The organism is Hephaestia sp. MAHUQ-44, assembly GCF_023806085.1.
Classification (GTDB): domain Bacteria; phylum Pseudomonadota; class Alphaproteobacteria; order Sphingomonadales; family Sphingomonadaceae; genus Sphingomonas.
In genome coordinates, this window is sequence record NZ_JAMSLX010000016.1 from 1 (window position 1) to 57671 (window position 57671).

Sequence of the window (57671 nt, forward strand, 5' to 3'; positions counted from 1 at the left end):
ACGCAGGTCCATCGAATAAGGTCGCGCCATGCTCGCTGGCCTCCATGCCCAGCCAGCATCTTGAATCACATCTATACGCCCTCGTGAATCCCCTATCGATTCAATCCCACGTCATCCCGCTCTAATACCTCAACGGCAGATTATTTAAAATTCTTCTTTTTTCTTATGATAGATAAAACTTGTGGACTATCTGGGTTTGGAAGGCCCGTTGGAAGAAGCACACCCTTGTCCAATAAGCTCTTCAATATTGCTCCGCGGTGTTTTCCAGTTAGCGCCTTACGCGACACGCCCATCTTCTTTAACAACTCTGCCTTTGTTATTGGAAGATGCTTAGATCTCTCGTGAGCCTTAAGAAGATTACGAGAGACTGGAACGGCACCACCGTTTCTGACAAGCAATATTTCTTTTTCCTGCCCTCCTTTATTGTTTCGTTTTACAGCTCGAAGTTTGCGACGCCTAGCAGGCTGCTCCTTGGTTGGAAAGTCTCCCCAATCAGACCAGAGCCTGCCAAAACCAATGACTGTGCCGCCGCCGTGATAGCTACCTCTCCCCATAGTCCTTCCTTCCAAATTCAAAATCTCGGAGGCACTCAAACCCTATCCGAACACCCGCGCCATCGAGCGTTCGAGCATCATCAATTGCCACAACGTCCGCCCGTGCTCGGCCTTGCCGGCTCGGTGCTCCTCGGCGAGGCGCTGGATCGTGCGCATATCGAACCAGCCGGTGGCGGAGAGCGTCTTTGAGACCGCCAGCCCCTGCGCCTCATCGGCCAGCGCCCCACGGAACCACGCGCTGATCGGGGTCACGAACCCCATCTTGGGGCGATAGAGCACGTTTTGCGGCAGATAGCGTTCCATCGCCTTCTTCATCAGCCATTTGCCCTGCCCGCGCCGCAGCCGCATCGAGACCGGCAGCGTGGCCGCAAATTCGAGCAGGCGGTAATCGAGCAGCGGCTCGCGCGCCTCAAGGCTGACGGCCATGCTGGTGCGATCACTCTTGGTCAGGATGTCGCCGGACAGCCAATGCTTGATATCGGCATATTGCGCGCGATCGAGCGCGTCGCGCGCGGGCGCATCGCGCATCGTCGCGATATAGCGTTCCTCGGCGCGGTGCCCGCCCAGCGCGCGTTTCGCGCCATCGGTGAAGAGCAATGCCCTGAGTGCCGGCGTGGTGACCCCGACGGCGCGGGCATAGGCTTCATCGCCATCGTCGGCGAGCGCGAGCAGCGTCGATTTGAACCGCAACGGGCGCGGCGCCCAATCGAGCTTGGGATAAGCGTTGCCGAGCCGCCCAAACACACCCGCGCGCAGCCCGGCGGGGAGCAGCCCACGCACACGTTCCTCGGCGTGCTGGAATTTATAGCGGCGATAGCCCGCGAGCGCCTCGTCCGCGCCGTCGCCCGAGAGCGCCACCGTCACATTCTCGCGCGCGAGTTCGCACACCCGATAGGTGGCAAGCGCCGAGGCATCGGCGAAGGGCTCGTCGAACGCGGTGACGAGGCGATCGATGATCGAGAAATCGTCGGGCGCAACGATCCGCTCGCGGTGATCGGTCGCGAAGCGGCGCGCGACCTCGGTGGCGAAGCGGCGCTCGTCATGCCCGGCCTCGTCGAAGCCGATCGTACAGGTCTTGACCGCGCGGCTCGACGCCTCGGCCATCAGCGCGACCACCGCCGAGCTGTCGACCCCGCCCGAGAGGAACGCGCCCAGCGGCACATCCGCCACCATCCGCGCGCGCACCGCGGTGCGCATCCGATCCACCAGTTCCTCTTCGAGCGCATTTGCCGAGCCGCGCGCGCGGTTGGAGAAATCCAGATCCCAATATTGCACCGGCTGCGGCACGGGTTTGCCGCGTTCGACCAGCAGGCAATGCCCGGCGGCGAGCTTCTTCACCCCCGCCACGATACAGGCATCGTCGGGGACATAGCCGAACGCCATGAAATCCTCGACCGCGCGGATATCGGGCGTGCGCCGCAGCAGCGGGTGCGCGAGCAGCCCCTTCAATTCGGACGCGAAGGCCAGCGCACCATCGGCCAGCTCGACATAATATAGCGGCTTCACCCCGAGCCGATCACGCGCGAGAAACAGGCTCTGCGTCGCCGCATCGTGGAGCGCGAAGGCGAACATGCCGTTCAGGCGCGCGAGCATCCCCGGCCCCCACAGCCGCCAGCCGTGGAGCAGCACCTCGGTATCGCTGTCGGTGCGGAAGCGTGCGCCCTTGGCCTCAAGCTCGGCGCGGACCTCGTGAAAATTATAGATTTCGCCATTATAGGTGACGGTGATGCGTTCGTCGGCGGTCGCCATCGGCTGCGCGCCGCCGCCAAGATCGATGATCGACAGTCGCCGATGACCGAAACCGACCCCGGCTGCGGTCCATACGCCGCTGCCGTCGGGGCCGCGATGCGCCTGCACCTCGATCATCTTCGCGATGCGCTGCGGATCGACCGGCTTGGGAGTCGCGGGATAGAACAGCCCCGCAATGCCGCACATCAGCGCCCCCTGAATCCGTTCGTGCTGAGCCTGTCGAAGCACCGTTCTTCTTTCCGCCCCGGCAGAGAAAAACGGCCCTTCGACAAGCTCAGGGCGAACGGAGGGAGTGCCGTACTCATGGCGCGATCGTCTTGTCGATCAGCCGATCGAGCGGGCCGAGCGCGTGGGCGAAGCGGGCGATCGCCGCGCGCGGATCGGCGCCGGGCGTCACCTCCGCCGACAGATGGATCGCGGCCGCGCGGTGATCGCCGCCCAGCAAACGGACCTTGAGCGTTTCGAGCTTCACGCGATTCGGGCTGGCGGTGACGACATCGCCGACCACGTACCACGTCGCGACGATCCGTTCGACCGGGCCGGGATGCGTAATCCGCATCACTGAACCGCCCGCGATCGCCGGCTGATTCTGGACGCGCACCCATATATCGTCTTCGCGCAGCACGCCGGTGCCGAACGAGATGAGTTCCTTGCCCTCATGCTGATCGGCGAACACCGCGATCGCGATGTCGACCGCCGCCGTACCATCGGTATAGCGGCCGACGAGAAAGTGATCGGTGCCCGGATAATAAGGCGTCCACGGCGCCTTGGTGGCGATCGGCGCGCGGTGCCAGCCGGGCACGTCGGGCAGGTCGATCTGATCGGGCAACGCCGCCCGACCGTCGATTGCCGCCGACCACAAGGGAAAAACCGATGCCAGCGCGAGCACCAATGCCGCGCCGAGGAGCAAACCGATCGGGTGGCGCGGCGGCGCTTGCAGCGTCGCGGGATCGAACCAGCGCGCGCGCGGATCGCGATCGAACCATTTCCAGCCGATCGCGAGCACGGCCGCCATCACCAGCCCGAAGAAGATCCAGCCATAGACGATATGATCGTAGCCGGTTGCCTGTTCCACCGAGGTGAGATGCGCGGCGTAGATCGTGCCGAACGCGCGCAGCCCATTGGCGAGCACGGGCACCACCAGCGCCATCACCATGAATGCCGCGCGGCGCGCCCATGAGACGTAGCAGACGTTGGCGACCAGCGTGCCGTAAGCGATCATCGCGATCACGAACTTGGCGCCCGAACACGCCTCGGCAACCTCGAAATAGCCATTGGGGATCGTGATGAGCACGCCATCGACCGCCGCCGGCACGCCGAACAGGTGGAGCAGCGGCATGATCATCGCCACCGTCACGTCCTGAAGCGGGCCTTCGAGCGATTCGCCGAACGGCACGAGGAACACCGCATAAACGAGCGGAAACAGCAGCCCACGCGCAACCGCCGGACCGAGCAAGGTCACCACCGCGCCCTGGAGCATCATCACCAGCCCAAGCTGGCGCGCGAGCGCGACGCTTGCCGCGTCGCCCATCAGCCAGCCGACGCCGCCCGCGACCACCAATACGAGCCCCGGCCACCACGCTGTTGGCGTGAGCTGCGCGAGATCGTCGCGGCGCTGCCATGCCAGCCAGGCGAGGACGGGGCCGATGAACAGGCAATGCCCGAAGGTCGTGCTCGTCCACCACAGATGCGTGAGATCGGCGACATCGCCGCGAAACAGAAGGAGGATCGCGACCGCAACCGCGCCCAGCGCGATCAGATGCCGCCGCCAGACGCCCAGCGGGCGGACAATCTCGACCTCGGGTGATACCGCCACTGCCGTCATGCCGCATTCCTGCGGGCGTCCAACCCCAGCAACGCATCGAGCGGCGCGAGGCGGGCGGACCAGCCGTAGCGCTTGATGACGCGCGCGCGCGCCGCAACGCCAAGCACGGCGGCATCGGTGGGATTGTCGAGCAATGACGTTACGGCGTCGGCAATGGTGTCGGCGTTGCGGCCGATGCGGATCGTGCCGTCATGGTGGATCCCCTCGGCGGCGGCGGCCGAGGCGACCACCGGGCGCGCCATCGCCATCGCCTCGAGCACCTTGTTCTGCACCCCGCGCGCGAGCTTGAGCGGCGCGACGGCGACCGATGCCGCCGCGAGCCAGCCCCGAACGTCGGCCACTTCGCCGGTGACGATGACATGCGGGGATGCGAGCGCGGTCACCGCCGGATCGGGGTTGCGGCCAACGATCGCGAAATTGGCGTCATGCGTTTGGCGGATGCGCGGCAGGATAGCGTCCGCGAACCAGCGCACCGCCTCCACGTTCGGCCGGTAATCCATCTGGCCGGTGAAGACGATCAGCGGGCGCGGCGCGTCGGCCGGCTCGAATGCCGCTTCGGGATCGAACCGCACAGTATCGATGCCGTTCTCGATCGCAACCACCCTGCCCTTGCCGCCGCCTGCACGGAACAGATCGGCCTCGGCCGCGCTGACGAACAGGCTGGCGTCGGCGCGCGCCGCAATCTCGCGCTCGAACGCGCCGAGCAGTCGCGCCTCACGCCGCATCATCCATGCCATCGGCACGCTGGCATCGTTGGCATAACCGGCGAATTTGGCCGAATCCACGTCAACGAAATCCATGATGATACGTTGCGCCTGTGAGGGAAGATATTGTGCCATCTGCCCGGAAAAACAGAAGATCGTATCGATCGGATGTGCTGAGAGGATGCCCGAACACGCCTCTGAAACCGCGGAATCGGCGAAGGCGGTGAGCGAGACGGGCCTACCGGTTGCCAGCGCTTCGATCGCGGCGCGCGCCTGCCCCTTTTGGCGGCGGATAAGCGTGCGGGTCGCGGTCCATTCGCCTAGCGCTTCGCTATGCGCGAGATCGCGATTATCGTCGGTGAAGGCGACGAGATGGACCTTTGCCCGGCCCGCGAGGTGCTTGAGGAGATGAAAGCTGCGGATCTTGTCGCCGCGGTCGGGCGGATAAGGCACGCGGTGCGCGAGGAAGAGGAGTTCCATCACCCCAGCCCCTTGGCGATCCACGGCCCCATGAAATTGGCGAGCCACAGCGGCAGTTTCTGCCAGACGCGCACCTGCAAGCGATAGCGCGGGCTCAGCGGGTTGATCTCGCGCTTCGCCGCGCCGTCGGCGGTGCGCACGGCATAAGCGAGCGGTTCGGGGTCGAACCCCCAATTCTTCTTGAACGCCGCCGCGCCGGTGCCGATTTTCGAGCGCCCGAAATCGAACCGCGTGCAGCCGCGCGACCGGGCGTGGCACATCAGTGCGTAATACATCGCGTCATTGGCGCGCAGCCCGCGCGCCTCGAAAGTACCGCCCCCCCAATAGGGATAGACTGTATCGTTGACATAGAAACTGAGGACGCTCGCCACCGCGCGACCTTGATGACGGACGGTGAGCACATCGGCGGCATTGCCGAATTGATCGAGCATGGCGCGGAACAAGGCGGCCGGAAAAACCGGTGTGCCGAGGTTGCGCACCGATTCGGCATAGACCGCATAATGGGCGCGCGCGGCGGCGGCGTCATTGCCGATCGCGATCTCGAAATCATGCGCGAGCGCCTTGCGGACCTCGGCGCGCTGCTTGCGCGGGATCGCGGTCAATTGGGCGGCGTCGTCGGCGGCGAGGTCGCGCGCGAAGCCGACATAGGTGGTCTCGTCGACCTGCCAGCCGTCGCCGGGAACCGGGCCGCCGCGCAGTTCGAGCGTCGGGCAGCGCAATTGCTCGGCGAGCGCCCATGCCGCCCGGCTCAGCGGGCCAAGCGCGGCATCCCCGCCCAGCACGCCGCCATCGACCGCAAACCCCGCCGACACCAGCGCCGCGCCGAACAACGGCGATCGGACCGCATTGGTCGGGAGCACGCCCGCGATCGCGCCGGCGGCGGTCTCGGCGACCAGATAATGCGCGCGCTGGCCGCAGCCGCGCTCGACCGCCCGGCTCCAGCCGGTACAATGAAACGGCGTGCCGCGATGCGCGCGCACGAAATCGTCGATCCGCGCGCAATCGGCGGTGTCACCGAGATCGGCAATGCGGAGCGCCAGCGGGGGATCAAGCAGGGCCATCGTCATCCGAGCCGCGCCGCCTCTTGCACCGCGACCGCATCGACCCGTCCCCAGGCGTGGTGCGCGATCAGCCCGCGCAGCTTGCCCGCCATCGCACCGAGCCGCGCGTAATGGCGCAGCTTCGATTTGAGCGGCGCCTCAGCGACGCGCGGCTGGCCGGGATCGATCTCCCACGGGTGGAAATAGAACACAGCCGGGCGTGCGTCCTTGCGATTGACACGGCGTATTGCCCAATTAGTGTAAGCACTCGGAAATAGACGGAAAAACCCGCCGCCAGTTGCATAATTGCGGCCGCGGATGCGGGCCGTGGTGACGGGAAGCTCGATCAGGCCGCTATCGGCGAGCGGGCGGAACGCGAAGCGCGATGCCTCGGGCCAGCCATAATGGTCGTGGACCACCGGCGCAACGCTCGACGAATAGATGTAGCCCGCCTCGGCTAGCTCGGGATGCGCCCAGGGCGTGCGCGTATCGATCGAGAAGCTCGGCGCGCGATAGCCGGTGACGGCCGTGCCGCCCGCATCCTCGAGCGCAGCACGGGCGCGAACGAGATCGGCGCGGAAAGTGGCCGCGTCCATCGTGAACACGCGCTGGTGGTCCCAGCCGTGGCTCGCGATTTCGTGGCCGGCATCGACAATCCGGCGGATCAGCGCAGGGTAGCGATGCGCCACCCAGCCGAGCGTGAAGAAGGTCGCCTTGACCCCCGTTTCGCCGAACAGCGCGAGCACCGCATCGGTGTTGCGCTCGACGCGCTGCGGCAGCCGATCCCAATCGGCCTTCGCGATCACCGTTTCGAACGCACCGACCTGGAACCAGTCCTCGACATCGACCGACAGGCCGTTGAGCATCGTCACACGCGCCCCCCTCAGGCCGCGCTGCTGCCCATCACGGGCTCGCTGCGCTGGCTGTCACCACCCTCGACCCAATCGACGAGCAGCGTCAACACGCGGCGGAGCGCGGCATCCTGATCCTCGACGCGCGCTTCGAGCATCGCGATCCGCTGCATCGCCTCGTCGATCGACGGGACGGTCGCGGCTTTGGCGGCGTCGGCGATCGGTTGCGGCGCGGGATGGTGGACGTCGGCGGCGAGATCGTCGATCACCGCATCGATCACCTCGGCGTCGATCGTCGCGATCCGGTCCATCGCCGCGAACAGCATGACGCGCCCGGCAAGCTGGTTGACGATCCGCGGCACGCCGCCGGTCGCCTCGTGCATCGCGACGAACGCGTCGGGCGCGAAATCGGGCTTGCCCTGCCAGCCGACCAGCGCGAGGCGATGCCGCATATAGGGCTCGATCTCCTCGGGCTCCATCGGATCGAGATGGTGGATCGCGATCACGCGCTGGCGCAATTGTTCGAGCCGGTCCGACCCGTGGAGGCGATCGCGAAACTCGGGCTGGCCGAGCAGCACGATCTGGAGCAGCGGCTGCCCGCCCGCCTGGATGTTCGAAAGCATCCTGAGCTCTTCGAGCGAATCGGTGGGCAGCGCCTGCACCTCGTCGACGATCAGCAAAGTACGGCGCCCGTCGCGGGCGACGGCGTGAAGCCCCTGTTCGATCCGCTTGAGCAGATCGGCCTTGGCAAGGCCCTGCCCCTCGATCCCGAGCCCGTCGGCGACCAGCCGCAGCAGATCCTCGGGGTCCATCTGCGTCGAAACCAGCGTGATGACCTTGAGCCGTGTGGGATCGATCGTATCGACGAGATGGCCGACCAGCGTGGTCTTGCCCGCGCCGATATCGCCGGTGACGACGATGAAGCCCTCGCCCTGCGACAGGCCATAGCCGAGATACGCCATCGCCTTGCGGTGCGTGGCGGTCTCGAACCAGAAGCGCGGATCGGGTGTCAGCGCGAAAGGCCGGCCGCTCAATCCGTATTGGTCTTCGTACATCGTCGCTTTCCTGCCTGTGGGGCGCCCGTAATCGTCAGAAGTGCCGGTCATCATCAGAACTGATAGCGCAGCCCGACCAGCGCCTGGCCGGTCACCTCTGCTTCGGTGGATTTGGTGTCGAACGTGTAGAGGCCGAGCGAAGCGGTCGCGCCGAGCCGCCCGAAGGTGCGGTAATAGGTGCCCACCGTTCCCGTCGAGATGATGTTCTCCGCGCCGACAAAGCCCGGATCGAACCAGTTGGCGAACACATTGCCTTCGATCGACGAATTGGCGTCGAGCGCGCGCTGGACGAAGAACTGGCCGTAGACGCTCTGGTCATTGATCCCATAGGTCACCGCGCCGGTGGGCGTGTTGGGGGCATAGAGCTTGCGGTGGGCATAGCCCGCGCCGAAGCCCATCCGCAGCGGCCCCTTGCTGGCGTAGATCACGCCATCGACGCCGCGCGCACGATAGCTTGCGGTCGAGATCGACTGGAACACGTCGTTGAGGCAGCCGCCGACTTCCGAACCGCTGGTGCCGAAGGTGCAGCCCGTATAGGCGCCGCTGAACTGGTCGCGCAGCGTGGTGAAGCTGGTCGGCAACCCGGCAATCCCGTTGCGGAGCTGGCGCCCGAACGTATCGACCTGATCGTAGACCACGACCCGCAACCCGCTGGTTTCCGACATGGCGTGGCTGAGCGAGCCGAAATAAACCCACGAATCGTAGCGCCGGCCGACATGCGCCTCGAAGGCGGTGCGCGGGCTGGGCCGCCAGACGACACCGGCGTCCCAATAGATGCCGTCGGTGCGATAGGCGATCCGCTGGGGTGAGGCCGGATCGGTGACGAAGCGGCCCTTGCCGTCGATCACCGGGTTACCGTCCGCATCGAGCAGCGCGTCTTTCTGGCTGGTCTGGAGTTCTTCATAGCCCACGCCCGCCGTCAGCGCGACGGTCGCCGACACCGGGACGAGCACGTCGCCGCGAACATATTTGTCCTCATAACGCTGGTCGAGCTGCCCCGCATCCTCGCGTTCGTATCCCGCGCTGACCGTCACCCCCACCGGCGCGACCGCGCCGGGGCGCACCCCCGCGCTGACCAGCACGCTATGGCTGGTCGAATCGTCATAGGCGTCGAGCCGCGGAACATCGGGTCCAAGCCCGGTGAAACCCGGCGCGTCGACCTTGACATAGCCGAGCCGGTAGCTCGCGGTCAGATCCACCGGGCCTGCGCGCGTCGCCACGCGGGGGCCGACATAAAAGGCGTAGACCTGCGTCATATTATCGACCTGCGGCCCGTCAAACCCGGTCGCGGCACCGCGAATATCCGATCGCGCCCGCGTCGCGAGTGCCCCGCCCTCGATCGTCAGTGCCTGCCCGACACCCACCGCCGCGCGCGCGAGCCCCTGATGGACGTCGCTGTCGCTGGTGTGCTTGTCCCATGAGAAGGAATGTTCGTAACGGTAGTTGACTTGCGCGGTCGCGTTGTGCGTCGTGATCGCGGCATCGACCCCGGCGGCGACCTGCGAATAGGTCAGCACGTCACCGGTCGTGAAATTGTCGGTCAGCACCTGGCTGATCTCGATATAGGGGGAGATCTCCTTGTGTTGGGCAAGCGCGGGGGTAGCGGCGCCGAGCAGCGCCAGGGCCCCCGCGAAGCTGGTTGCGCGGATCACTTCGGAATCTCCTCGCCATAAAGGCCGTAATAACTGCCGAAACGCGGGCGGCCGGCGGTGAAGGACACCGCGTTGAGCACCAGATTGACGTGCTCGCACCCGTCGAGAATCTGGATCGCCTCGCGCAATTCGCTCTCGGCGGTGCGATCGGCGCGCACCACCATCATCACCTGCCCCACCCGGCTCGCGAACACCGCGGCGGGCGACGCGGCGAGCGCGGGCGGCGAATCGAAAATCACGATCCGGCGCGGATCGGCCGCGACCAGCGCATCGAGCAGCGCGCCGGCGCGATCGCTCGACAGCAATTCGGTGTCGTCATGGCTGCGGGTACCCGCGGCGAGCACGCTCAATTGCGGAATGTCGGTGCGAATGACGCAGGCCTCGATATCGAGCGCGTCGTCGGCAATCGCATCAAGCAGCCCCGGCGCTTCGGCGATGCCGAGCCGATGGAGCAGATCGGGCTTGGCGCAATCGCCTTCGACCAGCAGCACTTCGACATTCTTTTCGGCGGCAATCGAAATTGCGAGGTTGATCGCGCTGAAGGTCTTGCCCTCATCGGGATTGGCCGAACAGACGAGCACCATCCGCGATTTGACGTCGCCGGCCTCACCACGCACCGCGCGCGCGGTGAGCAGCACCTGACGCTTGATCTGGCGGAACTCCTCAGCAAGCGCCCCCACCGGCGCACCAGGCACCAGCAGATGCTTGCTTACCAGCCGATCGCGATCGATCAGCGCGATGCCCGATTGCAGCGGGCGGGGCGCGGGCTGCACCGGTTCGGCCACCGCCACGGGTGCGGCAACCACAACCGGCTCGGGCGTAGTGACCGTGACCCGTTCCACCACGCGTGGTGCGGTGCCCCGCAACAGCGCCTGAAAGTCATAGGCCGCATCGGCGCGCTCGATGAGCGAACCTCTGAGTCGGCGGGGTGTGGCGTCGTTCATGCGCGCCTCCTCACGCTGCCAGCCCGCGCTGGAGGAATTCGACCCCCAGCAACGCGACATAGGCCACCACCAGCGCGGCGGTGCCCCCCGCGAACAAACGTAGCCTTCTGGCCCGCAGCGCGCGTTCGGCATCGCTCAGCATCAGCCCGACCGAGCCGATCACCGGCAGCCCGGTTGCGCGTTCGAGACGCGGCGTGGTCGCGAAGGTGGTGGTGAGCTGGCTCAGCCCGAACGCGACGCCAACCCCGCCGCCCAACCCGACGAGCAGCACTGCGGTGAGCAGCAACACGCGATTGGGCGAGGTCGGCATACTCGGGCTGGTCGGCGGATCGACGACGTTGAACTTGATCGCGTCGGTCTGTGTCTGCGCCTGGCTGCGCAGCTTGAGATCCTCCCGGTCACCGAGAATTTTGTCATATTGCGTTTTGAGCACGAGATAATCGCGTTCAAGCTGGGCTTGTTGCGCAGCGACGCCGGGGTCGGCCGCAAGCCGCGTTTGCAGTGTGCTGAGATCGCCCTGAAGCTGCTGCTTGCGCGACAGCAGCGAGGCGACACTCGATGCCTTTTCGGCCTGCATCGACTGGAGCGACATATAAAGCGGGTTGGGCGATCCGCCGGTCGCGCTCAGCGGTTCGCGCGCGGCGGCGGCCTGCGCGGTCTTGAGCTGGTTGGTGAGCGCGATCACATCGGGATGCGAATCGGTGAAACCACGCGCGCGCGCATCGGCGAGCTGGCCATTGATCGCGGCCACCCGCGCCCGCGCCGGACCATAAGTGGTGCCACCCGGCCCCGCGACCGTCGCGGGCGTGCTCGCCATCTGGCCATTGACCGCAGTCAGGCTCGATTGCGCGGCAGCAAGATCCGAATCGACTTGCGCCAACTGGCTGCGCGCGGCGCTGATCCGGTCCTCGAGCGAGCCCGTGCCCGGCAGCGAACCGAGATATTGCGCGTTGAAATCGGCGCGCTTCTGATCGGCGGCCTGAAGCTGGCGCTGGCGCTGGACAAGCTGTGCGTCGAGAAAACCCAGCGATTCGGTGGTTTCGGTGCGGTCGCCGGCCAGATTTTCCTCGACGAAAATGTCGATCAGCTTCTGGACGATGTCATGCGCCAGCTTGGGGCTGGCCGCGGTCGCGGTGATCTCGAACAGATTGTCCTGCTGCGCGGTCACCTTCACCGCGCTCTTGAGCCCGGCGGCGCGTGCCGCGATATCCTTGTCGTTGGAGGCCGTCGCCGCGAGATCGGTGCCGCGCACGACCTTTTGAAGATTGACCGACGACGCCAGTGTCTGGCGGATGCGATCGACATCCTTCAACTGATCGGCGGCGGTGATGCCGAGCTTGCCCGGCAGGATCGAGTTCATCTGCACGAACACGCGTGCCCGCGATTCGTAACTGTTGGGGATCTGCGAGACAGCGAGCCAACCGAGCAGCGCGATCGCCCATGCCGCCGCCAGCGCGATCCAGCGTCGTTGCCAGACCGCGTGCAGCGCGAGGCGGAGTTCGTCGTAGAGACCGGTCACCGCGCGCCCCTCAGAACATGCTCTCGGGGATGATGATCACATCCCCCGGTTCAAGCTGGACGTTGGCACGGGTATCCCCGTTCTTGAGCAGATCGGCGAGCTTGAGCGCATATTCCTTCTGCTTGCCGGTCGCCCGATCGAAGCGGATCAGCCGCGCGCGATTGCCCGCGGCGAACTCCGACAATCCGCCGACCGCGATCATCGCGTCGAGCAGCGTCATGTTGGCGCGATAGGGCAGCGCGGCGGGCTTTTCGGTCGCGCCGACGATGCGGATCTGCTGGCTGAAGGTGCCCGAGAAATTCTCGACGATCACCGAGACGATCGGGTCCTGGATATATTGGCTGAGCGCGATCTTCATGTCGTCGGCGAGCATCGCGGGGGTCTTGCCCACCGCCGGCATGTCGCTGACGAGCGGCGTGGTGATCCGCCCGTCGGGCCGCACCTGGACCTGCGACGACAGTTCGGGATTGCGCCAGACGAAGATGTTCAACTTGTCTAGCGGGCCGATGATATATTGCTCGCCCGCCACCTGTTGCTGCGCGACAAAGGTCGCCGGCGGCAGTTGAGGGCGATCGCTGCCGGCACATCCCGCCAGCGCCAATCCCAGCGCGGCGGGTGCCATGAATGCCGTTGAATAGCGCGCCAGACCCATATTCGTAACCTCCCACGCGGGCCGGCCGGAGGTGACGTCGTCTCCAACCGTGCGCCGTGATCAGCCCCGGGCTATGCGGTCAAGAGGTGAAGATAGCGTTAGGATTGACGGCCGTGGGCCAGCAATTCGGGCGCGGGGGCGTGACTTAAGAACCCCGCCGGGCTCGCGGACGCGCCATAGGCGCCAGCCAGGAAAATCGCGATGACGTCACCCGTTTCGGCGCGTGGTAGCACGACATGATCGCCAAGCCGGTCGAGCGGCGTACACAGGCAGCCGACGACAGTAACCTCATCGTCCGCGGCCGCGCCCATGCGGTGCGCGACCGCGATCGGATAGTTGCGGCGCACCACGGTGCCGAAATTACCCGAGGCCGCGAGTTGGTGGTGAAGCCCGCCATCGACGACCAGAAAGGTCTCGCCGTGGCTGGTTTTGCGATCGATGATCCGCGTCAGATACACCCCCGCCTCGGCCACCAGCCACCGGCCCAGTTCGATCGCAAACCGGCTGTCGGCGAGGATTGCCGCGCGTGACGCCAGGGCCTCACCCAGCGCCGCCCCGATCGCCTCGACGTCGAGCGTTTTGTCGCCCGCGAAATGGGGCACGCCGAAACCACCGCCCAGATTGACCAATGGCGGCGCCGCGCCCGCCCCGTCCGCCAGCCTTGCCGCGAGCGCAAGCGTTGCCGCCTGAGTCTCGATGATCGCCTGCGCATCGAGCGCCTGCGAGCCCGCAAAGATGTGGAAACCGCGCCAATCGGCGCCTGCGTCGATCAGGCGGCGCACCAGCGCCCCGGCACGGTCGGCATCGATCCCGAACGGCGAGGCGCGCCCGCCCATCCGCATCCCCGATCCGCGCAATTCGAGATCGGGGTTCACGCGCACCGCCAGCCGTGGCGTCACCCCCAGCCGATCGGCGATTACCAGCGCACGCGTTGCTTCGCTGTCGGATTCGAGGTTGATCGTCACCTCGGCACGTATCGCAGCGGCAAGCTCGGCGTCGGTCTTGCCCGGTCCGGCGAAACTGATCCGCGCCGGGGGCATCAGCCCGTCGATCCGCGCGAGCTCGCCCACCGAGGCGATGTCGAACCCGTCGACCAACGGCGCGATCGCGGTGAGCAGCGGCGCGAACGGGTTCGCCTTGATCGCATAATGCACGTCGAGCGTCGCGGGCATCGCCGCGCGCAACCGCGCGATCCGGGCCGCAACCGCCGCCATGTCGTAGACGAACAGCGGTGTCTCACCAGCCTCGGCGATCCATGCCGCCGCGCTGCGCCCGCCGATCATCAGATCGCCCTGCTGGCCCGCGAAATCGGGCGGGATCGGCCCGATCGGCTTCATGGCGCCAAAGCCCCACGCAGCGCTGCGCGATCGAGCTTGCCGTTGGCGTTGCGCGGCAAGGAATCGCGCCATTCGTAGCGGGTGGGTTGCATGAAACTCGGCAGATCACGCCGCAGCCGCGCGCGCAAGTTTCGTTCTGCCACCTCGGCGTCACCGGCGGCACGCGCGACGATCACGATTGCCTGACCGAGCCGATCGTCGGCGACGCCAAACGCCGCCGCCTCAGCCACCTCGCCGCCGCGCAGCACCGCCTCCTCGATCTCGGTCGGGCTGATCCGGTTGCCCGCGCTTTTGATCATCTCATCGTCACGCCCGACGAAGTGGAACAGGCCGTCCACCCCCTCGATCACGGTATCACCCGACCAGACGGCGGTCCCGCCTTCGCGCGAAAAAGCGGGCGCGGGACGAAAGCGCTGCGCGGTGCGCTCGGGATCGTTCCAATAGCCTTGGGCAACCAGCGGCCCGGCATGAACGAGTTCGCCGGCCTCGCCCGGTTTGGCCTGCGTTCCATCGGCAGCCACCGCCATCACCTCGGCAAAGGGGATCGCTCTGCCCATCGCGTCGGGATGCGCGTCGATCAGCGCCGGATCGAGGAAGGTCGAGCGGAACGCCTCGGTCAGCCCATACATCGCGTAGAGATCGGCCCGCGGGAAGCGGGTTCGCAACCCGCGCACCAGTGACCGGGTGAGCGCGCCACCTGAATTTGTCATTCGTTTCAAGTTGGAAGCAGTATTTTCTGTCCAGTCAATCTCAAGCAATTGGACCCACAGCGGCGGCACGCCGGCGAGCGTGGTGATGGCGAACCGCTCAACCGCCTTCATGACATCGCGCGGCAGCAGATAATCGAGCGGCACCACCCGCCCGCCCGCCGCCCAACTCGAGAACAATTGATTCTGACCGTAATCGAAACTCAGCGGCAACACGCCAAGCACGCGATCGTTGGGTGTAAGCTTAAGATAATGCGCGACGCTGATCGCGCCGAGCCATAGATTGGCGTGGCTCAGCATCACCCCCTTGGGGCGCCCGGTGGAGCCCGAGGTGTAGAGGATCGCGGCGAGCGAATCGGGATCGGCCCCCGATGGGGGCATCGCCTCCCCGCCAGTGGCGACGTCGTCCTCGGGCACGATACGGCAGGCCTTGGGCACGTCGCCCGCCGCCAGCGTTGCAAGCCGCGCGGGCTGGCTCACCAGCATCGCGGCACCACTATCGGCGAGGATATGCGCGACCTGCGCGCGCTTGAGCAGCGGGTTGATCGGCACATGGATCAGCCCGGCGCGCGGCGCCGCGAGCGGCAGCACACAGGCGAGCCGCGTCTTGGGAAGCCAGCTTGCGACCCGGTCACCCGGCCGCAATCGCTGCGCCATCAGCCACGCTGCGGCCGCGCCAACACGGGCCTCGAGTTCGGCATAAGTGAGCGTGCCTGCGCGATCCTCGATCGCCACGGCATCGGGGCGCCCGCGCGTCGGCAGGTGGTCGATCGGGTGCGGCACGGGATCGGGATCGATCATGCTTTCCGCCTCTAGCCGGAAACCCGGCGTGCGCGAAACACTTGTCCCGCCTCCGGTCAGCGATTAATGCGGCGCCGCACCATGGGAGGGGGCGTGTGGTTCCAGAAGGTAAGGCTCAGATCGACGTCATCATTCGTGCCGTGTTGCGCGACGTATTGGGGATTTCACCCGAGCGTGCAGCGGCATTCGACGATCAGACCCCGCTGTTCGGCGCGCTGCCCGAACTCGATTCGATGGCGGTCGCGGGCGTGTTTACCGAATTGGAAGACCGGCTGAATATCCTGATCGAGGATGACGAGGTCGATGGCGAGATGCTCGAAACCTTCGGCGCGCTCACCAGGTTCGCGGCAAACAAGGCGCTACAATGACCGAGGCGGTGTGATCGACCATTACGATTGGGCCCGCGGGCGCGAAGCGATGCTTCGCTTCGGCCCCGATACGGGCCCGATCGTCATCCTCGTCCCACCGCTGTTCGAGGAAGCCAATCGTTCCCGCAGCTTCGGCGTGACGATGCTGCGCGCGCTCGCCGAACGCGGCATCGCCAGCGTATTGCCCGATCTGCCGGGCCAAGGCGAAAGCGAAATTTCACTCGAACAAATCAGATTTAGCGATTGGAATAATGCTATTTCGTCGCTCATCACGGCCTTGGGACCGACACGCGTCCATATCGCCGCGATCCGCAGTGGCGGCCTGCTGACCCGAGCCACTCCCGCGCAAAGCCGGTGGCTGTTCGCGCCGCAGGACGGCGCCGCGCTGGTCCGCGACCTGCTGCGCACCAGGCGCCTTGCCGATGAGGCGCGCGACGACATCGTCCTCGACGCCTCGGACGGGCTGATCGAGATCGCGGGCAATATCGTGTCGCACGCATTGCTGGGCGACCTGCAGGAGACGATGCCCGATCGGACAGACCGGGCGCGCGTTGTTCGGCTGGACAGCGATCCGCGCGATGCGAACCGCAAGGTGGCCGGCGCGCCCTTGTGGCGCCGGAGTGAGCCCGGCAATGATTGTACGCTTGCAGAGATGCTTGCGGGCGATATCGCGGACTGGATCGGAACATGCGGCAGTTGATCGCCTTCCCCTGTGCGGGCGAGACGCTGGTCGGCACGCTCGACGCGGTGTCGGGGACGACGGGGCTGCTGATCGTTTCGGGCGGCAACGAGATCCGCATCGGCGCGCACCGGGGCATGGCGTTGCTCGGCGCGCGGCTTGCGGCGGCGGGGACGCCGGTGTTTCGGTTCGATCGGCGTGGGATCGGCGATTCGAGCGGCGAAAATAAGGGTTATGCCGCCTCGGCGCCCGATATTGCCGCCGCCGTCCGCGCGTTTCGAGAGGCGGTGCCGCACCTCACCGCGATCGTCGGGTTCGGCAATTGTGACGCCGCGACCGCGCTGGCGCTGTTTGGGCACGATGCAGGGGTTGATCGGCTGATCCTCGCCAATCCGTGGGTCGTCGAAAGCGACGACGATCTGCCCCCCGCCGCCGCGATACGCGCGCATTATGCCGAGCGGCTGCGCGATCCGCGGGCATGGCTGCGCGCGTTAAAGGGTGGCGTCAGCGTTGGAAAATTAATCAGTGGCTTGAAGAAGGTTTCAGAAAAATCTTCTCAAGTAGAAAACGCGCTCGCCGATTGCGTATTCGCTGCATTGTCCCCCGCTACGACGGTGATCCTTGCCACGGGCGACGCCACCGCGATCGCCTTTGCTGACGCTGCGCGCACGCGTGGTTGGACGGGGGCGACGGTAGAGATCGACACGGGCTCGCACAGTTTCGCGCGGAAGCCGGATGGCGAGGCATTGTATCAGGCAATCGCCAGCGCAATTTTCGACGACCGTTCGTGCTGAGCTTGTCGAAGCACTGCTAGGAGAACGCCCTTCGACAGGCTCAGGGCGAACGGAAATCGTTCCTCCTGCCCCGCTTATTCCGCCGCTTCGGCGACCTTCTCGAAATCGGCTTCGGCGAGGAATTTCTCGGCGTCGAGCGCGGCCATGCAGCCGGTACCAGCCGCCGTCACCGCCTGACGATAGATTTTGTCCATCACGTCGCCGCACGCGAACACGCCGGGGATCGAGGTGCGCGTGCTGCCCGGCTCGACCTTGATATAGCTGTCCTTGTCGAGCTCGAGATGGCCGCGGAACAATTCGGTCGCGGGATGGTGGCCGATCGCAACGAATCCGCCCTCGACATCGAGTGTCGAGAGTTCACCCGTCACCATATCCTTGAGCTCGAGCGCGACCAGTCCCTCGGGGCTGCCGCCGCCGACGAACCGGTGGACTTCCTTGTTCCACAGCACCTTGATGCCCTTGTGCGCGAACAACCGCTCCTGAAGGATGCGTTCGGCGCGCAAGCTGTCGCGGCGGTGGATCAGCGTGACGTCGGGCGAATGGTTGGTGAGGTACAATGCCTCCTCGACCGCGGTGTTGCCGCCACCGATCACCGCGACCTTCTTGCCGCGGTAGAAGAAGCCGTCGCACGTCGCGCAGGCGGAAACGCCCTTGCCCTTCATCGCCTCTTCGCTGTCGAGCCCGAGCCATTTGGCCTGCGCGCCGGTGGCGATGACGAGCACATCGCCTTCGTAGACATCGCCGCTGTCGCCGGTCAGCCGGAACGGCCGCCGCGACAGATCGACATCGACGATCGTATCCCAGACGAGATTGGTGCCGACATGCTCGGCCTGTTTCTGCATCTGCTCCATCAGCCAGGGGCCCTGGATGACATCGGCAAAGCCCGGATAATTCTCGACATCGGTGGTCGTCATGAGCTGCCCGCCGGGCTGGATGCCCTGAACGAGGATCGGCTTCATCCCCGCGCGCGCGCCGTAGATCGCAGCGGAAAGCCCGGCGGGGCCGGAGCCGAGGATGAGCATACGGGTCGAATGGGTCGTCATGTCGCGGAATCTGCCTCGTCTGGATCGAGCTCGTCTGGATCGGGGCGCATCTAGGATCGAAGCGCCCATCGTGGCAACATGGGCTGAACGATCGTGCGTGCAAGATCAGTACGCCCGCGAAAATCTTCGCATGCGCATCGTAACGTTTGACCGGGCACCGAGGAGGAACAGAATGGCCGACACGATCCTCGGCGCAATCATCGCCGGCGGCGCCGCGCGCCGCTTCGGAAGCGACAAGGCGCTCGCCGATCTTGGCGGCCGACGGCTGATCGACCACGCCGCCGATGCGCTGTGCGGGGCTGTCGATGCGTTGGTGGTGTGCGGTCGCGAGATGGAGGGGGGGACGTGCCTTGGCGATCGTCCGCAACCCGGCCTTGGTCCCCTGGGCGGGATCGCGGCGGCGCTCGATCATGCGCATCGCAACGGTTTCGCCTCGGTGCTGACGATCGGCTGTGACATGCCGCGCGTTCCCGGCGACCTGATGGCGCGACTGATCGCCACGCTGCCGAGCTATTGCGCCGACGCCCCGATCCTCGGCCATTGGCCCGCCAGCGCGGCCGACGCGCTGCTCCGCCATATCGGGCCGGTTGGCGAGGCGGCGGGCAAGAACCCGCGGCTGTCGATCCGGGGCTGGGCCGAGGCGGTCGGGGCGACCCCGATCGCTGCCGCCACGCCGCTCGTCAATATCAACACCCCGGCGGACCTCGCGGCGCTATGACGTCATCGCGCGTCGAAACGGTGAGCATCCTCACCCCCGCAAGCACCCGGCCGGGCACGCGCGACGTCGCGGTCGAGGCGCCGGTCGCGATCGAGGTCAACGGCCTCGGCTATGCGGTGATGATGATGACCCCCGCCGCACTCGTCGAGTTCGCGACCGGCTTCATGCTCACCGAGCGCCTCGCCGACCGTGCCGCCGACCTTCGCGACATCGACATTGCCGAGACGCCCGCGGGGATCATCGTTCGCATCATCCTGGCCGAGCATTGTGCGGGGCGCATCCACGATCGCGTCCGCCACCGCACCAGCGACACCGGTTGCGGGCTGTGCGGGATCGCGGGGCTCGAACAGGTCATCCGCCCCCTCCCCGCGCCGCCGCCATGCCCCGATGTCACGCCAGCCGCGCTGTTCGCCGCGCTGGCGAGCCTGCGCGATCATCAGCCGCTCAACCGCGCGACCGGCGCGGTCCATGCCGCCGCGCGGTGCGATACCAGTGGCGTGATCCTCGCCGCATTCGAGGATGTTGGGCGCCACAACGCGCTCGACAAACTGATCGGGGATGGCGCGCGGTCGAGCGCGGTGGCGGATGGCTTTCTGCTCGTCACATCGCGCATCAGCTTCGAGATGGTCGACAAGGCATTGGTCGCGCGCGCGCCTTTGCTGGTGGGGATTTCCGCGCCGACGACGCTCGCGATCGATCACGCCCGCGCGCACGACCTCACGCTCGTGGCGCTCGCGCGCGATGATGCGATGCTGGTGGCGAACGACCCGTTCGGGATCTTCACGCCGGGCTAGATTGCTCGCAATAATCGCGCAGGAAATCGGCGTGCGAGGGCATCGCCGCAACCGCATCGGCGATGTTGCGCTTGAGGTCGGCGAGCGAGGTCTTGAGCTTGTCGGGGCCGAGCAATTGCCCGACGGCGTGGAAGCTGCGCGGCGTGATCCCCTGCCCCAGCATCACCTGCACCCACGAATCGACGCGAAACAGATCGTCGGCGCCCTGATAGGCGACCGCGCTTTCGACAAAGAGCGCGATCCGTTCCTCGAGCGACGCGGGGATCGCCATCTCCCGGCACATTTTCCAGAACGGCGTGTCGTTCCGCTCGGCGAGCTTGTAGTGCAGGATTATGAAATCGCGGACGCGCTCGATCTCGGCTTGCGACTGTGCGTTGAAGCGCTCGGCGAGCGCGCTGGTGTCGCCGCCGAAGGGAAATGACTGGATCAGCCGCGTGATGGCGATCTGCATCAGGTGGATGCTGGTCGATTCGAGCGGCTCGACGAACCCGCCCGCAAGCCCGAGCGCGACGCAATTCTTCTCCCATGCCTTGCGTCGCCGCCCAGTCGCGTAACGGATCACCCGCGGCTCGGCGAGCATCTCGCCACGGATCGCGCCGACCAGCCGCGTCCGTGCGGCGTCGTCGTCGAGATAGGCGCTCGAATAGACCAGCCCGTTGCCCATCCGGTGACGAAGCGGGATTTCCCAACGCCAGCCGGCCTCGTGCGCGATGACGCGCGTATAGGGCACGGGCGCTTCGACGGGCGTCGTCTGCACCGCGATCGCACGATCGGTGGTGAGCCAATGCCCCCAATCCTCAAACCCCACGCCCAGCGTCTGCCCGATCAGCATCGCGCGGAAACCGGTGCAGTCGATGAAGAAATCGCCCTCGATCCGCATGCCCGATTGCAGCACCAGCGCGGTGAGCATCCCGGTTTCGGGGTCTTGTTCGATCGTCGTGATCCGGCCTTCGACGCGGCGGACCCCGGCGGGCTCGGCCTGGCTGCGCAGCAACCGGCCATAAGCGGTGGCGTCGAGATGATAGGCGTAGTTGATCCGCGCGCCCTTGCCGGTCGCGAATTTGAGCGCCTTGGCGGCCTGGAGTTCGTAGCAATAATCGCCCAGCTCGCCCGCGACATCCCACGCCCGGCCCTGCATCCACAGATGATGGAACGGCGCCATCCAGATCGATTTGCCGACCTCGCCGAACGAATGGATGTAGCGATCGCCGGGGCCCGCCCATTCCTCGAACAGGATGCCGAGCTTGAAGGTCGAGCCGGTCTCACGGACCAGCAGGCGTTCATCGAGGCCGATCAGGCTGTGGAAACCACGCGTGGTGGGAATGGTCGATTCCCCCACCCCGACGGTGCCGATCTCGTCCGATTCGACCAAGGTGATGTCGAGCAACGGGCCAAGCTGCTGGACCAGCGCGGCGGCGGCGATCCAGCCCGCGGTGCCGCCACCGGCGATCACCACGCGGGGCCTGGGCGCACCCTGCCGGTCGGCCGCCGTCGCGGTCATCGGTTGAGCCTCTGCAACAGTTTGGCGCGCAGCCGACGCGCACGCATCGCATCGATCGGCGCGAGATCGCCGCGTGCCTGTGGCGGCAGGTGCGCGCCGGCCTGTCGGGGATCGCCGAACACATAATAATCGAACATCGCGCGCCACGCCTGCTTCTCGTGATCGGGCCGGTCGCGCAGGCTCAGCAGGCCGTGCAGCAGCGTCGTCATCGGCGTATCCATGAATGCAGGCACCTTGTTCCACCAATAATTGATGAGCACGTTGAACCGGTCGAGCGCCTCGACCTGATGCCACCACAACGCCGGGTAGATCAGCGCATCGCCGGGTTCGAGATCGGCGATTTCGGCGGCGGCCAGCGCCTCGGCGAAGCGCGGGAAGCGATCGAGATCGGGGGCACGGGCATCGACCATGCTCACCACTTGCCCGCCCGGAGTCGGCTCGAGCGGGCCCGGATAGAGGTTCGCCACCTGATCGGGTGGAAACAGCGTGAACCGCCGCCGCCCAACCATTGCACAGGCGATGTTGTTCGACATGTCGTAATGCGTCGCCGCCACCGTCCGATTGCCCATCCAGATGCTGACGAGCGGCGGGTGATCGGCGAACATCGGTTCGGCGAGATCGAGCGTGTCGGTGGCGCCGAGGCCGGGAAAATAGTGATCGAGATCGGTCGAGCCGACGTAGATACTGGGGCCGTCGGGATCGTCGAGACGCGCGACGATCCGTGCGAACACCTCGCCCAGCGGCATGCGTTCAGCCTCGAAATCGAGCGCGGTCAGATCGTCCTTATAGAAATAGCGGCCCTTGATGTCGGGCCTTCCGGTGAAAACCGTCAGCGGAAACCCCGCATCGAAGCGCGCGATATACGCCATCGCCGCCTCGGGCGATTCCAGCCCCGCGGCGACCAGCGGCAGCGCGCGCCCGAGCCCGCGAATGACGGTCGGGGTTTGCTCGGCTAGCAGCGCCTCGAAATCGACCCGCCCCGCCCCGGCCTCGATCACGCGTGTGCGGCGCAGTGGCGGCGGCTCAGCCATGCCGCCGCTCGTTCTTTAGTTCGATCAGCCGCGCGATATTGCCAAGCGACGACAGCGCCCACATCGCGCAACCCAGGAAACCCGCTCGATGCAGCCGTTCGAGCGCGGCCCCGTCAAGCGAAGCAAACCGCTCGGCATCGAGTGTGTAATAATCGTTGAGCCGATAGCGATGCGCGTCGTCCAGCGCGATCGTCAGCGCCGCATTCTCGATCAGCCCCTCCGCCTCGAACGCCGCGAACATCGGCGCCGACAGATCGAGCCCGGCATAGATCGTCCGCAACACCGCGGCGATATGATCGAGCAGCGGCGTATTGCCGCCATGATCGTGAAATAGCGCCACCCCCTCGGTGCGGCTGACGCGCGGATCGTCGAGATCGACATGGATCATCGGCCCGGCATCCTCGCCACCTTGCGCGGGAATCCCGATCGAAAACGGCCCGCGCTGAAGCAAGGCAGGCACGATCCGCGTGCGCCACCGCTGGTCGACCACGAACAGGTTTTCGTCGCGATCGAGCCCGAGCAGCACCACCGCCTGAAAGGCCTCGTCGGGCCCCTTGCGGAACAGGATCGGGAATTCGCGCTGAAGCTGCTCGAATTCGTTAGGAAAAACCAATGCCTGATTGATCGCCGTTTCCGCCCCGGCATCGGCCCGAACCAGCTTGAGATCGGCGTGATCGACATTGTTGAGCGAGACGACGTTGGTCATGGATAGCGTGATCCATCCTCCCCAAGATGGTGATAGGTCAGCGCGGCTGCGGACTCAAACCGCGCAGGAAAAGGCCGCTGCGAGCAGCGGCCTCCCCCCTTTGCCGAACCTGATCCGATCAGAAGCGGAAGCGTGCCCCCAGGAGGAAACGCCGATCCAGTTCCTGAGCGTACCAGAGCTCGGTGACGTTGCGGGCATAGGTCCGCAAACTCTCCTGCGTCAGGTTGATGCCCTCGAACGACACCGCGATCTGCGGCGTGATGTCATAGCTGATGTTGAGATCGAACTGCCCGAACGGCTTGGTGAACTCGGGGTTTCTCGATCCCTGACGGTTGATCCCCGACAGGAATTTGTCGCGCCAGTTATAGGCGAGACGTGCCGACAGGCCGTTTTTGTCGTAGATCAACGTGGCGTTGAACGTATCGCTCAGCCCGACCAGCGCGAACTGATCTTCGGAGGGGCTCGCCCCGAGATTGAACCCGACATCGCCACGCACCAGCGTATAAGCTGCGGCGACACCGATGCCGGTATTGCCGAAGAAGTGTTGGCCAGCGATTTCGAACCCGTAAATCTCCGCATCGCGATTGTTGATTGGCTGCGTTACCTGGAATTGGTACAGCGGATCGCTGGGATCGGCCGAGACATCGAAATTGTTGTTGATGCTCTGGATATAAGCGTCGCTGAGCGTCCGGGTCGCGGCGTTGTAATGCGCCGGATCGGTATAGGCAGTGACGGCGGCGGCAACCGATCCCAATTGATCGATCAGCGAGGTCATCACGAACAGATTGGCGTCGCTGGTATCGGCGCCCAGCGTGGTCAGCGCCGCCTTGGCGTCGCCAGATCGGCTGCCCGGCGCCCCCGAACTCGGATCACGCAAGCCGAACAGATCCGAACTGTGCTGGCCGTTGCCGATGAAATTGTGAACGCGCTTGTCGAAGAAACCGACCGAAATATAGCTGTCGGGTTTGTAATAATATTCGAACGACAGATCGATATTGTCCGACGTCAACGGCTTGAGCCGGGCGTTGCCGGTCGAGCCCGACGGCACGCCGCCATTGGCAATCGGCCGCGGCGGGCCGCCCACCGATGTCGAGGTGAACAGACTGCCGTAATTGGGCCGGGCGATCGTCTTGCTGAACGACAGCCGGCCGATCAGATTACGCGCGATCTCGAGCTGGAAATCCATCGCCGGCAGGATGTTGTCGTAACTGCCTGAATCGGTGAGGAAGCTGTTGTCGGGTGAGATCACCACGGTGAAGTCGTTGTCCGACACCCATTTGATTTCGCTCGGCACCGCGACCAACGAGGTCGAGGTCGATTTGGTGTGCTCATAGCGCACCCCGGCGACGAGGCTGGCATTGCGGCCGGCAATCTCACCCTTCCACGTCACCTGGCCATACGCCGCCCAGATCTTCTCCTTGACGCGGTTATCCTCGTTGGTGGTGAGGCCCACGGCGTTACCCACGCCGGCATAATGCGGCGAGAGGATCGAATAGATGTCAGCGGCATTGCCGCGATAGGCGATCTGCGATTCGGGGTCCGAACCCGGATTGTAGCGATCGAACTTGCAGACGAGGCAGAAGGCCTCGAGCGCTCCGGGCGCGAGCTGCTCGACATCGCCGGGGTTTGTGATCCCCCAGTCGCCCAGCGTCTGCTGCGTCGCGACGCGCGTCTGGTGCATGTTCGAATCGCGATAATTGCCCCCGAAATCGAACCGGCTGCCGTCGCCCAGATCCCAGCCGAAATCGGCCCGGAGTTCCTTGACCGTCTGCGCCTGGCTCGACGCATAGGTGCGGCCCATCTGCGAGCCGACATTGCCGAGGGTAAGTCCCCCGCCCGGGCCGAAGGTCACGTCCTGGACGGGGATCTTGCCACTGTAATCGACCGAGTGCGCGCTAACCACATTGGCGCCGATCCCGACCAGCGTCGAGCTGTTGCCGTTGGCGTTGTCTGGGCGGCTCGAGGCCTTGCTGTAATGGCCGTCGAGGTTGAGCGAGAAGTTGCTGGTGAAATCGTATTTCGCGTTCAGCCCGTAATCCTGCAACCGCCCCTTCTGCGCGCGGCTTTGCAGTTCCATGCCCTCGTCCTTCACGCCGTTGAGCGTTTCATGAACATAGACCGCAGTCGCGACTGGCGTGTTGCCGTCGAAATGAACCTCGTCGAACGGACGGCTGAACCAGTTGGACAGGTCCGAGCGCGTTTCGCGCTGATTGTTCTGCGCATAAAGCGCATCGGCGGTCAGCAACAACGAGTCGCTCGGGCGGAATTGAAGAACGACCTGTCCGTTGATCCGCTCACGGCTGCCTTCAGCATAGTGATAGCGGCTGTCATTGGGCACCGCGACCAGTTGATCCGCGTTGCTCGGCGCGCCCTCGATCACCGTCGATCCGTCGCTCTTGGTGAACCCTCCCGACAGGAAGGTACCGTAGGGCATGATATTCCAGTCGTTCGAGGTCGCGCTGATCGAGGTGAAGTTGCGCTTCTGGTAGCTGCCGAACAACGCAACGCCGAAGGTGTTCGATTCGTCGGCCCAGTTGAGCACGCCCGACAGTTCGGGGGTCACCTTCGATCCGCAATCGAGGCAGCCGTTCACGCTGGTGTCGTACACCGCTTTGGCCCCGATGCTGCCCGAAAGCCCGCTCTGATTGCTATCGAGCGGATGGCGGGTGACGACGTTGATCGTGGCGCCGATCCCGCCCGAAGGCACCGCGGCCCGTCCCGTCTTGTAGACTTCGAGCGTCCGCACGCCTTCCGACGCAAGATTCGAGAAATCGAACGACCGACTGGACCCTTGCGCGGAATCGGCATTTTCATCGCCGCCGACTACCGAGACATTGGAGGTCGCGAGCGTGCGGCCGTTGAGTGTGACCAGATTGTAGGTCGGACCGAAACCGCGCACGGTGACCAGCGCGCCTTCGCCGTTGGTCCGGTTGATCGACACGCCGGTAATGCGCTGGAGCGACTCGGCAAGGTTCGTATCGGGGAATTTGCCGATATCCTCGGCCGAAATCGCATCGACAACGCCGGTCGAATTGCGCTTGATCGCGATCGAGCGTTCAAGACTGGCGCGAATGCCGGTAACGACGATGTCGCTGCCGGCCGCGTCCTGTTGCGCCGCACTGTCGATCGCCGTGGGTGCGGGATCATCAGCCGGCGCTGCCTGCCCGAAGGCGAGCTGCGGAATGACCAATGATGTCGCGATTGCCAAAACCGACGCCGTGCGCACCAACGCTGACGACGGACGAGTGCTGCTCAGCATCCTGCCCCTCCTTTTTGCGATCTTGAGATCGCTATCTCCCGATATTTACGACGCCTCCCTTTGGCGTTGTTGGTAGCGTTATCATATTGTCCTACGCTGTCAACCGCCAATCATTTCCGCTCGCAAAAAACCGTCGCGCCCCATCGTCCGCTCCCGGTTTTTCCCACGAAATTCGGTTTCCGTTCGCTGGACGGTCCCCGGATCTTCGGATAAACCCCGCAAAGTATCGTAAACCGCCGCTGAGATGGGCTGTGCCGGCATGACAATGACAAACGGGCGCCCGACCATGGCGGATGTCGGACGCCTCGCAGGAGTCTCGATCAAAACGGTCTCGCGGGTGTTCAACGACGAGCCCCATGTCAGCGACAGCATCCGATGCCGGGTGATGGATGCCGCGCGGCGACTCGATTATCACCCCAATGTCATGGCGCAGGCGCTCGTCCGCCGACGATCGCATCTGATCGGACTGGTGTACGAAAATCCGAGTCCCAGCTACGTCGTCGAGCTTCAGCGCGGTGTCCTCGATCGCCTCAAGGACGAGCGCTACCGGCTGGTGGTGATCCCGATTCGCTCGGTCGAGCACAATGCCTCGGAACTCGTTGGCATGTTACGCTCGGCCGCGCTCGACGGCGTCGTACTGGCGCCGCCCGCCGCCGATCATCCGCTGATCCTCGATCAACTCAGCCGCGCGGGTATCTCCTGCGCGCGTATCGCGCCGACACGCCTGTTCGACGCGGCGCCCTCGGTCATCATCGACGATCAGGTCGCCGCGACCGACATCGCCAACCATCTGCTCAGCCTCGGCCATCGCGAGATCGCGATCATCAAGGGCGACCCGACGCATCCCGCCAGCGACGCGCGGATGGCGGGCTATACGCGCGCATTCGCGGCGGCGGGCGTGACCATCCGGCCCGACTGGATCGAAGCCGGGCAGTTCACCTTCGATAGCGGGCTGGAGGCCGGGCGCCGCTTGCTGCGCCATGCGCCCCGCCCCACCGCCATCCTCGCGCAGAACGACGACATGGCGACCGGCGCGCTGATGGCGGCGCGCGAATTCGGGCTGCGCGTCCCCGGCGATGTCTCGATCGCAGGGTTCGACGATTCCGAAATCTCGCGCATCGCCTGGCCCCCGCTTACCACCGTTCGCCAGCCGGTGTTCGACATGGCGGTCGACGCGGCCGACATGCTGATCGCCCAGCTCGAGCGCCGCGCGGTCGATGGCCCGCGCGACCATCGGCATCAGCTGATCGTCCGCGCCTCCACCGCGCCGCCGTCGGCGCTACCCTAACGGCTGCGCGCGCGACGATCAGGCGTGATCGGCTGAATTCTCGCGCGGGTGCGTCGGGGGATGTCGGCGCATCCCCCGACGCACGGTCACGCCTTGCGCAGCCGGAGCGCGATATAGGGCCTGTCGGGCAACGCGATGTTCGGCCGGGCGGGATCGTGGACATTATAGTCGTCGCGCTGTTCCATCCGGAACACGCCTTCGACGGGGGTAATGGTCATGTTCCACGTGTCGATGATGTCGGCGCGATAGGCGCCGTGCGGATCGCCCTTGCGCCCCGGCAGGATCACGGGCCATTCGGCCGGCGTCTGGGTGCCGAAATATTTGAGGTAATAATCGAACGGCTTGCCGGCGATGTGATAATTCCACCACGGCTGGATCGGGTCGATCCCCGGCACCGGCCCGTCCTCCATGATCTGCTTGAGGAACGCGAGCCGCGGCGCGCTGGTGCCCTTGAGCACCCCGCCCTGCCCCAGCCAGGAGAAATCGGCGTCGCGGTTGGGATCGAAGGTCTCGCTATGGCCCACATAGGTGCCGCCGAGCAGCCCCCACCAGAAGCGTTCGACCATCTCTTCACCGCTGAGCCAGCCCCACCGCTTGGTCGAATTGCCCTCATAGACGACCTCGTCGAACACCACCGGCTTGAGCGTCATCGCACGGTGCAATTCGGCGCGCAGATCGTCGAGCACCGCCGCGCCGTTCTGGACGCTAGCGTGGGTGATCCACGGCTTGCGGTGATCGTAATAGGTGTTGATCTGATGGATCGACCGCAGGCGATCGTGTGGATCGGCGGCGACCAATATCTCGAACAGATGGTCCCAATCGGCCATCGTCTTGGTCTTGATGGCATCATATTCGTTGGCCATCGCCCACCACACATGGCGATAGGCGCCGAACCGGGCGGCGACATAGCGGACGTAACGCTCGTCATCGGCGCGCGCCATGTCGTTATAGCCGCGCACCTCATCATAGGGATGAAACAGAATGATGTCGGCCTCGATCCCGAGCGCACCGAGGCGCAGGATACGATCCTCATAGCGACGAAAATAATCGGGATCGAAGCGCGTCGGGTCCCAATCCTTCGGCCCGTCGCCCGTGCGTGCGAACGGATTGGTCGCAACCGACGGCACGTTGGGCGTAATCAGCATCCGCATCTTGTTGAAAGGGGCAGCGCGCAGCGTCTTGAGCGTTTCGGTACATTTGGCGTCCGACTGGAGCGCCCATGAATAGCAGGTCGTGCCGATCTGGCGGTACGGCGTGCCATCGGCATAAGTGAAGTGATAGCCGTCGGCGCTCACCCGTACCGGGCCGTGATTTCCCTTGGCGGGCGCGACGCAATCGAAGCTGCCTGACTGGCCATCGATCGCCCTGACGTTGCTGGTGCTGCGCCATGTCCAGCGACCGATCTCGGGCGGGCTGAAGCGGACGCGATAGACGCCCTTGCCGTCATAGAAACCGGGGACCCGAATTTGTTGGCCCGCCCGTTCGAACACCGCGGCCAGCGTCACATCGTCGAACGGATTGCCGCTGTCGGGACCGTTGAAGACCAGTTCGTGGACGCCCCAGCGCTCGGTGGCCTTGGTTGTTTGGCCCAGCGCCGGCGCGGAAGCTGCCGCAGCGGCACCGATGACGACTCCGCTTTTCAGCATGTCACGCCGTGAAACGGTCAAAACGCACTCTCCATGGCAATGTTCGATTGGCGGCGGTGCATCTCTTGCTTGTGAAAATAGCGCCTGCGCCGCGCGTTACATAAAAAAACGGGGGTGGCGCGGTACGCCACCCCCAGGCTTGCGAGGATCAGAACTTGACGCGGACACCGGTGTAGAAGCGGCGGCCGATCACGTCGTATACGGCGTTCGCGTTACCCGGCAGGCCACCCCAGATCGGGGGCCGCTTGGTGTCGAACATGTTCTTCACACCGATGTAGAATTCGAAATTCTCCATGCCCGTGAAGCGAGCCTGCATATCGGTGTAAATTTTCGACTTGATGGTGAAGTATTTCGCATCGGGCACCGAGCCATCCGCCAGACGGTAGAGCGTCTGGAAGTTCTCATAATCCAGCACCTGCGAGCTGATATATTCGTTGTTGAGCGTGAAGCCGAAGGTCTCGTTCGCCCAGTTCAGCCCGACCGTGATCGGATCACGCGGCACGCCCAGTTCACCCATGGTATTATCCTTGGGGTCGCCAGTGAGGGGACGGTAGCCGTTCTTGAGCAGATGTGTCCACGCCGCCGAGATCCCGGCCTGGCCGCCAAACAGATCGTGGCTGTAGCTGAGCGTGAAGTCGAGACCGCGCGTATACGAACCACCGCTGTTGATCAGGCCACGCACGACCTGCTCGACCGAACCGATGCTGTACGCCCCCGAGGCAACCGAACGCCGCGTGACGAACTGGCAGAAATCGGCGAAGCCGCCCCCGTAGCATTTGTTCAGTACGGTGGCCGCCGAGACACGGCTGATCGCGTCTTCGAGTTTGATGTCGAAATAGTCAGCCGTGAACGTCAGGTTCCGCAAGGCATGGATCGACCGCGGGTTGACCACCGCCCCCAGCGTCAGCGTCTTGCCCTTTTCCTCGCGGATGTTCGGATTGGCGGCTGTGACACCGCCCACACCCGAGAGATCCGCCTGGGTAAGCGTGAACGCCCCATTGGCCTGAATGTTCGCCAGCACCCCGGGCACTGCGCGGCAATTGTCTGCCGTTGCGCCCGGCGTGGTCAGCGTAACCCCCTGACAAGGATCGGTGATCGTGACGATGCCGGCAGCTGGCGCCGCGAACAATTCGCCGATATTGGGTGCGCGGACGGCATGGGCGTAGACCGCACGGAAACGGATATCCTCGATCGGTGCCCATTCGGCACCAACGTTCCACGCATAGAAGGTCCCGACGGTCGAATAATCCGACATTCGGCCGGCGCCGCGCAGCGTCAGGTTGCGGAAGAACGGCGTATCGCTCAGCACGGGCACGACGATTTCGCCGTACGCTTCCTTGACGTTGAAGCTGCCCGCGGTGTCGGTCATCTGGACGTAACCGTTGCGCGCCGCATTGGTCAGCGGATCGAAGATGTCACGGCTGGACTCGCGGCGATATTCGCCGCCGACCGCCACCTGAACCGGGCCGGCCGGCAGGTTGAACAGCGAGCCGGTGAGGTTGACCGCGGCGACCTGCATATCCTGCTTCGAATGACGGCTCATGTTGACCTGGAGATAATCGACCATCTCCGGCGTCAGCGTGTTCATACCGTAGACGTTGATCGGCACGCAGCCGCGCCCGCGCGCTTCGGCGCTGGCGCACACCGCATCGGTCGTGCTGCCGTTCTGGTTGAAATCGTAGATGTCGGTGATGACCTGCAGGCCCTCGGCCAGATTATACAGGTTGGCGAGCCCCGACATCGACTGGTTCTGCTTGGTGAAGCCGTATTGGTAATAAGCGTCGAGTTGCCAGCTGCTGCCCAGATCGACACTTGTCCCCAGTACGGCCCGGAAATTGTCACGCTCCGTCGGGATCGTCCGCGTGCCGAACGCCGTGGTGCGCGTGAGGAAGCTCAGATCCCGATAACCATCGCCGGTGCGATCGGTCGCGGCGGCAAATACAGCAGCCGGAACGAACGGGTTGGCGACCCGAGTGGTTGCACCGCCACCGCCGGGAACGAGCACGTCGAATTCGATCGGATAGAAGCCCTTGGTGCCGGTGAACGCGCCGAGAGCGCTATCGGTGCGCATCGGCGACGCTTCCATCCGCCCCTTGGTGAGGACGTTGGTGTAGGTGACTTCACCGAAGACATTGACCTTGTCGGTCACGTCATAATTGGTGCGAGCAGCGAAGGTCAGACGTTCCGACGGGGCAGCGAGCAAGCCGTATTCGGCACGGTTCCAGCCGTCCGTCGCTGCGTTATAGGCGCGGAAAGTGCCGTCCGATTCGATGATGCGGTTGGTCTGCGAACCGATCACAAAGATACCGCCCGGCCCGACGTTCGACGGGTTGTAGAACGGCGTGAACAAATTCTCGGCAGCAGTCTGGTTGGCAGCGCTATTGCCTGCGACGCGCTGTGTCGTGCCAAGGCTCGTGTAATCGTAGCGCGAGAAGGAGCGCGAGGAATGCGTAACCTCGCCCTCGTTGACGTAACCGCCGTAAACCATGAAATTGCCGCGACCATCACCGAAGTTCGATCCGAAGGTGGCGTTGGCCGAGAACTGGCGATCGTCACCGCGCTCGGAAATGCCCGCCTGCGTGTTGATCTGAAGCCCTTCGAACTTCTTCTTGTAGATGAAATTGACCACGCCGGCGACGGCATCCGACCCGTACACGGCCGAGGCGCCGCCCGTGAGAACGTCAACGCGCTCGATGAATGGCGTCGGGATCATCGACAGATCGACCTGCGCCGTACCGGGAACGCCCGCCACCGAGCGGCGGCCGTCGATCAGCACGAGGGTACGATCAGGGCCGAGGTTGCGCAGGTTGACCGTCGCAAGGCCGGGATTGGTGCTCGCGCCGGTCGTGGTACGGCTCAGGCTCGCGGCACCGATGGCCGGGTTCTGCTGGAGCGCATCCTGCACGTTGATCGTACCGGTGTTTTCCAGCGCTTCGCTCGACAGGACCTGCAACGGGCTCGGCGACGTCAGCGTGGGCGATGCAATGCGGCTGCCCGTGACGACGATGGTGCCGGTGCTGTCATCCTGCGCCGTATCGCCGGCGGGCGTCACGATCGATTCCTGCGCGTACGCGGCGGTTGCGAACAGGGTCATGCCGCTGACGCCCGCGAGAAAAGCTCCCCGCAAGCCGATCGAGACCAGCGAGCGTGTCGTCTTCGCGTATTTCATAACCTCAACTCCCCTAAAAAACACTTGAAAATCAATAAAATGACATTTAATTCGAGATCAATTCATCGAAGGCTCGACTCATGAATCCGGAGCAAGGCGGCATCGCCACTTCGGTGGCGACAGGCGCAACCACCGCCCACCGCGGCCGATCGCGCGCGCATCGAAGTTCGGCAAAGCAGTTAAAATTGACGCGCGCAGCGCCAGAACAGGGCGCCACCTGAGCCGCAGATGGAGTGGGCCTGACGGTAGCGGCCCCTCGTCGTCACCAGCACGCGCCCCGGAGGGTATGGAGAGCGCCCCCAGATCAGCGCCAGCCCGCACGCGACACATAATCACACGTGCCGTCCGCCCACCTTCCCCGCAATGGATGCCATGTTCAGCCATCCAAACCCCTCCTCGTGCCTGGATAGCTGGCGCGATCGCAGAGCACAAATAATAATCCTATTATATTGTATATCTTCCGCTTTATTGCCGGAATTTGGCATGGAATTTCCTCGAAAACGGGCTGCCAAAAGGCGTTTCCTCGACCACACACACAAAGGACGACTCAGAATAATTGATTTATTTTCAGTGCGTTATGGAAATATCCGCAAAGAGCAAACCGCCTGCCGTTGCAACAATGTCACAGACATGCTCATTATGCCAATCAGTGGTCTGATAACTACACCCGTCGATTCAGGATGAGGAAGCCCCATGCGCCCCTTGCTGAGCGTCCCGACAGCCTTGCTGGCCGCGATCGCCCTGCCCGCCCAGGCCCAGCAGCTCGCCTTCCCCGGCGCCGAGGGTGCAGGGCGTTTTTCGGAAGGCGGACGCGGTGGGCGGGTGATCGCGGTCACCAATCTGAACGATGCAGGGCCAGGCAGTTTGCGCGCCGCGATCGAGGCAGACGGGCCGCGCACGATCGTGTTTCGCGTCTCGGGCACGATCGCGCTCAAATCGGAATTGCTGCTGACACAAGGCCGGGTGACGATCGCTGGGCAGACCGCCCCTGGCGACGGCATCACGCTCAAGGACCACAGTTTCAACATCGCCGCCGATGATGTAATCGTCCGCTACATCCGCGCGCGACTGGGCGGCGCCTCGGGCACGCAGCAGGATGCGCTGACGGTCACCACAGGGCGCCGGATCATCATCGATCACGTTTCGGCGAGTTGGTCGGTCGACGAGACGCTATCGAGTTCGTCGCATTATGACACGCCCGGTGAGGGCGTTTGGGATCTGAGTGTGCAATGGTCGATCATTGCCAATTCGCTGCGCCGATCAAACCACGACAAGGGCGAACACGGTTATGGCAGCCTGATCCGTGCCGCACGCGGCGCGCGGATGAGCTATCACCACAATCTATGGGCCAACCATCTCGATCGAATGCCGCGGCCAGGCAATTACTCGCTGCCGAGCGAGGACGACATCGGCGGCATGCTCGATTTCCGATCAAACGTTTTCTACAATTGGGGCAAGGAACGCGCCGGCTATAATTACGACGTCTCGACGCACATCCAGTATAATTTCATCGACAACAGCTACATCGCCGGCCCCGACAGCAAAGGCGCGATCGCGTTCGAGGAGAAGAACCAGCTCGCCCGTGCCTTTTATGCCGGCAACAGCATGAACGGCACGGTCCCGACCGATCAGCGCACGCTCGTGACCGGACATATTCCGGTCGGCTATTGGCTCGACGCGCCGCTCGACGTCGGCCCAGTTGTCGCCGATCCCGCCCCACAAGCCTATGAACGCGTGCTTGCCCGTGCCGGCGCCTCACGCGTCCGCGACGCGATCGACAAAAAGATCGTCGAGGGCGTGCGCACCCGCACCGGACGGATCATCGACAATGAGACGCAGGACGGGGGCTGGCCGGTGCTCACATCACACCCCGCGCCCGTGGATAGCGATAATGACGGCATGCCCGACGCCTGGGAGCGCGCGCGCGGGCTCGATCCGGTTCGCGCCGACGGCGCGGCAGATCGCGACCGCGACGGCTGGAGCAACCTCGAAGAATATCTGAGCGAATTGGCTGGCGACCCGAAACCCGCATCGCCGCCCGAAGTCGATTGACGAAATAATACTATTATATACCAAATTGCCGCAACGGTGATGCACCGCTTTTGGGGAGGATTCATCAAAATGAGAGCAGGTTTGACTCTATTGTCCGTACTGGCGGCCCTCGCAGTAACGCCGGTGATGGCGCAGACGAGCACGCCGCCGCTCACCGTTTCCGACAACGGTCGTTATGTCGAAGCTGGCGGCAAGCCCTTCTTCTGGCTCGGAGATACCGGCTGGCTCCTGCTCGGCAAGCTCAACCGCGAAGAGACCGAGGCCTATTTCGCCAAGCGCGCGAGCCAAGGTTACAATGTCATCCAGGTGATGGTGCTGCACCGGCCCGAAATGACGAACCCGATTGCCGGCCCCGCGCTGATCGACGGCGATGTCGCGCAACCCCGCGTCACCCCCGGCAACGATCCGGCCAAGCCCGGCGAATATGATTATTGGGACCATCTCGACTGGGTGATCGATCGTGCCGCTGCACACGGCCTCTACCTCGCACTGGTCCCCGCCTGGGGAACCTTTGCCGAGATGCGCATCCTCAACGTCGATACCGCGCCGGTATATGGACGCTTCATCGCCGAGCGCTACAAGGACAAGCCCAATATCGTCTGGTTGAACGGCGGCGACACCCATGGCGACATGGCTACCGTGACGTGGCAAACGCTCGGCAAGACGATCAAGGCGATCGATCCCAACCATTTGATGACGTTCCATCCGTTCGGCCGCACCGATTCTTCCTGGACGTTCCACAACGCGACCTGGCTCGATTTCAACATGTTCCAATCGGGGCACCAGAGCTACGAACAGGATACAACGCGTGGAGCCTATGGCGAGGACAATTGGGAATATATTCTCAACGATTGGGCCCGTAGGCCCGCACGCCCGGTGATCGACGGCGAACCATCGTATGAGAATATCCCCCACGGTCTCGATTTCGTCCCCGAGCCATTGTGGAAAGCACCCGACGTCCGCCGCTACGCCTGGTGGTCGGTGATGGCGGGCGCGTTCGGCCACACCTATGGCGAGAACAGCGTGATGCAGTTTCACGTGCCGGGGGCGAAATCGGCTTATTGGGCATCGACCCCGTGGCAAGAGGCCGTCGACTCACCGGGCGCGCTGCAGATGCAGCACCTCAAGACGCTGATCCTCTCGCGACCCTCCTATCTCGATCGGGTCGCCGATCAGTCGCTGATCATCGACAATGGTACCCGGTACGAGCGCGTTGCGGCGACGCGCGGCGCCGGTTTCGCGATCGCCTATAGCTACACCGGCAAGCCGTTCCGCGTGCAGATGGGCAAGATCAGCGGCAAGCGCGTGCGCGCCGCCTGGTTCGACCCGCGTACCGGCGAGACACAACCGATCGGTACCTTCGCCAATCGCGGCACGCGATTGTTCACCCCGCCCGGTACGCCCGCGCCGGGCAATGACTGGGCACTCGTCCTCGACGACGCGGCAACCCCGTCCGCACCCTGATCGCCTGATATGATTGCCACTGGGGGCGGCGCCGGTTTGTGGCGTCGCCCCCAGTTGCGCAAAGATCGGTTCGGCTTACGCCTCGCCCATACCTTCGGCGGGCTCAGGCGCCGTACCGCTACGCACCTGCTCTTCGATCCGTCGCCCGACATCGGCGTCGATACTCTTCCAGTAATCGAAGGCGCGGCCCAGCACCGGCTCGCGCACGCCGCCGAGCAGGCTGCCCGCCACCTGATCGACCAGCGCGGCACGCTGCGCATCGTTGAATATCTCGCGCACGAGAATGCCCGCCTGCCCGAAATCGTCGTCGTTGCTGCGCAGCGTATAGGCACTGCGCACCATGTCGCCGTCCGCTTCCCAGCCCTCGGGCATCGGACCGGTATCGTCGGCCCAGCTACGGTCGCCGCTGTTGGGCGCATAGACCGGCGCCGCGCCGCTATGCTCATACGCCATCTGGCCGTCGAACATATAGGTGTTCACCGGCACCTTGGGTCGGTTGACCGGAAGCTGGTGAAAGTTGGTGCCGATGCGGTTGCGCTGCGCGTCGGCATAAGCGAACGCACGGCCAAGCAGCATCTTGTCCGGCGACAGGCCGATGCCGGGCACGGTATTCCCCGGCGAGAAGGCCGCTTGCTCGATCTGCGCGAAGAAATTCTCCGGGTTGCGGTTGAGCGTCATCGTCCCGACCGGAATCAGCGGATAATCCTTGTGCGACCATGTCTTGGTCAGGTCGAACGGGTTGATCCGATAGGTCTTGGCCTCGGCATAGGGCATCACCTGCACCGACACGTCCCACACCGGATGCTCGCCGCGTTTGATCGCATCGAACAGGTCGCGGCGATGGAAATCGGCATCGCTGCCCGCCATCGCGGCCGCCTCGGCATTGCTGAAGAATTCCATGCCCTGACGGGTATGGAAATGATATTTGACCCAGAATTTCGCGCCCTTGGCGTTGACCCACATATAGGTGTGCGAGCCATAGCCGTTCATGTGTCGCCAGGTACGCGGCAAGCCGCGCTCGCCCATCAAATAGGTCACCTGATGCGCGGTCTCGGGGTTGTTGGTCCAGAAATCCCACTGCATGTGGTTGTCGCGCAGGCCCGAGTCCGGGAGCCGTTTCTGGCTGCGGATGAAGTGCGGGAATTTCATCGGATCGCGGATGAAGAAGATCGGCGTATTGTTGCCGACCAGATCGTAATTACCCTCGTCGGTGTAGAACTTCAGGCTGAAGCCGCGCACGTCGCGCCACGTATCCGGGCTGCCCATCTCACCAGCGACGGTCGAGAAACGGGCGAGCATGTCGGTCTTGGTGCCCTTCTGGAACAGCGCCGCCCTGGTATAGGCCGACACGTCCTCGGTCACGTCGAGCACGCCGAACGCGCCCGCGCCCTTGGCGTGCGGCTGACGCTCAGGCACCTTTTCGCGGTTGAAATGCGCCATCTGCTCAAGGAAGTGGACGTCGTGCAGCACGATCGGGCCGTCGGCACCGATCGTCAACGAATTGCGATCGCTCGGGGCCGGCGCGCCGGCGCCAGTGGTGGACCCGACAGCCTGTTTGGTGCGCGTGTCTGACATAGCGGTCTCCTTGCATCTGATGGCCGATAATCGGCGTCGCTGAATGGCATCCCGGATGCTGGCCGCAACCCGAGTAATTGGCAACGCCAATTAATTCACCCACACTGTTCGGAAATGCCACTTAACAACCGTGGGACGCGCCCTGTGCCTCGCAGATAGGCGTGTTTTCCACGCGCCACAGGCTATAGGCAGGACAATGCCACCGGGGGAGTTACGATGATGGCCGTCCGCTTCGCGTCGACCGGTCTCGCCATCGAGGGCGAGACTTGGCCGCACCACGTGCTGCACTTTCTCGACACCGTGCTGCGCGGGATCGGGCAGGTGATGTTGCAGAACAACGCTTATGCCGGGCTGCTTTTCCTGATCGGGATTTTCTATAACTCGCCATTGTTCGGGGCTGCGGTTCTGCTCGGCGCGGCGGTGAGCACCGCCACCGCGATGCTGCTGGGCGTGGATCGCGATGCAGTCCGCGCGGGGCTTTTCGGCTTCAACGGCGGGCTGGTGGCGATCGCGCTGCTCTATTTCCTGCAACCCGGTGTCATCACCTGGGGCTGCGTGATCTTTGCCGCGGCCTGCGCAACGATCGTTACCGCCGCGATGCGGACGCTGATGCAGGTCTGGAAGGTGCCGGCGCTCACCGCCCCGTTCGTCTTCACCTCATGGTGCTTCTTTCTCGCAACCGCGCGCTTCGGCCGCCTCGAATCGACGCATCTGTTGCCGACCGCGGGGCTTCCCAAGGCGGTCGCGGTCGAAGGCGTCGTCACGCTGTCGACGGTGACCGACGGGCTGTTCAACGGCATCGCGCAGGTATTTTTTCAGGGCAATGTCGTCACCGGCATCACGTTCACCGCCGGGCTGCTCGTCGCCTCGCGATTGGCCGGCGTGCTGGCGTTGGCGGGGTCGCTGACCGGGCTCCTCGTCGCCTGGGGGATGGGCGCCGCCGAGCCCGCGATCCGATCGGGCGCGTTCGGCTTCAACAGCGTGCTCGTCGCGATCGCCCTGGGGGGCGTGTTCTTCGTGCGCGACCGGGTGTCGGTCGCCTATGCCCTGCTCGCGACGATCGCCACCGCGATCGTGTTCGCCGCGGTATCGGCCGCGCTGGAGCCGCTCGGCATCCCCGCGCTCACCCTCCCCTTCGTACTCGTCACCTGGCTGTTCCTGTTCGCGAGCCCGGTCTTTCCCGCGCTTCGGCGGTGCGAGGATTAGTAGCTGTTCAGAGGCGGTACCGGCCCTCTCCTCGTTAATCGAACACCCCTAACCCCGCTCGTCGGGCGACGCGGGGGCTTCCCTGTCGCTTGGGACATTCGTCGAACCGTCGATCCGGTCGCGATACAGCGCCGCGCGGGCGAGCAGCATCAACGTGATCGGCGTCGTCAGCGTCACGAAGATCGCGATCAGGATTTCGTGGATCATCGGCCGCGAATGGAGCGTCGAAAAGCTGATCATCGAGGCCACGAGGATACACGCGGTTCCCAGCGTCGTGCCGAGCGTGGGCGGATGGATACGATCATAGAAATTGCCCAGCCTCAGCAGCCCGAGCGCCCCGACCAGCGTTATCGACGCGCCAAGAAAGACGAAGAAGCCCACCAGAATGGTGGCCCACAGCGGCAGATCCGGCGCCTGGATCATTCGATCACCTCACCGCGCATCAGGAACTTGGCGAGCGCCACCGTGCCGGTGAAGCCGAGCAACGCGATCACCAGCGCGCCTTCGAAAAAGAGCGTGCGGCCGGTCTGGATGCCGTAGGTGAGAAAGAGCAGCATCCCGGCGATGTAGAGGCTGTCCATCCCCAGCACCCGATCCTGAGCGCGCGGGCCGCGCAGGATGCGGAAGGCCGCACAGCCCATCGCCAGCGCCAGGATGACCTGCGCGCTGGTGATGACGAGGGCGAGCACGAGCGTCGTCATACGAAGATTTCCATCAACAGCCGTTCATAGCGATCGCTGATCAGCGCGATCCATTCGTCTTCATCGACCAGGTCGAGCACATGGATCAGCACCACATGGCGCCGCGCGTCATGCTGCACCCACAAGGTACCCGGCGTCGCGGTGATGATGATCGCGAGCACCGCCAGCGCATAGGGGCTGCGCAGCTCGGTCGGGAATTCGATGAAGCCCGATCGCTGCGCCGGCGGCCGGAACAGCACGATCCGGGCAACCGCGATGTTCGAGCGCACGATATCGGCCACGACAAGGCCGAACAGCTTGACGATCGCCGGGCCAAACCGGATCCGCACCGGTTCGGGCTTGAGCACCAGCATCACCCGCGACACGATCAGCGCGACCACCGCCCCCAGCAGCATGTGCCCCGGCGAGAAGCCAGTCAGCAGCACCCACATCACGAACAGCGTGGCCGCGAGCAGCGGATAGGGAACGACGCGCCTCACGACCCCACCTCGCCGGCGCGCGGGGCGTGGCGCACCGCATCGATATAGGCCGAGCGATCGGCGAGCGCGACGGCGGTCGTTTCCATATAGAGGAAGATCGGCCCCGCGCAGACCATCAGCGCAAGGCAGGTCGCGAGCAGCAACCCGATCGGCGCAACCTCGATCACGCTCAGGCGCGGCGGACTATCCTCGGCCGGAGTCCACAGCAGGTCGATCCCCGCACGGGTCAGCCCGATCAGCGTGGCGAGCCCTGAACAGATGATCAGCGCGATCAGCACCCAACTCGTCGGCGCGATCGCCATGGGTCGGAACAGCGCATCGATGATCGCGAATTTGGCGATGAACCCCGACAAGGGCGGCATCCCGGCAAGCAGCAACGTACAGAAGATGAAACCACCGCCGAGGATCGCGATCGTCCCCGGAATGACGATCCCGGTCTCATCCTCTTCCTCTTCGAGCGCGCCGGTATATTCGTCGTCGAACACCGGTTCGAGGATACCGGAGGCCTTGTCTTCCTCCTCCACATTGCGCCCCACGGGCTCGATGATGAGGTACAGCGCCCCCACCGCCAGCGTCGAACTGACGAGATAGAACAACAAGGCCGCTGTCACCGCTTGGCCGCCGATGCCGATCGCGGCCAGCAAGGTCCCCGACGACACCAGCACGTAATGACCCGCGATCCGCGAGAGTTTGCGCGCCGAGAGAATGCCGATCGTGCCGTATACCATCGTCGCGAACCCGGCCCAGACCAGCCAGGCGTCGGCAAAGCCCGCCGCCCCGCCCGATGCGTCACCGAACCACAAGGAGATGAGCCGCAGGACGACATAGATGCCGACCTTGGTCATGATCGCGAACAGCGCCGCCACCGGTGGGGCCGCCGCCGCATAGGTTCGCGACAGCCAGAAGCTGAGCGGCCAGATGCCCGATTTGACGAGGAAGGCCGTGCCCAGGATCGCGGCGCCGCTTTGCAGCAGGGCGAGGTCTTCGGACGGCACCTCGGCGATGCGTCCGGCGAGATCGGCCATGTTGAGCGTGCCGGTCGCGGCATAGATCATCGCAACGCCGATCAGGAACAGCAGCGAGGTTGCGATATTGATGACGATGTAATGCAGGCTGGCGCTGGTGCGCTCGGTGCCCGAGCCGTGGAGGATGAGGCCGTAGGACGCCGCCAGCAGCACCTCGAAGAACACGAACAGGTTGAAGATGTCACCGGTCAGGAACGCGCCGTTGATCCCCGCCAACAGCAGCAGGAACAGCACATGGAAGCGCGGCCCCGACCGATCCCATCGCGCCATCGCATAGAATAACGACGTGAAGCCGAGCACGCTGGTGAGCAGCAGCATCAGCGCCGACAGCCGATCGGCGACCAGCACGATCCCGAACGGCGCCGGCCAGTTGCCAAGCAAATAGGCGCGCGGCGCCGAGGCTGCGTCCAGCCCGAAACCATCGGTCACCAGCCACAGCAGCAGGATTGCGATTCCGACGAGCCCGGCCGCCGTACCAAGGCTGAGCACGCGCTTGAGCGTGCGCTGCCGCTCGTCGAACGCGAGCAGCAAACCGCTCACCCCCAGGGGCAGCAGGATCGGCGCGACGATCAGATGGTGCATCCAGCCGCTCACGGTTCGCCCTCTTCGCCATCTACATGGTCGGTGCCGGTGAGCCCGCGCGAGGCCAGCAGGACGACGAGCAGCAGCGCGGTGGTCGCAAACGAAATGACGATCGCGGTGAGCACCAGCGCCTGCGGGACGGGGTCTGCGTAGGACGCCGCATCGGCAAGCCCCTTGCCCACCACCGGCGGCGCATCGGTACGCAGCCGCCCGGCCGCGAGGATGAACAGATTGACCGCATAGGACAGCAGCGCGAGCCCCAGGATGACCTGGAAGGTGCGCGGGCGGAACAGCAACCACAGCCCCGACGCCGTCAGCGCGCCGATGGCGAGGGCAAGCACGATCTCCATCAGCCGGCCCCCTCGCCGCCATCATGCACTGGCTTCGGCGCGCGCGGCGAACGGATTGACTGGTGCGCAATGGCGACAAGGATCAGCGCGGTCGTCCCGACCACCACCGCGAACACCCCGATATCGAACAGCAACGCGCTCGCCACCGGCATCTCGCCGATGACCGGCAGGTCGAGATAACGAAAGTGGCTCGAAAGGAACGGGTAGCCGAACAGCCACGCTGCCATCCCGGTCGCGGTGGCACAGAGCAGCCCGACGCTGATCCAGCGAACCGGCCGCACCGTGAGGCGCATTTCGACCGAGCGCGTCCCGCTCGCCATATAGAGCACGATGATCGCGATCGAGGCGGTGATTCCGGCCGCGAAGCCCCCGCCCGGAAGGTCGTGCCCACGCACGAGAAAATACAGCGCACACGTCAGGATCACCGGGAAAAGCCACTCCATCAGGACGCGCGGAACGAGCAAATAATGCCGCACGGTATCCCCGCGATCGCGATCTTCGCGGGCATCATCGAAGGCATTCTGCTGGCGTTGTTGCTCGGGTATCTCGATGCTTTCGGCCGCCGGGCGAAATCGCCGCAGGAGCGTGAACACCGTCAGCGCCACGATCGCGAGCACGGTGATCTCGCCATAGGTGTCGAAGGCGCGGAAATCGACGAGGATGACGTTGACGACATTGGTCCCCCCGCCCCCCGAATAAGCGTGCTCGACGAAATAATGCGACAGGCCGCGCGGCGCGTCGCGCGTCATCATCGCATAGGCGATCGCGGCGATGCCGCCGCCGCCCGCCAACGCAAGCAGCAGGTCGCCGCTGCGTCGGAAATAGACCCGGAACGGCTTGCGCGCGTCGGGCCACCGCTCGGGCAGGCGCTTGGGCAGCCACCGCAGCCCGAGCAGCAGCAGGACCAGCGTGACGATCTCCACCAGCAATTGGGTCAGCGCCAGATCGGGCGCCGACAGCCACATGAAGCTGATGCACGTCACCAGGCCGCACACCCCGACCAGCACCAGCGCCGCCAGCCGGTGAAACTTGGCCTGCCACGCCGCCGCGACCGCGCACCCGGCGGCGAGCAGCCACAACACCGCGAACCCCGGATCGATCAGCGTTTCGGGGCGCGGCCCGCGGCTATAGCCGAGGTTGAGGAACGGCAGCACCCCCGCGACGACGACGGTGACGATCACCAGCCGCAACTGGACCTGCAACCGCCGGGTGCCGATCCAGCGGTGGAGGACGCGCGCGCCGTCGATGATTGCGGCCAGCACGATCTCGAAGGTGCGCCGTCCCTTGACATAGCCGATGATCGGCGAACGCGAAAAATTGTTCAGCCGCCCGCCAAACAGCACATAAAGGCCGGTCCCGGCGATCAGCGCGGTGGCGCTCATCAGCATCGGCAGGTTGAATCCATGCCAGATCGCAAGGCTGTACGCCGGCGTCGCCGCCCCCAATACCGACCGGACGGCAATGGCGAGGAACGGACCGATCGTGAGCGTGGGGATGATGCCGACGAGCAGGCACATCAGCACCAGTATCTCGATCGGCAGGCGCATCCAGCGCGGTGCCTCATGCGGCGCGCGCGGCAGATCGACCGGCGGCGGCCCGAGGAAGGTCTGGTGGATGAAGCGCACCGAATAAAGCACACTGAACGCGCTCGCCACCGTCGCGAGGACGGGCAGAACGCGATCGAGCAAGGTACCGCTGTGCGCCTGAAGCGCCTCGGCGAGGAACATCTCCTTCGACAGGAAACCGTTGAGCAGCGGCACGCCCGCCATCGCCGCGGCGGCGACCATCGCCAGCGTGGCGGTGATCGGCATGAACCGCGCCAGGCCGCTCAGCTTGCGCAGATCGCGCGTGCCGGTTTCGTGGTCGATGATCCCTGCGGCCATGAACAACGAGGCCTTGAATGTCGCGTGGTTGATCGTGTGGAAGATCGCCGCCACCGCCGCCAGCGGACTGCCGAGCCCGAGCAGCAGCGTGATGAGCCCGAGGTGACTGATCGTCGAATAGGCCAGCAGCCCTTTCAAATCCTGCTGAAAGATCGCCGCCCATGCCCCGATCAGCAAGGTGATGAGGCCGGTGGTGGTGACGATCAGATACCAGCTCTCGGTGCCGGCCAGCACCGGCCAGAGCAGGATCAGCACGAACACGCCTGCCTTCACCATCGTCGCCGAATGAAGATAGGCCGAAACCGGGGTCGGCGCGGCCATCGCGTGCGGCAGCCAGAAGTGAAACGGGAATTGCGCGCTCTTGGTGAAGCAGCCGATCAGGATCAGGACGAGCGCGGGCAAATAGAGATCGTGGCCGCGGATCAGATCGCCTGCCGCCAGCACCCGATCGACGTCGTAATTGCCGACGATGTGCCCGAGCAACAGGAACCCGACGAGCAGGCACACGCCCCCGAACGCGGTGACGACCAGCGCCATCCGCGCGCCATCCCGCGCGCTCTGGTTATGATGCCAATAGCCGATCAGCAGGAACGAGAAGAGGCTGGTCAATTCCCAGAAAAAGGCGATCTGGATGAGGTTGCCCGAGAGCACCATGCCAAGCATCGAGCCCATGAACGCGAGCAGAAACGCGAAAAAGCGCGGCACCGGATCGTTCGCGGACATATAATAGCGCGCGTACAGGACGACCAACGCACCGATCCCGAGGACGAGGATCGAGAACAGCCACGAAAAGCCGCTGAGCCGCAGCGTCAGATCGAGCCCGAGCGTCGGCAGCCAGGAAATGACGAGGCGGATGTTGCCACCATCGGCCAGCGCCGGATACAGGCTCGCCATGCCGACAAGCCCCCCCAGCGTGACGATGCCGGCCAGCATCGCCGCTCTGTTCTGCCCCCGCGTGGGCAGAAACGCCGCGCCCAGACTGCCCACAAAGGGGAGCGCGAGGATGATCAGCAGCAATCGCGCGTCCGTCATGGGCGGGTGCGTGTTTCCTTTTTACGTCGAATGCGTTCGCGGGAAGCTCGCCCTTCTATGATAGAAATTGGTCCGGGCGGGCAAGGGCCTAATGCCGATAATTGTCCTTTTGGTCCCCGGCAGGGTGCAATCGCCTCAGCCCTTTTCATCCCGTCGACGCACGATCAGCAGATCACCTTCCAGCGCCTCAACCAGTCGTTTGGCAGTACTGCCGATCAGCGCGTCGAACACCGCGCCACGGCCATGGCTGCCGATCACCGTCAGATCCATGTGCTGGTCCTCGACAAAATCGTCGAGCAACACCTCGGGAGAACCATGTTCGATCTCGACGCTGACACGGCTTCTGAGTGCCGGATCGATCCTTTCATCGCCCAGCACGCGGGCGGCGACTTCCTGTTCCATCGCCTGCAATTCCTTCGTGAAATCGCGATCGGTGACAAAACCAGCAAAGGGAATGTCATAGGCGTGGAACAGCGTCAGGCGGCTATCGGGAAACATCGCTGCGGTTTTGAGCAACGCCTGGAACGAGGCTTCTGAAAAATCGGTCGCGACGGTGATATTGCGATACGGCCGCGCGCCGCGATCCTGCACCATCAGCACCGGCGACGAGGCACCCCGGACCAGCCGGGTGATGGTGCTGCCCAGCAGCATCCGCTCGACCGATTCTTCACGCGCGGCACCGGTCACGATCAGGTCGCATTCTTCCCGCACGGCGATAGCCGCCAGTCTCTCGGCGGGCTCGCCCTCTTCGAGGACGACCCGCATCGTCTCGATCGCATCGGGGAGATCGCGCCTGATGCGCCACCGCATCCGTTCGAGCGGATCATGAATTTTGCGCCACCGGCGCCGCGACCGATCGAGATAATATTGCGGGGTATTCGCCGGATCGACGATGTGCGCGGCAACCAGTTCCACATTCCATTCGCGCGCGAGTTGGCTGGCGCGATCGAGCGCACGATCGCATCGGCTGGTAAGGTCGGTCGCAAGCAGGATCCGACGGGGCTTCGCGATCGGCGTTGCAGTCAAAAAAGCGCCTCACTGATGATGGGCCTGATGCCGCCAACATTGCCATCGTCCCCTTCATAAACAAGCGGAAATTCGCATTTTGTGGGCAGGGAGCATCTCCTACAACAACGGGATCGGGTAAGACGCGAGGGCCGCCGCGCGATCGGGATGTGCGCCAGGTGTTTAGTCCCGGCATCGGGTGGATCGGATTGATGATGATCGGTCTGGGTCTGAAGTCCAGATTTCTGCGATGTATCCGTAAGCGTGAGATCATTGAAGGTTTTGAGCCTGCGGCCCAAATATTAGGCGGCGATAAAGTCAGCGGGGTGCGTTCGCAGTTGCTGGTGGCTTTTATAATGGAAGCGTTTGACGATCGCGTCTTGGATAGTGCGGTTCATCCGCTCGACCTGCCCATTGATCCATGGATGGTTCGGCTTGGTGAGCCGATGCTCGATATGGTTTGCCTCGCAGATCATGTCGAAGCGCATCTGTCGGGAGAAGGCGGTGTTCCGGTTGCGTGGCTGATCGACGAACCGGATGCCGTGATCGGTGAGGATCGTGTCAGATGCGGGATCGTGGGCTGCAGGGCATCGAGGCAGTCATCAAGCGGAGCAGGGTGCGTCGCCGGAATGCCACCCCATCGCTTTCTCCGTTTCGGTCAAGACAGCCAAGCACACAAATTATAGTTTACCCTGTTTAAATCAGCAGCTTAGCCTGCGAACAGGATATATTTTTACAAAAAACCAAGTTTCCTGTGAAAACCCGCCCCCGGAGGGGAGTGTATTTTGTAAATGAAATCAGTCGGATATGGTAGCGGAGGAGGGACTTGAACCCCCGACACGCGGATTATGATTCCGCTGCTCTAACCAGCTGAGCTACTCCGCCCCGGCCGTGAGGCGCGGGCTATAGAAAGCGACCGCCGGCCGGTCAAGCGAACATGTGACGGGAGAGCATTTCCCACGGGCCACCGTGATACCACCACGCCGCAAACCCGGCGATCGTGATCCGTCGTGGACGGAAATCGATGGTCAATTGGGCCAACAGGCGCCGTGCCTCGGCCGTCTGAACCTTGTTCTGCACGGTGACGTGCGGCCGCCAGCCGGTGCTATCCTGCGGTGTCAGCAATCCGGCAAACGCATCGGCCAGCCCGGTACGGATCGTGGCCAGACCGGGGGACTCGATTCCGTATGCAACGCCCCCACCCAGCGAATAAGGCACGCCCAGTTGCGCCTCCGGAGCCTGCTGCCCGCGCGTCTCCGCCTGCAACCGGTGTTTGAGTTCAGGCGCGATCGACGGCGGCAAATGATGAAATAACGTCAGATGTGCGGAAACTTGGTTGTGCGCGACCGGAAAATGGGCGCGGCGTTGACGCTCGAACCACGCCGCATCCTCGCTGCCGAACAGCGCCGTCACCACAATCGGTGCCGGCGCGCCGTTCAAATCTCTACCTGGCTGCCGAGTTCGACCACGCGGTTGGTCGGCAGGCGGAAGAATTCCATCGCGCTTTCGGCGTTGCGCAGCATCCACGCGAACAGCTTTTCGCGCCACAGCATCATCCCCGGCCGTTCGGCGGGTAGCAACGTCTGGCGGGCAAGGAAAAAGCTGGTGTCCATCATCCTGAATTCGCCGCCGCAATGATCCGCACGCGCCAGCGCGGCCGGCACGTCGGCTTCCTGCATGAAGCCATAGCGGACGATCAGGCGGTGAAACCCCTGCCCCATCGCCTCGGTCTCGATCCGCTCGGCATCGCCGACAAAGGGTTCATCGGCGATCTTGACCGTCAACAACACGACGCGCTCGTGAAGCACCTTGTTGTGCTTGAGATTGTTGAGCAGCGCATGGGGCACGCCGTCGGCGCTCGATGTCATGAACACCGCAGTTCCAGGCACGCGCGTCGCGGCGTTGGCGGCGGACTGGATGAACACCTTGATCGGCATCGACGCCGCACGCAGCCGCGCGATCATCAACTGGCGCCCCTTGGCCCAGGTGGTCAGCACAGTGAAGACGAGGAACCCGATCAGCAGCGGGAACCAGCCACCCGACGGCACCTTGGTGAGGTTGGCCGCAAAATAGACGCCGTCGACGAGGAAAAACACCCCGAGCAGCGGAATCGCGAAATAGGCCGGCCACTTCCACAACCGGAACAGCACTACCCCCAACAGGCAGGTATCGATCAGCATCGCGCCGGTCACCGCGATGCCATAAGCCGAGGTCAGGTTGGATGAGGTCTGGAAGAACAGCACCAGCAGGACGACCATCGCCATCAACAGCCAGTTGATCAGCGGGATATAGATCTGCCCTGCGGTCGACGCACTGGTATGCTCGATACGCAGGCGCGGGATGAAGCCGAGCTGGATCGCCTGCTGCGTCACCGAGAACGCACCTGAGATCACCGCCTGGCTGGCAATGATCGCGGCGGCGGTCGCAAGGAACACCAGCGGCAGTTGCAGGCTCTCGGGCGCGAGCATGTAGAACGGGCTTTCGAGCGCGGTCACTCCGTCGCGAAACAGCAACGCTCCCTGCCCCATATAATTGCAGATCAGCGCCGGCAGTACGAACACCAGCCATGAGACCCGGATCGGGTTGCGCCCGAAATGCCCCATATCGGCATAGAGCGCCTCGGCGCCGGTTACCGCGAGCACCACCGAGCCGAGCGCCAGGAACGCCCGCACACTGTCCGACAGGAAGAAGCGTACCGCATAGGTGGGCGAGAAGGCCCACAGGATACCCGGCGTCTGGACGATGCTGATGATCCCCAGCACCGCGATCACCGCGAAATAGCACAGCATGACCGGGCCGAAGAAGGCGCCAACCCGCGCAGTGCCGCTGCGCTGGATCGCGAACAGGAAAACGAGGATGACGATCGCGATCGGCAGCACGAGCCCGCCGAACGCAGGCGCCGCCACCGCCAGCCCCTCGACCGCGCTCAGCACCGACACCGCGGGGGTAATCATGCTGTCGCCGTAGAATAGCGCGGTCGCGAATACACCGAGCAGCACGATCCCGCTCGTCCAGCGCTTGGTCTTGGTTCGCCCCGATACCAGCGCGAGCAGCGCCAGGCTGCCGCCTTCGCCCTTGTTGTCGGCGCGCATGATGATCGAGACGTATTTGAGCGTCACGACGATCATCATCGACCAGAACATCAGGCTGACGACGCCCATGATGTGCGCCGCATCGAGCGTCAGCGGGTGGTGCCCGGCGAAGGTTTCGCGAAACGCATAGAGCGGGCTGGTGCCGATATCGCCGAACACGACGCCGACCGCGCCCGCGGCGAGTTTGAGCAAGCCTTGCTGGCGACGATGACCGTGGCCAGCCTCAGCCGCAAGAACGCCGTCGGGCACCGCGGGGGACGCCCCGCTGTCGTCGCTGCTCGTCACTGGAGAATGCTTCGTGCCCGATTGCCGAGGAGGTGATCCGGAGCCGGATCGTATGCCTTGCCCCTGTTCATCGGCGGCGCCTCTAGCATGAGCCCCTCCGCTTGCGCAAATACAACGAAACCCGGGTAGTTTTGCCCTGCACGACGCGATTTCTCAACGACGCCCCGGAGGCTGCACGCCGTACAGAACACACTCTTCCCCCTCCCTGCCGCGCGGTGGGTGTCGGGGCAAGCCCGGAGATCAGCCCGCACCGCCAAGCAACGCATCGGCCGCGCTGCGCGTCGGCACGGTGCGCAACACGAAGCGCGAGCTGATCGTGGTAACGCCAGGCAGCCGCCCGAGTCGCTCGCGGTGGAGGCGTTCGTAATCGTCGAGATCGCGGCAGACGACCTTGAGCCGGTAATCCTGCGCGCCTGACACCAACGCGCATTCGACCACGCCGTCGATCGCACCGACCGCCGCCTCGAACCGCGCCAGTTCCTCCTCGGCCTGCGTGCCCAGCGTAATGTCGACCAACGCGGTGATGTGAAAGCCCAGTTGCCGCGCGCCAAGCCCGGCGGCATAGCCCGCGATCATTCCCGCCGCTTCGAGCGCCTGGATACGCCGCGTGACCGCCGATTGCGACAGACCGACCGCAGCCGCGACACTGCTCACCGCCATCCGCGCGTCGGCGGCCAGCAGCTTGAGGATTCGACGGTCGATTGGATCGCCTTGCATGATTTTCTTCAGATAGCATGGATCGACTGGAATTCCATGCGCAGGCTTGTTACAAAGTAACCGTCTTTGCAGAGATTCTTACTTCGCAAGGCGCTATTCCTTACGCTACGAGAACGCCCACCCGATCGCCGCCTTCCTTCGAAGGCTGCGGCCTAGGGTGGTGAGGCTCCGGCGATGGAGCGGCACGTTTTCCAACGATGCGTGCCAAACTGACCCCCGACAACCCGGGACGACAGGAGAAAGTTGCGATGCGGATCGGCGTTCCGAAGGAAATCAAGAATCAGGAATACCGGGTTGGGCTTACCCCGCCTTCGGTTGCCGAACTGGTCGATGCGGGTCATGAAGTGATCGTCGAGACCGGCGCGGGCGCAGCGATCGATTTCGACGACCGCGATTACGGCGACGCCGGCGCGACCATCGTCGCCAACGCCGGCGCGGTATTTGCGAACGCGGAAATGATCGTCAAGGTCAAGGAGCCGCAGCCGCAGGAGATCGCGCTGCTCGAGCCGCACCACGTCCTGTTCACCTATCTCCACCTCGCCGCCGACAAGCGCCAGACCGAAGGGCTGATCGCCTCGGGCGCGACATGCATCGCGTATGAAACCGTCACCTCGCGCCGCGGCGGGCTGCCGCTGCTCAAGCCGATGTCGGAAGTCGCCGGTCGCATGTCGGTGCAGGTCGGCGCGCATTATCTCGAAAAGGAACCCGGCGGACGCGGTGTGCTGCTCGGTGGGGTGCCGGGCGTGGCCCCGGCGCGCGTCGCGATCCTCGGCGGCGGCACCGCGGGCATCAACGCCGCGCAGATCGCGGTCGGGATGCGTGCCGACGTCACCGTCTACGACATCGACAACGATCGCCTCGCCGAACTCGACATGTTCTTCTCCAGCCAGATCAAGACCGCTTATGCCAGCAGCGCAGCGATCGCGACGGCGGTCGAAAAGGCACATCTGGTGATCGGCGCGGTGCTCGTCCCCGGCGCGGCCGCCCCCAAGCTGGTGACGCGCGAGATGGTGCGCCGCATGAAGCGTGGCAGCGTGCTCGTCGATATCGCGATCGATCAGGGGGGCTGCTTCGAAACCAGCCGCCCGACCACGCATGACGACCCGGTGTTCGAGATCGATGGCGTAATCCATTATTGCGTCGGCAACATGCCCGGCGCGCTGGCGCGGACCTCCACCTTCGCGCTCAACAATGCGACCGTGCCGTTTGTGCGCAAGCTCGCTGATCGGGGCGCCGACACCGCGATGAAGGCCGATCCGCACCTCGCCAACGGCCTCAATGTCTCGGGTGGCAAGATCCGCCATCCCGCGGTTGCCGAGGCGCTGGATATGCCATGGGAAGCGTGGGTTCCGGCCTGATCGCCTTCAGCCGGGGTAACGTTCATACCCCGGCAGCGAGTCGAGCCCCGCCAGCCATCGGGGTGCGTCGGCAAGTTGCACGCGGCACGTCGGCGCATCGGCATCGGGATCGTCGAAGGTCGCCGATTGCACATCGACCTGCCCCGGAAAGATGGTTTCGCTGCGATAGAACAACCCGGTGCCGCACGCCGGGCAGAATTGCCGCTGCACATCGCCCGATGAATTGTAGCTCGCTACCTCGCCGGTCACGGTGAGCTTGTCGTCATCGACCACCGCCCAGCCGACCAGCGGGGCGCCTGCTGCACGTTGACAGTCCCGGCACGTGCACACCGCATGGCGCACCGGATCGCCCCGAAGGACATAACGCACCTTGCCGCAATGGCATCCGCCTTCGATCATGTGCTTGCTCCTCTCGCCGTCGTTCCCTACCTGTTCGCGTATGAGTCTTCCTGTGCCCCAGAGTGCGACAACGCCCGCCGACCCTCCCTATCTGTCCGGCCTCAACGCGCCCCAACGCGACGCGGTGCTGACCACCGAGGGGCCGGTGCTCGTCCTCGCAGGCGCGGGCACGGGCAAGACGGCGTGCCTGACCGCACGGCTCGCGCACCTGCTTTATACGCGCAAGGCATGGCCGTCGGAAATCCTCGCGGTCACCTTCACCAATAAGGCCGCGCGCGAGATGAAAGAGCGCGTCGGTCGACTCGTCGGCGACGCGGTGGAGGGGATGCCGTGGCTCGGCACGTTCCATGCGATCGGCGCCAAGATGCTGCGCCGCCACGCCGAACTTGTCGGGCTGCAATCCAATTTCACCATCCTCGACACCGATGACCAGCTTCGTCTGCTCAAGCAACTCATCGTCGCCGCCGATCTCGACGAAAAGCGCTGGCCCGCGCGCAGCCTCGCCGGGCTGATCGATCAGTGGAAGAACAAGGGGCTGACCCCACGCGATATCGATGCTGGCGAAAGCGAACGCTATGCGCAGGGCCGTGGCGGCGAGCTGTACGCGCAATATCAGGCTCGGCTCAAAGCGCTCAACGCCTGTGATTTCGGCGATCTTCTGCTCCACATGCTCGTCATCCTGAAGACCCATCGCGACGTGCTCGACGCCTATCAGGCGCGCTTCAAATACATCATGGTCGACGAATATCAGGATACCAACGCGGTCCAGTATCTCTGGCTGCGGCTGCTCGCACAGGCCCATAAGAACATCGCCTGCGTCGGCGACGACGATCAGTCGATCTATTCGTGGCGCGGCGCGCAGGTGGAGAATATCCTCAAGTTCGAGAAAGATTTCCCCGGTGCGGCGATCATCAAACTCGAACAGAATTATCGCTCGACCCCGCACATCCTTGGCGCGGCCAGCGGGGTCATCGCGCAGAATAGCGGCCGTCTCGGCAAGACCTTGTGGACCGAACTCGACGCTGGCGAGAAGGTACGCGTGCTCGGCGTGTGGGACGGCCCCGAAGAGGCCCGCCGCGTCGGTCAGGAGATCGAGGCCGCACAGCGTGACGGCACCCGGCTCGATGACGTCGCGATCCTCGTGCGCGCGCAGCACCAGACCCGCGAATTCGAGGACCGCTTCATCGCGACCGGCATGCCCTATCGCATCGTCGGCGGCTTCCGCTTCTACGAACGCGCCGAAATCCGCGACGCGCTCGCCTATCTGCGGCTGGTCCACCAACCCGCCGACGACCTCGCCTTCGAGCGCATCGTCAACGTCCCCAAGCGCGGGCTCGGCGACAAGGCAATCGCGCGAATCCACCAGCTCGCCCGCGCCGATGGCGTACCGCTTTCGGTCGCCGCCGCGCGCATCCTCGATACCGACGAATTGACCCCGCAGGCCCGCCGCAGCCTCGGCCTTTTCGTCGGCGACATCGCGCGCTGGCGCGACATGGGCCTCCCCCACCCCGAGCTTGCCCGCCAGATTCTCGACGAATCGGGCTACACTGCAATGCTCCAGGCCGACAAAAGCGTCGAGGCCGCGGGCCGGCTGGAAAACCTCACCGAACTCATCCGCGCGATGGAGGAATATGAGACGCTCGGCGCATTCCTCGAACACGTCAGCCTCGTCATGGATAACGACGCGACCGCCGACGAGGCGCGGATCACGATCATGACGATCCACGCTGCCAAGGGGCTCGAATTCGATACCGTATTCCTCGTCGGCTGGGAGGAAGGGCTGTTCCCCTCGCAGCGCGCGCTCGACGAGGGCGGTCTCGCGTCCCTCGAGGAGGAACGCCGCCTCGCCTATGTCGCGATCACCCGCGCGCGGCGCCGCGCGACCATCCTCCACGCCGCCAACCGCCGCATCTACGGCCAATGGACCTCGAGCATCCCCAGCCGCTTCGTCGGCGAGTTGCCGCCTGAACATGCCGAGCACGAAAGCACGATGTCGGGCGGCGAAAGCCTGTGGCGCGCCAATTGGTCCGAACGCGCCGATCCGTTCGCCGATGTCGGTCGCGGCACCGGTCGCGGCCCGGGCTGGCAGCGCGCGGCGGGCAATCTGGGGACAAAGCCGGGCGGTGAATGGACCAGCCGCACCTTCACCCGCGAGCCCACCCGCATCGTCGAGGCACGCGCCTCGGCGGTCAGCCTCGGCAACAAGGGCCGCGACGATCTGGCGGTCGGGATGCGCGTGTTCCACCAGAAATTCGGCTATGGCGAGATCGCCGAAATCGAAGGCAACAAGCTCGAAATCGATTTCGAGCAGGCCGGGCGCAAACGCGTGATGGACAGCTTCGTCAGTCTGGGGTGAGATTTTACCGGCGGAGGCGGCACCGGCCCGCTCCCCCACCCCGCCTCCCATTCAGTATGCTGCCGTTGGGAGGCGGGGTGGGGGAGCGGGCCGGTGCCGCCTCCGCAATAATGGAACCCACCTCTACGCGGCGCGCCCCCGCAACGCTGCAAAATCGTCCTCCACGCCAGCGGAAAAGGCGACATACAGCACTTCGGACAGGCTGCCCGCGTCGAGCTTTTCCATGATATTGGCGCGATAGACTTCGACCGTCCTCGGGCTGATCCCGAGATCGAGCGCGATCGACTTGTTCTGTTTTCCCGCCGCCAGCCCCTTCAAGACATCGAGTTCGCGCGGCGACAGCGAGGCGAGCCGCTCACGCGCGCGGTTGAAGCGCGGATCGGGCTGCTCCTGCTGCTCGAGTGATGCCAGCGCATCTTCGACCGCCCCGATCAAGGCCGAGGATTCGATCGGCTTTTCGAGGAAATTGGCCGCGCCAGCGCGTAACGCCCGCACTGCGGTTGCCACATCGCCATGCCCGGTAAGAATGATCGTCGCGATCGGCAATGCGCTCGCCTTGAGCGCATCGTGCACATCGAGCCCCGAAAGACCGGGCATTCGCATGTCGAGCAGCGCGCACGCCGGCCCGAACGCCGCCGCCCCCTCGAGAAAGGAAGCCCCGTCCGGCCATGGATGAACATCGTACTGCGCCGTGCGCAGCATCATGCCGACGGCGTCGCGAATTGCCGGGTCGTCGTCGATGACGTGGACCGTCCGTGCTTGCATGGCATTTCTCCGCGCTCCGCGCGCCGCAGGGTGAAATGAAGCTCGGTGCCGCTGCCGATCCGGGTGCTTGCCCAGATCCGCCCGCCATGCACCTCGACGATCGTCCGACAAATCGGCAGCCCGACACCCAGACCATTGGCCTTGGTACTGAAAAAAGTGTCGAACAGATGCACCTGTTCATCGGGTGAGAGACCCCGCCCGGTATCCGACACAATGATCTCGGCGGTATCGTCATCGCGCGCGACCGCGCTCACCACCACCTTGCGCACCGGCGCGCCGCACACCGCATCGACGGCATTGCGCAGCAGGTTGAGCACCACCTGCTGGACCTGGATCTTGTCGACCAGCACTGCCCCCAGCCCCGGCTCGATCGACAGGTCGATCATTTTCGTCAGCCGTGGATCGCCCATGCAGGCAAGGCTTTTGGCTTCGGCAAGCAGCCCGGCGAGATCCTCCTGCACGAATTCGATGTCGCGACGCGCCAGCATCTCGCGGGTGCGGCGGATGATCGTGGCCGCGCGCAAAGCCTGGCTCGACGCACCAGCCAGCGCCTTGTCGAGATCGCTCGCACTGTCGGGCTGCTGCTTGCGCATCAGGTTGCGTGCCGCGCCGATATAGCTTTCGACCGCCGCCAGCGGCTGGTTGAGTTCATGCGCGAGCGTTGCGGCCATCGTTCCCATCGCGCTCACCCGCGACATATGGAGGATCTGCGCCTGGAGCGCCGCCAGCCGCGCGCGCGTCGCCGCCTCGCTGCTGAGATCACGGATGAAGCCGGTGAATTGAACATTCTCCCCCACCGCCGCCCGTCCGACCGTGATCTGGATCGGAAACACCGTCCCATCGACGCGGCGTCCGATACCATATTGCGATCCTATCTCGGCGAGCGCGCTGAACCGGAGCGCGTGCTCCTGTGTTTCGCCCGCGACCGATTTGAGCAACATCGAGGCATCACACCCCATGATGTCGGCCTCGGCATAACCGAACAGCGATTGCGCGACGCCGCTCACCGAAACGATCGTGCCCGCGTTGTCGGTAATGATCGTCGCTTCGGGCACGGTGGCAAGGATCGAACGCAACTGGCGTTCGCGAAGTTCGAGTTCTTCGGCGGCGCGTGCCTCGTCGGTCACATCCTCCATCACCAGCCCGAATCCGCGCAGGCCGCCATCATCGTCTAACAAGGCCGTCAGCGTGATATCGGCGATGAAGATGCTTCCGTCCCTGCGTCGCCGGACATCGCGCGATCGGAACCGGCCCGATCGGCTCGCCGCCGCCAGCACGTGCTTCGCCTTGCCGGCGAGACGATCTGCACTGGTGTAAACCAGATCGAAGCTCTGACCGATCGCCTCGCGGGCGGACCAGCCGGTGATTCGCTGAGCGCTTGGGCTCCACAGGGTGATCGTGCCATCGGCGTCGAGGAAATAGATCGCGTGATTCGCGGCAGCGTCGATCAGCAACGTCAGTTCGTCGATCATGACGCGCGCGTCGGCGGCCTGTTTGGTGGCCTGCCTGGTCGCCAGTTGCTGATCGGCAATCGCCTTGTCACGCCAGGCGAGGATCTGCCGCGTCAATACGACGATCCCCACCGAGACGATACCGAAGACCACCAGCCCCGGAATGTTAGCGCCATCCGTTTTGAACGACGAGACAAAGATCGTTCCGGCGATCGCGCCCAGAACAGCTGCGAAAATCGCCGCGCGGGTACCACGAAACGCAGCAACGGCAAGGATTACCGGAAGGTAGAGCGTGTAGGGAACATGCGGATCGAGCCACGGCCCCAGCGCAATGCGGAGCAATGTCACGAGCAAAATCGCGACGACAGACCACGCATATCTATCGACCACCAAGCGCAGCGCTACCATACCACTGCGATCGATCCGATCTGCAATACTCAAGCCGCCCCTGTACACGGCCTTTACTTGCGGCATCGCCAATCCCCTGTTGTATGCGACACCCGCGACGCCTTACGTGACGCGCCGCTCATTGAGCACACCTTACGGCGATCTAGGGATCATTACCATCCGTGACTTTACGGATAGGCGCCTTCGACTTTCGGCCATAGGATTTGCACGGAAAAGACATCCGGAGCGTCGTTTGCAGGGACGGCGCACTCGTGGCCCGGCGCACGTGCCGGTTCGTAGGGGCAAAACCGGATATCCGGTCGCAACTGAATATCCGGTCGCGTCGGCATTGGCCGCCGGCGCGAGACGGCTGGCGTCGTTCGTTCGCAATTCGGCGCTGCACGATGACTGCACACGGCGGCGGTAACGGAGGGCTCATGCGTATCTCGTTCAAGTCGATTGGCATTCCGGCCACCATCGCGGTGCTTCTCGGTGTCGCGATCGCCGAGCCGAGCCACGGGCAGGACATCGTCTACCAGCCGATCAACCCCAGCTTCGGGGGCAATCCCTTCAATTCCGCGCATCTGCTCGGCGTCGCCACCGCGCAGAACAAATATAAGGATCCCAATGCGACCTCGTCA

46 protein-coding genes, 1 tRNA gene and 1 pseudogene (1 of these 48 running past the window's edge) are annotated in these 57671 nt (G+C 64.5%); 12 read left to right on the plus strand and 36 right to left on the minus strand.

Going from position 1 to position 57671, the window contains the following annotated elements:
• Window positions 1-140 precede the first annotated feature (140 nt).
• The 13 genes from NFE57_RS14310 to NFE57_RS14370 all read right to left on the minus strand — a co-directional run bounded on the left by NFE57_RS14310 (window position 141) and on the right by NFE57_RS14370 (window position 15870).
• A complete protein-coding gene (locus NFE57_RS14310) occupies window positions 141-554 on the minus strand; it encodes a hypothetical protein (protein WP_252136274.1) in 414 nt (137 codons plus the stop codon).
• A 42-nt stretch (window positions 555-596) separates the two neighbouring features.
• Window positions 597-2489 (minus strand): XrtA/PEP-CTERM system amidotransferase, encoded by a 1893-nt coding sequence (locus tag NFE57_RS14315; protein WP_252136322.1) that lies wholly within the window; start codon window positions 2487-2489, stop codon window positions 597-599.
• Window positions 2490-2604: 115 nt separating this feature from the next.
• A complete protein-coding gene (gene xrtA, locus NFE57_RS14320; RefSeq protein WP_252136275.1) occupies window positions 2605-4128 on the minus strand; it encodes an exosortase A in 1524 nt (507 codons plus the stop codon).
• Entirely contained in the window at window positions 4125-5312 is a 1188-nt protein-coding gene (locus NFE57_RS14325; protein WP_252136276.1) for a TIGR03087 family PEP-CTERM/XrtA system glycosyltransferase, read from the minus strand. The genes xrtA and NFE57_RS14325 overlap by 4 nt, the downstream gene beginning before the upstream one ends.
• Window positions 5312-6379 (minus strand): FemAB family XrtA/PEP-CTERM system-associated protein, encoded by a 1068-nt coding sequence (locus NFE57_RS14330; RefSeq protein ID WP_252136277.1) that lies wholly within the window; start codon window positions 6377-6379, stop codon window positions 5312-5314. The genes NFE57_RS14325 and NFE57_RS14330 overlap by 1 nt, the downstream gene beginning before the upstream one ends.
• Complete coding sequence (locus NFE57_RS14335; RefSeq protein WP_252136323.1) at window positions 6376-7218, minus strand: XrtA system polysaccharide deacetylase; 843 nt, start codon at window positions 7216-7218, stop codon at window positions 6376-6378. Before NFE57_RS14335 ends, NFE57_RS14330 begins: the two co-directional genes overlap by 4 nt.
• Before the next feature lie 17 nt (window positions 7219-7235).
• A complete protein-coding gene (locus NFE57_RS14340; protein ID WP_252136278.1) occupies window positions 7236-8258 on the minus strand; it encodes an ExeA family protein in 1023 nt (340 codons plus the stop codon).
• 53 nt (window positions 8259-8311) lie between these two features.
• Window positions 8312-9910, minus strand: a complete 1599-nt coding sequence (locus tag NFE57_RS14345) for a hypothetical protein (RefSeq protein WP_252136279.1) — start codon at window positions 9908-9910, stop codon at window positions 8312-8314.
• On the minus strand, window positions 9907-10854 hold the full coding sequence (locus tag NFE57_RS14350; protein ID WP_252136280.1) for a P-loop NTPase family protein: 948 nt from the start codon (window positions 10852-10854) through the stop codon (window positions 9907-9909). The genes NFE57_RS14345 and NFE57_RS14350 overlap by 4 nt, the downstream gene beginning before the upstream one ends.
• Window positions 10855-10864: 10 nt before the next feature.
• Window positions 10865-12373: an XrtA system polysaccharide chain length determinant gene (locus NFE57_RS14355; protein WP_252136281.1), complete on the minus strand. Its 1509-nt coding sequence runs from the start codon at window positions 12371-12373 to the stop codon at window positions 10865-10867.
• 10 nt (window positions 12374-12383) lie between these two features.
• Complete coding sequence (locus NFE57_RS14360; RefSeq protein ID WP_382280742.1) at window positions 12384-13025, minus strand: XrtA/PEP-CTERM system exopolysaccharide export protein; 642 nt, start codon at window positions 13023-13025, stop codon at window positions 12384-12386.
• Between the two features lie 98 nt (window positions 13026-13123).
• Complete coding sequence (locus NFE57_RS14365) at window positions 13124-14362, minus strand: pyridoxal-dependent decarboxylase, exosortase A system-associated (RefSeq protein WP_252136282.1); 1239 nt, start codon at window positions 14360-14362, stop codon at window positions 13124-13126.
• The gene (locus NFE57_RS14370) at window positions 14359-15870 is read right to left on the minus strand and encodes an acyl-CoA ligase (AMP-forming), exosortase A system-associated (RefSeq protein ID WP_252136283.1); all 1512 of its coding nucleotides are present in this window, start codon (window positions 15868-15870) and stop codon (window positions 14359-14361) included. The genes NFE57_RS14365 and NFE57_RS14370 overlap by 4 nt, the downstream gene beginning before the upstream one ends.
• Before the next feature lie 95 nt (window positions 15871-15965).
• On the opposite strand from NFE57_RS14370, the gene NFE57_RS14375 reads away from it, so the two are divergent.
• The 3 genes from NFE57_RS14375 to NFE57_RS14385 are packed head-to-tail and all read left to right on the plus strand — an operon-like array spanning window position 15966 to window position 17711.
• Window positions 15966-16238 carry an acyl carrier protein gene (locus NFE57_RS14375; protein WP_252136284.1) on the plus strand — a complete coding sequence of 91 codons (273 nt, stop codon included), beginning with the start codon at window positions 15966-15968 and terminating at the stop codon, window positions 16236-16238.
• 10 nt (window positions 16239-16248) lie between these two features.
• Entirely contained in the window at window positions 16249-16938 is a 690-nt protein-coding gene (locus NFE57_RS14380; RefSeq protein ID WP_252136285.1) for an alpha/beta hydrolase family protein, read from the plus strand.
• A complete protein-coding gene (locus tag NFE57_RS14385; RefSeq protein ID WP_252136286.1) occupies window positions 16926-17711 on the plus strand; it encodes a hydrolase 1, exosortase A system-associated in 786 nt (261 codons plus the stop codon). The genes NFE57_RS14380 and NFE57_RS14385 overlap by 13 nt, the downstream gene beginning before the upstream one ends.
• A gap of 74 nt (window positions 17712-17785) precedes the next feature.
• Here the strand turns inward: NFE57_RS14385 and trxB are convergent, their stop codons facing one another.
• Window positions 17786-18754, minus strand: a complete 969-nt coding sequence (gene trxB, locus NFE57_RS14390; protein WP_252136287.1) for a thioredoxin-disulfide reductase — start codon at window positions 18752-18754, stop codon at window positions 17786-17788.
• A 172-nt stretch (window positions 18755-18926) separates the two neighbouring features.
• Between trxB and mobA the strand changes: the two genes are divergently transcribed.
• Window positions 18927-19472 carry a molybdenum cofactor guanylyltransferase gene (gene mobA / locus NFE57_RS14395; RefSeq protein ID WP_252136288.1) on the plus strand — a complete coding sequence of 182 codons (546 nt, stop codon included), beginning with the start codon at window positions 18927-18929 and terminating at the stop codon, window positions 19470-19472.
• Window positions 19469-20266, plus strand: a complete 798-nt coding sequence (gene fdhD, locus NFE57_RS14400) for a formate dehydrogenase accessory sulfurtransferase FdhD (protein ID WP_252136289.1) — start codon at window positions 19469-19471, stop codon at window positions 20264-20266. Before mobA ends, fdhD begins: the two co-directional genes overlap by 4 nt.
• Here fdhD and NFE57_RS14405 read toward each other — a convergent pair.
• The 4 genes from NFE57_RS14405 to NFE57_RS14420 form a co-directional block, all read right to left on the minus strand.
• Window positions 20253-21767: a tryptophan halogenase family protein gene (locus NFE57_RS14405; RefSeq protein ID WP_252136290.1), complete on the minus strand. Its 1515-nt coding sequence runs from the start codon at window positions 21765-21767 to the stop codon at window positions 20253-20255. The genes fdhD and NFE57_RS14405 overlap by 14 nt on opposite strands.
• A complete protein-coding gene (locus tag NFE57_RS14410) occupies window positions 21764-22798 on the minus strand; it encodes a cupin-like domain-containing protein (RefSeq protein ID WP_252136291.1) in 1035 nt (344 codons plus the stop codon). The genes NFE57_RS14405 and NFE57_RS14410 overlap by 4 nt, the downstream gene beginning before the upstream one ends.
• Complete coding sequence (locus NFE57_RS14415; protein ID WP_252136292.1) at window positions 22791-23504, minus strand: SapC family protein; 714 nt, start codon at window positions 23502-23504, stop codon at window positions 22791-22793. Before NFE57_RS14415 ends, NFE57_RS14410 begins: the two co-directional genes overlap by 8 nt.
• Before the next feature lie 118 nt (window positions 23505-23622).
• Window positions 23623-26763, minus strand: coding sequence for a TonB-dependent receptor (locus NFE57_RS14420; RefSeq protein ID WP_252136293.1), 3141 nt, complete (start codon window positions 26761-26763; stop codon window positions 23623-23625).
• Between the two features lie 286 nt (window positions 26764-27049).
• Between NFE57_RS14420 and NFE57_RS14425 the strand changes: the two genes are divergently transcribed.
• Window positions 27050-28051 (plus strand): LacI family DNA-binding transcriptional regulator, encoded by a 1002-nt coding sequence (locus NFE57_RS14425; RefSeq protein ID WP_252136294.1) that lies wholly within the window; start codon window positions 27050-27052, stop codon window positions 28049-28051.
• A gap of 86 nt (window positions 28052-28137) precedes the next feature.
• Here NFE57_RS14425 and NFE57_RS14430 read toward each other — a convergent pair whose 3' ends face one another.
• The gene (locus NFE57_RS14430; protein ID WP_252136295.1) at window positions 28138-29697 is read right to left on the minus strand and encodes a DUF5060 domain-containing protein; all 1560 of its coding nucleotides are present in this window, start codon (window positions 29695-29697) and stop codon (window positions 28138-28140) included.
• A 148-nt stretch (window positions 29698-29845) separates the two neighbouring features.
• Entirely contained in the window at window positions 29846-32866 is a 3021-nt protein-coding gene (locus NFE57_RS14435; protein WP_252136296.1) for a TonB-dependent receptor plug domain-containing protein, read from the minus strand.
• Window positions 32867-33559: 693 nt separating this feature from the next.
• On the opposite strand from NFE57_RS14435, the gene NFE57_RS14440 reads away from it, so the two are divergent.
• Both NFE57_RS14440 and NFE57_RS14445 read left to right on the plus strand, forming a co-directional pair.
• Window positions 33560-34918, plus strand: coding sequence for a pectate lyase family protein (locus NFE57_RS14440; protein ID WP_252136297.1), 1359 nt, complete (start codon window positions 33560-33562; stop codon window positions 34916-34918).
• Window positions 34919-34999: 81 nt separating this feature from the next.
• The gene (locus tag NFE57_RS14445) at window positions 35000-36382 is read left to right on the plus strand and encodes a glycoside hydrolase family 140 protein (RefSeq protein ID WP_252136298.1); all 1383 of its coding nucleotides are present in this window, start codon (window positions 35000-35002) and stop codon (window positions 36380-36382) included.
• A 75-nt stretch (window positions 36383-36457) separates the two neighbouring features.
• Here the strand turns inward: NFE57_RS14445 and NFE57_RS14450 are convergent, their stop codons facing one another.
• Entirely contained in the window at window positions 36458-37957 is a 1500-nt protein-coding gene (locus tag NFE57_RS14450; protein ID WP_252136299.1) for a catalase, read from the minus strand.
• Window positions 37958-38176: 219 nt separating this feature from the next.
• Between NFE57_RS14450 and NFE57_RS14455 the strand changes: the two genes are divergently transcribed.
• Complete coding sequence (locus tag NFE57_RS14455; RefSeq protein ID WP_252136300.1) at window positions 38177-39163, plus strand: urea transporter; 987 nt, start codon at window positions 38177-38179, stop codon at window positions 39161-39163.
• Window positions 39164-39211: 48 nt separating this feature from the next.
• Here the strand turns inward: NFE57_RS14455 and mnhG are convergent, their stop codons facing one another.
• From mnhG to NFE57_RS14515, 12 genes and pseudogenes are all read right to left on the minus strand, one after another.
• The gene (mnhG, locus tag NFE57_RS14460; RefSeq protein WP_252136301.1) at window positions 39212-39586 is read right to left on the minus strand and encodes a monovalent cation/H(+) antiporter subunit G; all 375 of its coding nucleotides are present in this window, start codon (window positions 39584-39586) and stop codon (window positions 39212-39214) included.
• Entirely contained in the window at window positions 39583-39864 is a 282-nt protein-coding gene (locus NFE57_RS14465; RefSeq protein ID WP_252136302.1) for a K+/H+ antiporter subunit F, read from the minus strand. The genes mnhG and NFE57_RS14465 overlap by 4 nt, the downstream gene beginning before the upstream one ends.
• Window positions 39861-40343, minus strand: a complete 483-nt coding sequence (locus tag NFE57_RS14470) for a Na+/H+ antiporter subunit E (RefSeq protein ID WP_252136303.1) — start codon at window positions 40341-40343, stop codon at window positions 39861-39863. The genes NFE57_RS14465 and NFE57_RS14470 overlap by 4 nt, the downstream gene beginning before the upstream one ends.
• Complete coding sequence (locus NFE57_RS14475; RefSeq protein ID WP_252136304.1) at window positions 40340-41962, minus strand: monovalent cation/H+ antiporter subunit D; 1623 nt, start codon at window positions 41960-41962, stop codon at window positions 40340-40342. The genes NFE57_RS14470 and NFE57_RS14475 overlap by 4 nt, the downstream gene beginning before the upstream one ends.
• Window positions 41959-42300, minus strand: coding sequence for a Na+/H+ antiporter subunit C (locus NFE57_RS14480; protein WP_252136305.1), 342 nt, complete (start codon window positions 42298-42300; stop codon window positions 41959-41961). The genes NFE57_RS14475 and NFE57_RS14480 overlap by 4 nt, the downstream gene beginning before the upstream one ends.
• Complete coding sequence (locus NFE57_RS14485) at window positions 42300-45215, minus strand: monovalent cation/H+ antiporter subunit A (protein ID WP_252136306.1); 2916 nt, start codon at window positions 45213-45215, stop codon at window positions 42300-42302. Before NFE57_RS14485 ends, NFE57_RS14480 begins: the two co-directional genes overlap by 1 nt.
• A 135-nt stretch (window positions 45216-45350) precedes the next feature.
• Window positions 45351-46241, minus strand: a complete 891-nt coding sequence (locus NFE57_RS14490) for a universal stress protein (protein WP_252136307.1) — start codon at window positions 46239-46241, stop codon at window positions 45351-45353.
• Between the two features lie 157 nt (window positions 46242-46398).
• Window positions 46399-46780: pseudogene (locus NFE57_RS14495) on the minus strand (integrase core domain-containing protein); the annotation flags it as partial.
• A 248-nt stretch (window positions 46781-47028) separates the two neighbouring features.
• Window positions 47029-47105 (minus strand) — tRNA-Met (locus NFE57_RS14500).
• Between the two features lie 42 nt (window positions 47106-47147).
• On the minus strand, window positions 47148-47660 hold the full coding sequence (locus NFE57_RS14505; protein ID WP_252136308.1) for a 2'-5' RNA ligase family protein: 513 nt from the start codon (window positions 47658-47660) through the stop codon (window positions 47148-47150).
• Window positions 47657-49561 (minus strand): potassium transporter Kup, encoded by a 1905-nt coding sequence (locus NFE57_RS14510; RefSeq protein ID WP_252136325.1) that lies wholly within the window; start codon window positions 49559-49561, stop codon window positions 47657-47659. The genes NFE57_RS14505 and NFE57_RS14510 overlap by 4 nt, the downstream gene beginning before the upstream one ends.
• A gap of 276 nt (window positions 49562-49837) precedes the next feature.
• Window positions 49838-50314 (minus strand): Lrp/AsnC family transcriptional regulator, encoded by a 477-nt coding sequence (locus NFE57_RS14515; protein ID WP_252136309.1) that lies wholly within the window; start codon window positions 50312-50314, stop codon window positions 49838-49840.
• Between the two features lie 248 nt (window positions 50315-50562).
• On the opposite strand from NFE57_RS14515, the gene ald reads away from it, so the two are divergent.
• The gene (ald, locus tag NFE57_RS14520) at window positions 50563-51672 is read left to right on the plus strand and encodes an alanine dehydrogenase (RefSeq protein WP_252136310.1); all 1110 of its coding nucleotides are present in this window, start codon (window positions 50563-50565) and stop codon (window positions 51670-51672) included.
• A 6-nt stretch (window positions 51673-51678) separates the two neighbouring features.
• Here the strand turns inward: ald and NFE57_RS14525 are convergent, their stop codons facing one another.
• Window positions 51679-52071 (minus strand): GFA family protein, encoded by a 393-nt coding sequence (locus tag NFE57_RS14525; protein ID WP_252136311.1) that lies wholly within the window; start codon window positions 52069-52071, stop codon window positions 51679-51681.
• A 40-nt stretch (window positions 52072-52111) separates the two neighbouring features.
• Here NFE57_RS14525 and NFE57_RS14530 point away from each other — a divergent pair, with 40 nt between their 5' ends.
• The gene (locus tag NFE57_RS14530) at window positions 52112-54427 is read left to right on the plus strand and encodes an ATP-dependent helicase (protein WP_252136312.1); all 2316 of its coding nucleotides are present in this window, start codon (window positions 52112-52114) and stop codon (window positions 54425-54427) included.
• A 123-nt stretch (window positions 54428-54550) separates the two neighbouring features.
• Here the strand turns inward: NFE57_RS14530 and NFE57_RS14535 are convergent, their stop codons facing one another.
• Together NFE57_RS14535 and NFE57_RS14540 are read right to left on the minus strand one after the other, a co-directional pair.
• On the minus strand, window positions 54551-55192 hold the full coding sequence (locus tag NFE57_RS14535) for a response regulator transcription factor (RefSeq protein ID WP_252136313.1): 642 nt from the start codon (window positions 55190-55192) through the stop codon (window positions 54551-54553).
• Window positions 55129-57051, minus strand: a complete 1923-nt coding sequence (locus NFE57_RS14540; RefSeq protein WP_252136314.1) for a PAS domain S-box protein — start codon at window positions 57049-57051, stop codon at window positions 55129-55131. The genes NFE57_RS14535 and NFE57_RS14540 overlap by 64 nt, the downstream gene beginning before the upstream one ends.
• Window positions 57052-57467: 416 nt before the next feature.
• Here NFE57_RS14540 and NFE57_RS14545 point away from each other — a divergent pair, with 416 nt between their 5' ends.
• Window positions 57468-57671: the 5' end (the start) of a curli assembly protein CsgF gene (locus NFE57_RS14545; RefSeq protein ID WP_252136315.1), read on the plus strand. It continues 270 nt past the right edge of the window; the window shows 204 of its 474 coding nt (coding positions 1-204); the start codon lies at window positions 57468-57470; the stop codon falls past the right edge of the window.

What these genes read in the sequence shown, in the direction of transcription:
- NFE57_RS14310 (WP_252136274.1), bottom strand. Translation starts at nt 554, where the DNA reads ATGGGGAGAGGTAGCTATCACGGCGGCGGCACAGTCATTGGTTTTGGC.
- NFE57_RS14315 (WP_252136322.1), bottom strand. Translation starts at nt 2,489, where the DNA reads ATGTGCGGCATTGCGGGGCTGTTCTATCCCGCGACTCCCAAGCCGGTC.
- xrtA (WP_252136275.1), bottom strand. Translation starts at nt 4,128, where the DNA reads ATGACGGCAGTGGCGGTATCACCCGAGGTCGAGATTGTCCGCCCGCTG.
- NFE57_RS14325 (WP_252136276.1), bottom strand. Translation starts at nt 5,312, where the DNA reads ATGGAACTCCTCTTCCTCGCGCACCGCGTGCCTTATCCGCCCGACCGC.
- NFE57_RS14330 (WP_252136277.1), bottom strand. Translation starts at nt 6,379, where the DNA reads ATGACGATGGCCCTGCTTGATCCCCCGCTGGCGCTCCGCATTGCCGAT.
- NFE57_RS14335 (WP_252136323.1), bottom strand. Translation starts at nt 7,218, where the DNA reads ATGCTCAACGGCCTGTCGGTCGATGTCGAGGACTGGTTCCAGGTCGGT.
- NFE57_RS14340 (WP_252136278.1), bottom strand. Translation starts at nt 8,258, where the DNA reads ATGTACGAAGACCAATACGGATTGAGCGGCCGGCCTTTCGCGCTGACA.
- NFE57_RS14350 (WP_252136280.1), bottom strand. Translation starts at nt 10,854, where the DNA reads ATGAACGACGCCACACCCCGCCGACTCAGAGGTTCGCTCATCGAGCGC.
- NFE57_RS14360 (WP_382280742.1), bottom strand. Translation starts at nt 13,025, where the DNA reads ATGGGTCTGGCGCGCTATTCAACGGCATTCATGGCACCCGCCGCGCTG.
- NFE57_RS14365 (WP_252136282.1), bottom strand. Translation starts at nt 14,362, where the DNA reads ATGAAGCCGATCGGGCCGATCCCGCCCGATTTCGCGGGCCAGCAGGGC.
- NFE57_RS14370 (WP_252136283.1), bottom strand. Translation starts at nt 15,870, where the DNA reads ATGATCGATCCCGATCCCGTGCCGCACCCGATCGACCACCTGCCGACG.
- NFE57_RS14385 (WP_252136286.1), top strand. Translation starts at nt 16,926, where the DNA reads ATGCGGCAGTTGATCGCCTTCCCCTGTGCGGGCGAGACGCTGGTCGGC.
- trxB (WP_252136287.1), bottom strand. Translation starts at nt 18,754, where the DNA reads ATGACGACCCATTCGACCCGTATGCTCATCCTCGGCTCCGGCCCCGCC.
- mobA (WP_252136288.1), top strand. Translation starts at nt 18,927, where the DNA reads ATGGCCGACACGATCCTCGGCGCAATCATCGCCGGCGGCGCCGCGCGC.
- fdhD (WP_252136289.1), top strand. Translation starts at nt 19,469, where the DNA reads ATGACGTCATCGCGCGTCGAAACGGTGAGCATCCTCACCCCCGCAAGC.
- NFE57_RS14405 (WP_252136290.1), bottom strand. Translation starts at nt 21,767, where the DNA reads ATGACCGCGACGGCGGCCGACCGGCAGGGTGCGCCCAGGCCCCGCGTG.
- NFE57_RS14410 (WP_252136291.1), bottom strand. Translation starts at nt 22,798, where the DNA reads ATGGCTGAGCCGCCGCCACTGCGCCGCACACGCGTGATCGAGGCCGGG.
- NFE57_RS14415 (WP_252136292.1), bottom strand. Translation starts at nt 23,504, where the DNA reads ATGACCAACGTCGTCTCGCTCAACAATGTCGATCACGCCGATCTCAAG.
- NFE57_RS14420 (WP_252136293.1), bottom strand. Translation starts at nt 26,763, where the DNA reads ATGCTGAGCAGCACTCGTCCGTCGTCAGCGTTGGTGCGCACGGCGTCG.
- NFE57_RS14425 (WP_252136294.1), top strand. Translation starts at nt 27,050, where the DNA reads ATGGCGGATGTCGGACGCCTCGCAGGAGTCTCGATCAAAACGGTCTCG.
- NFE57_RS14430 (WP_252136295.1), bottom strand. Translation starts at nt 29,697, where the DNA reads ATGCTGAAAAGCGGAGTCGTCATCGGTGCCGCTGCGGCAGCTTCCGCG.
- NFE57_RS14435 (WP_252136296.1), bottom strand. Translation starts at nt 32,866, where the DNA reads ATGAAATACGCGAAGACGACACGCTCGCTGGTCTCGATCGGCTTGCGG.
- NFE57_RS14440 (WP_252136297.1), top strand. Translation starts at nt 33,560, where the DNA reads ATGCGCCCCTTGCTGAGCGTCCCGACAGCCTTGCTGGCCGCGATCGCC.
- NFE57_RS14450 (WP_252136299.1), bottom strand. Translation starts at nt 37,957, where the DNA reads ATGTCAGACACGCGCACCAAACAGGCTGTCGGGTCCACCACTGGCGCC.
- NFE57_RS14455 (WP_252136300.1), top strand. Translation starts at nt 38,177, where the DNA reads ATGGCCGTCCGCTTCGCGTCGACCGGTCTCGCCATCGAGGGCGAGACT.
- mnhG (WP_252136301.1), bottom strand. Translation starts at nt 39,586, where the DNA reads ATGATCCAGGCGCCGGATCTGCCGCTGTGGGCCACCATTCTGGTGGGC.
- NFE57_RS14465 (WP_252136302.1), bottom strand. Translation starts at nt 39,864, where the DNA reads ATGACGACGCTCGTGCTCGCCCTCGTCATCACCAGCGCGCAGGTCATC.
- NFE57_RS14480 (WP_252136305.1), bottom strand. Translation starts at nt 42,300, where the DNA reads ATGGAGATCGTGCTTGCCCTCGCCATCGGCGCGCTGACGGCGTCGGGG.
- NFE57_RS14485 (WP_252136306.1), bottom strand. Translation starts at nt 45,215, where the DNA reads ATGACGGACGCGCGATTGCTGCTGATCATCCTCGCGCTCCCCTTTGTG.
- NFE57_RS14515 (WP_252136309.1), bottom strand. Translation starts at nt 50,314, where the DNA reads ATGCAAGGCGATCCAATCGACCGTCGAATCCTCAAGCTGCTGGCCGCC.
- ald (WP_252136310.1), top strand. Translation starts at nt 50,563, where the DNA reads ATGCGGATCGGCGTTCCGAAGGAAATCAAGAATCAGGAATACCGGGTT.
- NFE57_RS14525 (WP_252136311.1), bottom strand. Translation starts at nt 52,071, where the DNA reads ATGATCGAAGGCGGATGCCATTGCGGCAAGGTGCGTTATGTCCTTCGG.
- NFE57_RS14530 (WP_252136312.1), top strand. Translation starts at nt 52,112, where the DNA reads ATGAGTCTTCCTGTGCCCCAGAGTGCGACAACGCCCGCCGACCCTCCC.
- NFE57_RS14535 (WP_252136313.1), bottom strand. Translation starts at nt 55,192, where the DNA reads ATGCAAGCACGGACGGTCCACGTCATCGACGACGACCCGGCAATTCGC.
- NFE57_RS14540 (WP_252136314.1), bottom strand. Translation starts at nt 57,051, where the DNA reads ATGGTAGCGCTGCGCTTGGTGGTCGATAGATATGCGTGGTCTGTCGTC.